The sequence below is a fragment of the Vibrio aerogenes genome, from assembly GCF_024346755.1.
Classification (GTDB): Bacteria; Pseudomonadota; Gammaproteobacteria; order Enterobacterales; family Vibrionaceae; genus Vibrio; species Vibrio aerogenes.
Genome location: NZ_AP024861.1, coordinates 3863490 through 3921160 on the forward strand (window position 1 = coordinate 3863490; position 57671 = coordinate 3921160).

Here is a 57671-nt window from a genome sequence, read left to right on the forward strand (position 1 = left end):
CATCTTTGGTATGAAAACGATGAAAAATAATTACTTATCTGTGATTAATGCACAAATTGAGAAAATTAATCAGCTGACATCAGAGACAAAACAGGAAAAACTATCTCTGGTGTACAATAAAAGCAATTATTACATAGAGAAAGTGCATCAGAACCAAAGCACCAGCCATCCGACAATCCTGTTTCAGGGAAAGGGCCGGGCTTGTTATCTGTTTTTGAATGGTTACCTTGCTTCATTTCAGGCGAAATAATGTCGTACCTGATACTGATACACCCAATAATTCTCAAAATACAGAAGATAACGACGCTACCACCCTTTTTTCCATGTAAGTAACGACATTTACAGGTGAATTACATAAAATGTCTGTATACACGAAATCAGGAGCCAGAATCCGTATGTTCGATCCAAAAAAATTAGAGCAAATAGCAAAACAAATTCACGACTCAATGCCACAACCAGTCAAAGAATTAGGTGCAGATGTAGAGCAGAAAGTTCGTCAGGTCATTCAGGGACAGTTAAATAAGTTGGATGTTGTCAGCCGGGAAGAATTTGATGTACAGACGCAAGTGCTGATGCGTACCAGAGAAAAGCTCACGCAACTTGAAGCCAAAGTGGCAGAAATGGAGAAAAAACTCTCTGATTCTGATTCCGGAAACGTATAAAAAAGGGCCTGATGATTCAGGCCCTTTTTTCATGAACAGTTCAGGATATGTCGTGATTAATCGCCAACCGCAATACGCTTCATATCCGTCATATAGCCACGAAGCTCTTCACCGATATACTCAACCGGATGGTTACGAATCATTTCATTCACTTTAATCAGTGTTGCATTATCAACCTGATTTGATGACTCGCCCAAGCCTTTACCAATCACATCTGTACCAACCTGAGGCATGAATTGTTCACGCATCAATGGTGTTGCAACATTAGCAAACAGGTAGTTACCATATTCAGCCGTATCTGAAATAACAACATTCATTTCATATAAACGCTTACGTGCAATAGTATTGGCAATGAGCGGCAGTTCATGCAAAGACTCGTAGTAAGCAGATTCATCGATAATGCCTGAATCCGTCATCGCTTCAAAAGCAAGCTCAACCCCGGCACGAACCATTGCGATCATCAGAATACCGTTGTCGAAATACTCCTGCTCTGCAATTTTCACATCAGACTCAGGATAGTTCTCAAATGCCGTTTCACCCGTTTCTTTGCGCCAGCCCAGCAGATTAGCATCGTCATTTGCCCAGTCAGCCATCATCGTTCCAGAAAACTCACCTGCAATGATGTCATCCATGTGCTTATTATAAAGAGGACGCAATAAATCTTTCAGTTGCTCGGACAATTCGAAAGCACGGATTTTTGCCGGATTTGAAAGACGATCCATCATGTGCGTGATGCCACCAAACTTCAGTGCTTCAGTGATGGTTTCCCAGCCGTACTGCAGCAACTTACCTGCGTAACCAGCATCAATGCCTTCAGCAACCATTTTTTCATAACAAACGATTGAACCCGCCTGCAACATACCACACAGAATCGTTTGCTCGCCCATTAAGTCAGATTTGACTTCAGCAACAAAAGAAGATTCCAGACAACCTGCACGATGTCCGCCTGTCGCTGCAGCCCAAGCTTTCGCGATTTCCAGACCATCACCATTTGGATCATTTTCAGGGTGAACCGCCAGCAGTGTCGGCACACCAAAGCCACGCTTATACTCTTCACGTACTTCTGTACCCGGACACTTCGGTGCAACCATCACAACCGTCAGATCTTTACGAACCTGCATGCCTTCTTCAACAATGTTAAAGCCATGAGAGTAACCCAGTGCAGCCCCTTCTTTCATCAGAGGCATGACGGTTTCAACAACATTGGTATGCTGCTTATCCGGAGTCAGGTTGACCACTAAATCTGCCTGAGGAATCAGTGTTTCATAGCTTCCCACTTCAAAACCATTATCTTTCGCATTTTTGAAAGACTGGCGCTGCTCATCAATCGCAGCCTGACGAAGTGCATACGAAACATCCAGGCCAGAGTCACGCATGTTCAGCCCCTGGTTCAACCCCTGAGCACCACAGCCGACGATGACGATTTTTTTGCCTTTCAGGTAATCCGCTTCATTTGCAAATTCTGAACGATCCATAAAACGACAACGACCTAACTGGTCTAACTGCTGACGCAGATTGAGTGTATTGAAATAGTTAGCCATAGGCGGCGCTCCTTAATTTAAAACTGTCTGTCACTTTTTGTTGTGTTTGTGATGTTGTGTTTCGGCTTGTCTCTCATTCAACTGCAGTAAGACGAAAATCGTAAAGGCAACTGCTGATATGATGAAAGTGATACATACCGGATTGATTTCATCTTAAACCAGACAAACCGTTGCTAAAAGTGATATATTCACAATTAATTATTGCGAATAGTGCAACATAAAAACACCAACATGAATATCAAAATACTCAGACTTTTTGTCCATCTGACGGAGAGTAAAAACTTCAGTAAAACGGCTGGTGCAATGCATATCAGCCCTTCGGCACTCAGCAGGCAGATACAGAAATTAGAAGATGAAATCGGGCACCACCTGTTTGTGCGGGACAACCGCAGAGTAGAGCTAACCCCCGCAGGGAAAAAACTGATTCCGGTCGCACTGCAGATCATTGAGAAATGGCAAAACTTTCAGGCTGAAATTGACGAAAGTCATCATACGCTGAAAGGAGAAGTCAGGTTATTTTGTTCCGTGACCGCCAGTTACAGCCATCTGCCGGATCTGTTATCTGATTTCAGAGCACATCACCCCTTAATTGATTTTCAGCTTTCAACCGGTGACCCGACTCAAACCATTGATAAACTATTAAATAATGAAGCTGATATCGGAATTTCTGCCCTGCCAAATCCACTACCATCGAGAATTGTATTCCAGACTATCAGCGATATTTCTCTGTCCGTTATTGCCCCGGCCGGCATCACTAATTTTGCCTATTCTTTAAACAATGAGCCTCCCGACTGGTCACAGGTGCCTTTTATTGTTCCGGCATCCGGTACTGCGAGAGAATCCGCAGATCAATGGTTTCATGACATGGGAATTAAACCCAAGATTTATGCACAGACAACCGGAGGACACGAGGCGATTGTCAGTATGGTTGCATTAGGATATGGCGTCGGCATCGCACCGGATGTCGTGATTATCAACAGCCCTGTTCGTGACAAAATACAACGTCTGCCACAGAGTCAGCTACTCAAACCTTTTAAACTTGGTGTCTGCTGTAAACGATCACAATTAAAACAACCTCTGGTGAATGCGCTATGGCAGGTTGTGACAAAGAAAAAAACATAAAGCAGATGTAAGGGAAAAGAATCGTTCCTTGATTGAATATTTTATTGCCACCAGAGCGTGTTTATCTTTCATCGCCGTTCCTGCTGGAGGCTATTTTCAGGCGACTACAGGTTAGGCTATGAAAGATAAACACGCTCTAGTATTATCGGTGCTTTCATAACTACATTGTCAAAAAGAGACAAACCATGACTATTGATTCGTCCAGGGCACATCAAACCCTTCGGGCAGAAGGGCTGCGCTGTCCGGAACCTTTAATGATGGTAAGAAAAACAATTCGTAATATGGCTGATGGCGAAATGCTGCTGGTGCTTGCTGATGATCCATCAACAACACGTGATATTCCCAGCTTTTGCCGGTTTATGGATCATCAACTCATCGAGTCTCAGACAGAAAAAACGCCATACGAATACCTTATCTGTAAAGGCATACCCTGCAACGACACCGACCGGTAAATCTACATCAGCTGGTAAAGCCACACCGGCTGGTCAATCGTATTTAGCGGGTCTTCTTATTGTCGATTGAGTCCTGTTTAATTTCAGCTAAAGCTCTTTCCAGGTTCTCATTTGCCAGTGGATAATAGGAAGACTTTTTATCAATCGCTTGTTGTAAATACGTGACGGCTTCTTCCGCTTTTCCCTGTAATATCAAAAAATATCCAACATTATTCAGGGCCTCATAATCTTTCATATGGCGTTTAAATGTATTCAGGGCTTTGAATGTACTCCCCTGAGCCAGATAAATCAGCGCAAGATTATTAATGGCTTTCGGGTTATTTGGAGCATGGTCAAGTGCAGCAAGTGTTGAGCGCTTCGCTTCTTCCAAATCACCACTCATGTAGTAAGAGTATCCGATATTGAGCAATAACATCATAGAATCTGGTTTAATCTTGAGAGCCTTCTTAAAGAAACGCTGCGCAAGTGAGTGTTTACCATCTAAATCAGAAATAATTCCAAGTCCCATGTAAGCCATTGCAGGTGATTGTTCATCTGACTTCAAAGCATGAATTTGTACCTCACCTAATGAGTCTCTCTCCAGTTTTTCCCTGCTTTTTAATCGCACCTGATCGGCATTGATTGCACGAATGAAGTATACGGCCCCCTGCTTTGTCTCTCCCTGCTTGCTGAAGTTTGAACCAATTTGCTGAAGCACAGCAACATTATCCGGGTTGGCTTTCAAGGCAAGGAAATACGCCTTTTCAGCCAACGAATAATTGTTTCTTGACTGATGAATCCGCCCAATTGTATATAAAGTCTTATCCTTATACTGACCATCTTTAAAATCGAGTGACCGAATATACTCGAATAATGCTAAATCCTGATTGTTTTCTCTGATTGCCTTATCACCGCGCTCAATCGCTTCTTTTTCGGTTTTGGGCGGATCAGTCATCATCAGCGTTTCTACGGGTTTGCCATCATAAAGCTGACTATCAAATGACTTTTCGTTTTTTGAGGAGGATGCGCAGCCACCCATCAGCAGCACAGCAACAAATACAACCAGTGATTTCAGTTTCATGACTCGCTCCTTTGGCATTTTATCCCTGCCCTAATGACGCTGTCAGCGACAATATAGAAGGGCCGATAGCAACGATGAAAAAACATGGCCAGATAAATATCAACAGCGGAAAAATCATCTTGGTTGGTATTTTTGCAGCAATTTCTTCGATTTCCTGATTGCGTCGATCCCGGTAATCTTCTGTATATTCCCTTAATGTCTGAGACAAACTGCCTCCGATGCGTGAAGCATGCGCCAGCATATGAACCAGACCAGTAATTTCATTCACACCAGTCCTTTCTACTAACTCTTCAAACGCATCGACCATTTCAACCCCGGCGCTTATCTTGACACAAACCGTGTCCAGCTCATCGGCAAACTCCGGATGAGAGATCATTAATTCACCCGCAACCCGCTTTAATGCGGCATGAAAGCCCAACCCGGATTCAGTACAAACGACCAGCAAATCCAAAGCATCAGGGACCCCAGCCCGAACTTTTTGTTGCCGCTTTTTAACCATCTTGCTTAAAACGACATTTGGGGCATACATCCCAACAGCGACTAACACAATCATCATTAAGAATAAGTGCTGCATATCCGGCATAAAAAAGTACAGACCGGTTGCAGCGAGGATACCAATCAGTCCGCACACAATTTTAATGGCGTAGTACATTGTTAATACGTTTGCGTCATGAAACCCTGCATGCATCAGGTGATGTCGGGTAGTTTCCTGCTCCTTCGTACTTCTGGGGGCAACGATTGGAGCGATCGATTCAAGCGTGGTATCAAACCTTTTGTTCTTTTTTCTCAACAGCGTACTGTCCATATCTTTGCGGATATCTTCAAGCTGGCGTTTTACCTTCGACTTCGTCCCGGAAATGACCAAAATCACCGTCACAGCAAACGAGGTGACAGCGATAAAAATGACAATCAGAATAAATAACTCTTCATTAAAATTGATACGACTAAGTAACTCAAGGAAGCTATCAATGAATTCCATATTACACCTCGAAGTTAATGATTTTCCGAATCCACAACGAGCCAATAAACAAACTGATCACCCCGAAACTCACTAACTTGAACCCTCTGGGGTCTTCATACAGTGGACTAACATAATCCGGATGAAGCAAAGACATTCCAAGAAACAAAACAAAGGGAGACAAAACCAAAATCCATGCAGAAAGCCGACTCTCAGCCGAAATAGTCTTAATCTTTCTTGCCAGCTTAAACCGCGCCCGCAAAACCTGAGACACCTTTTCCAGGTTTTCAGATAGATTTCCCCCGGTCTCTTTTTGTAGTAAAACAGCACTTGAGAAAGCCAGCATCGATACCGTAGGTGTTCTGTCCGCCATCTGCATAATTGCCAGACGCATATCGTAACCATAGTTAAGCAGGTTATAGGTGTTTTTAAATTCAATCCCAATAGGAGGAGGCATTTCATTACCGACTTCATTGAATGCCTGAGTGACAGGTTGCCCGGCCTGCAACATTCTCCGGATAACATCTAAAGCTTCAGGTAACTGTTCTTCAAATTTAGACAGACGGTCAGAAATACGTTTTTGAATAAAAAAGTGAAGTGCCAGCCAGATAAAGACAAAAGCCCCAATCGCCACATACCATGGTTGACTGAGCAATAATGCAAACATACTGGCAAACACACTGATTGCCAGTGTCACCGAGATAGTTCTGGAAAGGGTCCAATATAAACCGGAAAGCTCCAGGTTTTTTTTCATCGATTCGAAAAAGGTAAATCTGACTAACCGCCGATCCATCGGCGTCAGACTTCTCATATAATATTCACGAAGAAGAGAACGACTTTCTTCATCAAGATTCGACTGGGTTTCTTTCAGGCGCTTTGTCAATTGCTTGTGTTTCGCTTTACTTCCTGCAGCCGGAAGTAATAATGCCTGAGAAATAAACATTACCGCAAAAAAAAGCAGAATCAGGAAAAGCGTAATATCGTCGTTCATGAGAGCCTCCTATCCGTAACTCTCAGCAAAAAGCTCAAATGGCAGGTCTAATCCCCGTTTGGAAAGCTGTTCATGACATTGTGGAACAACACCAGTCGCCACATAATTGCCGATCACATTTCCTTCTTCATCCATGCCATGGCGCTGGAATTTAAAAATTTCCGACATGGTAATAATTTCACCTTCCATGCCATTAATCTCACTAATGCTCACCATCCTGCGCTTCCCGTCTTCCTGCCGTTCCATCTGAACAATTAAGTGAATCGCGGATGCAATTTGTGAGCGGAGGTTTTTCGTCGTGATATTCCAGCCAGCCATAGCGAACATATTTTCAACCCGGCTTAATGCATCACGGGGGTGTTGGCGTGAATGGTTGCGAGAGAACCTTCGTGCCCGGTATTCATGGCAGCCAGCATATCAACCGCCTCACTCCCCCGGACTTCCCCTAATACAATCCGGTCAGGCCGCATCCGCAAAGAATTCTTCACCAGATCCCGCTGGGTAATCTCACCTTTTCCTTCAAGATTCGCTGGCCGGGTTTCCAAACGAACCACGTGAGGTTGCTGTAGTTGCAACTCTGCGGAGTCTTCTATCGTGATAATGCGATCGTCACTGGGAATAAATCCGGACAGGATGTTCAGTGTCGTGGTTTTACCGGAGCCGGTACCACCGGAAATCAGAATGTTCAGCTCCCCTTCTACGGCTGCTTCAATAAATTTTGCCATCGGTTCTGACAAAGAGTTAAACGACAATAAATTATCCATCGTCAACTTATCGACAGCAAAACGCCGAATGGAAACAGAAGCACCATCCAGAGCCAGAGGCGGAATAATCGCATTGACCCGCGAGCCATCCATTAATCGCGCATCGACCATAGGAGACGCTTCATCAATTCTCCGCCCAATCTGGCTGACAATCCGATCGATAATATTGCGCAGATGACGATCATCCAGAAAAGTATAAGGTGTTTGCTCCAGCTTACCGAAGCGTTCAACGAAGACACTTTTCGGCCCATTCACTAAAATATCTGACACCGTTGAATCTTTCAGCAATGGCTCCAGCGGCCCTAAACCAAACACTTCATCTTCAATTTGCTGAATGACCCGCTTGCGTCCTTCAGCCCCAAGTGTGTGGCTTTGATCTTCGGCCATCAACTGTACAATTGCTTCCTGAAGCTCTTTTCTGGCTGACTCTTTTTCCAGACTGGACAATAAAGCTAAATCCAGCGTTTCCAGCAGCCGCTGGTGATAATAATGTTTCGTTTCAAGTTCTTGTTCGAGCTGCTTGCGTGCTTCCTGAATTGCTTTCTCTTTTTCTTCATTATCACGGATTTTTTTCTCAAGACGGCTCTGTTTTTCTTCCTGTTCTTTCCCGGACTCAGAAGATGCAGAAACCTCTGACTGAATGTCTGTCGTTTTGACTGAAGGTGGCGCTTCACTCATCACTTTTTCCGGGATATCGGTGTTAATATTTCTGCGTCTGAATAACATGTGTCACCTCCCTGTACTTTCCGTCAGGAAAAAAGCCGCTTAAGCCAACTTTTCTGCTCTTTATCTTTTGGCATCAGTGTTCTGGTAAAACGGGTAACCGATTTGGATATCGCACTACTTTTCTTCGATGAGACTAACGGTGTTCCCAAATTGACACTCTCAATGGCGGATTTAAAATCATTTGGAATGGTATGGATTTCCAGCCCGGAAATTGTCTCTTCAATATCTTTCAGTTTGATTTGCTGGCGTTTTTCGTACCGGTTTACCACCAGAATCAGCTGCTCCTTCGCCACGCCATACTCAAAGGTGAGCGCTTTAGCAATTCTTGATGTATTTTTGATTGAAACCAGATTTTGCTGGGTAATTAAAAAAATTCTGGTTGCCTGACTCAGAATCGGGATAAATATATGGTCAATCCCCAGAGACAGATCGATGAAAATATAATCGTAATGCTCACGCAGAATGGGAATAAGCTTTCCCAACTTCATCGCATTTTCAAAATTTTCCTGATGGTTTTCGTGTTTAAAACTCAGAATATGTAACCCTGAATTATGCCGTGTCACCAGACTCCGCAGAGACACTTCATCCAGATCCGCCAGATTTGCAATAACATCATTCAGACTGTAAACCGGATTGATATTCAGGTAGTCCATCACCACACCAAAATGAATATCCAGATCAAGCAGCAATACCCGATCAGTGTGCTGCATCGCTACCTCGACGGCAGTATTCAGTGCCACGGTTGTCGCCCCGGAGCCACCTTTCGTATTTAAAAACAGGTAAACCTCTGACAAGTGCCGGGTTGCCAGCTTATCTTCAGCAATGGAATGCAGCATACCGGCAAAGTCTTCAAGGACCGCCTGCTGAGAAATAAAGTCGGTCGCACCTAATTTCAGAGCCACCCGCAAAGATAAATTGTCACTTTCATCACCAAATACAATCAATAAGGTGTCCAGCTCATCTTCATCTTTTTCCTTATCGACATTAAAATTTTGCAGCTCTGTAATCCGCTTTGCCCAGTCAGAGCCCGTTTCAACAAAAATGACATCCGGAATCGCAAGCCGGGAAATATTGCCCAGCATTTCATTGCTTTGCTGTAAGCATTCAAAATGAATACTGTAGCAACGTGACAACTGCTTCACCATATGGCACTTAAAAAATTCAGTTGCATATAAAACCCATACAGTAATGGTCGTCTTCAACCGAATTTGATCCTGCCCGTCAGGCACTAACTTTATTGTTTTTGTCATCATGCACCCTCTAACAATCGGTATGCCGGGATTCAGGGTGAGCAAGCGTCGGGCGAACCACCCCTAAAGACTCAATTGGCAATGTTGTTTCCATATCCGGCATTGCAATCACGCCCCCTTCAGCCAGAAAACTTAAAAAGCCAATCAGCTGATACTGATAATTGGAAACACGTACCCTGACAAATTTTATCGTTGCATATGCATCATTATAGTCATCAGAACTCATCCCTGCATTGATACTCACTGGCTGTCCGGAATCATCCAGATACTCAATAATCAGATTGCCTGCAGTAAATCCTGCTGGGGCGTAGTTCTGCATGGCCAGCGTCGCCAGATCATCTTTATCATTCACGTGGCAAACCACACCCATGCGGGCAACTTTACGGGTCAGGTCATTTGCCATTTGTAAAGAATACACATAGCGTCCCATTTCAATCACACTGAACAGCACCAGCAAGACACTGGTCGCCAGGAGAGTGAATTCAAGAATCGAAACACCGGACTGATGTTTTTTCAACTTCATAGCGAAGTCCTCGAAACTGCGGTCGCGGTCAGGTCAAAACTCATGTCCATCACAACCGATGGCACAATTGACAATAGTGGCGTGTAATCGTAACTCACAGTGACAGACACATATTTATTAGCGTGTGTCACTGTAATATCACTGGCTGTGACCCCTTCCAGCAATGGTGTTGTTCCGGTGCCTGTGTGACCATATAACACCATATTTTTGATACTGGTGACGCTGGCGATTTGGTCAGAAGAAGCCGTACCATAAATATCCGTCACCGCATACCGAACACCATTCTGAACCATCTTATTCAGCGTGTTATAGCGGACCAATGCCGAGCCAAACTCAACAATACCAACCAAAAGCACTAATACCACCGGAATCACAATCACAAATTCAACGACGGCAATCCCCTGCTGGCTAAATCCATTCCTTTTCATATCAGGACTCCTCACTTAGCGGGTCGTCATACAGGACAATTCGGTAGGGTCCCTGATTGCTGCTGTTATTTCCGGAGGAGCTGTTAGTGACAGAGCAATCTTCAAGATATTCTCCAAATACAGCTTGCTTACCGGAATTATTTGTTGGTGCCTGCTGCAACAGAAAAAAACAACCCAGAGCTTCAATCGATAATGTGGTCGTTCCTCCAGATGTTCCGGAGCAATTGACGATAGGAACTTTCAAAACCCGTCTCCCAGATTCTCCCCCGGAATTCAGATAACAATCAGATCCAGAACAAACAGGTGCTTCCTGTTCATAGTCGTCATAACCCCAGCTATCCGTATAAATAACATTGCCATCATTATCGATTGTTGCCTGAGAATCTGGTTCTTTGACATAAATATCAGGTGGATAATCTGCTGAACTGAGCCCACCGCCACTATAAACGCCAAATCGAGTATTCAACCCCTGCCCTACAGGGCCTACAGTGTTCCCTGGCTTAGTCGTAACAGTATCTCCCACCCCAACACATCCGGTAAAACTTCCAGCCAAGCCTTGTCGAACCGTAGAGGCACCTGAACCAAAGTCCAGTAACTGGAAGTTACCCGGCCCCATAGATGATTGATTTTTACTGGCAACTTTCAATGCATAAACCTGCCCTGCATTATAACCAGATGAACCACTATCTTCTCCGGCACACACAGCCATCGGCACCACATTACACATACTGGTACTGGCTGAACTCGGACCGGCAACGGCACTGGCAGACAGCTTTTTATCCACCCCAAATGCCGCGATAAAAAAAGCATTTAACGGATAGTTAGATACGGCCACCCGGACAAAACGGTCATCAATCAAACTGCTATATCCGGGATCCGGAAAGGTTTCCGGGTCATTAGAAAAGGTCACAGAAATGGTCGCCGCAGAAAAATCCATAGATTGATTCCCACTGGCTTCCTTCATTTTCGTCAGCGTATTATTCGCCATTGTGATTGCGTCTGCATCACTTCCGCCACTATCCAGCACCAAAGCTGCGGCTAATGCTGCTGCATCCACCCCATTTTGCAGACGGGTTTTATTCAGGAACGCATGGTTTACATCGATTGCTAATGCCATTACCCCAAATAAAGCCACCATTGCCGCTGTAACCAACACCAGCACTAACCCTTTTTGAGATTTTGGTTTACCATACGCACAATAGTTCATTTTCAATACTCCGAAACATCATGTGTTTTCTACTGACCACCAAAAATAAAATTGACCGGTGACTGAGATTTCGATGCTTTCTGTTTGTCTTCTCCGACATAACCCTGATACGCATTTTCCATGCGCTCACCAATGCCGACAGGAATGACCGCCACATTCTCTTCTGTTGCATCCGGATTATAGATTTGTGCCATCCGGACACTATTCATACTCTGACCTAAAGGTGGTGGATTGACACACCCGCTCAAAGCCATGACACAAGCGGCGATCAGAGAAAAATAAATGTGTTTATTCATCACGGACTCCTTACATTTCATGCCCGAAAGCACCTTCAGAACCACCAGTCCGGGTTCCGATATGACTGGCCCTTTGCACCCGAATGGCCGGTTTGGAGCCAGGCTTACGGCTGAGAGACGCACCTTGCCCCAACAGGTAATACTCCAAATCATTCGGCTCAACAAAAGTATCGGTCGGCAAAGTCACTTTGCTGCGATCGATGGGTTTCGCCAGCCTTGGCGTCACTAAAATCACCAGCTCAGTCTCTCCGGAAATATACTCCTGACTACGAAACAGCTGACCTAAAATCGGAATATCGCCGAATCCTGGCAATTTCCGGATAGAATCCCTGACGTTTTCACTCAAAAGACCCGCAATTCCAATGGTCTGTCCATCGGCTAATTCAACTGTTGACGAAGCACTTCGGCGGGTAATTGGTGGTATGTAAAAAGTGCTGTCTGTACCCGACAAGTTATAAGTAAACGTGCTGGTACTGGCAATTTCACTCACATCAACAGACAACTCCAGGTTGATCTGCTTATCGCTCAGCACAGTCGGTGTAAAACTCAATATCACACCATATTCTTTGTACTCAATGGTAATCCCATCATCATCCGGTACCGGAATCGGAAACTCCCCGCCAGCAAGAAAGCGGGCTTTCGAACCACTTAATGCTGTCAGGTTTGGCTCTGCGAGTACTTTTGCGACACCATTTTCTTTCGCGATATCTAAAGCGAGAGTGAAGAGTGAATCTCCGTCAATAAATGTAGAAAGTAATCCTGTCTCATCAATAGATGGCGCGTTAAAAATAGGCCCAATCAGCCCCCCGACAAGATCATCATCAATCACACCACCCGCAGAAGTGCCTCCCCATGAAAACTTGCCATTCGCTTCAAAGAAGTGGAAATTTGAATCAAACCGGCGAACCAGACTTCGCTGAACTTCGGCAACAGAGACTTCCAGCATCACCTGCTGGGCACCACCAATCGTCATTAAATTCACAACCGGATTATCATCTTTTTTATCGCCAGCGGCCTTGATTGCATTCACGCCACCGGCAGCTGACTGTTCCACACTCTGAGCAGCGGCATAAGTTTCTGCAATCCGCAGTGCCTGCATCATTCTGGATTGAGAACTAACCTGCCCACTCAGAATCAAGCGATCTTTTGCACTGTGAACTTTAATCTCTTCATCAGGTAAAAATTCGTATAACTTCGACTTCAGACTATTTAAATCGTGAATCACTTCTATATCGATTGAGTCAATCAACCTTCCTCGCCGGTCCCAAACCATCAGATTCGTTGTACCGAGTTTTTTTCCTATCAGAAACAATTCATTTGATTTCAGCATAACGATATCCAACACCTCGGGGTCTCCCAGAGAAACTCGTGACGCCTTACCCGTCAACCCGACGTACGCAGACTTGTGGTGAGGAATAGACAGAACCTTACCACCAACCATTGATACTTCAGCCCAAACACCCTGGCTCAAAAAGAGTATGAAAACTATCCATATGTATCTCATCACTCACCTCAATCTCTTACTTTCACTTTGGAGGTTTCAGTCCCTTTAATAATGGTCACACTCGGTGCCACATACCTGCGGACAGCCTTTTTCTCTTTCTGCAATGCCTGAGGATTCCGCAACGTCAGATGAATGTCACCTCTGGTCTGCGCCGTCAGCAATTTTTCAGCCTGAAAAGGCTCAACTTCCAGAGTTACCGCACGGACAATCACAGGCTTGTTCTCACTGGTCCGGGCTTTCTGATCAACTGCCAATACTCTGATATCTTTCAACACTGTAGTTGTTGATGCTGAATTTTTCCCGAATTTCACCGTCCCCAAAACATCAACCCGGTTTCCGGGTAACAAAAAGCCGGCAACGCCAATGACATCGTTCACCCGAATTGTGACCGCCCTTTTGTCTTCCGGAATTAATACAGCTAATGTCGCACCTTCACCTTTCTTACTTATCCGCTGAGTGATCAATATTTCTCCGGGGTAGATAGTGTCATGGGCAACTTTGCCGATTAACTCTTCTTCAACGGTATATTGATTTTCTCCCCGCCAATCTTTCTCCAGTAACTTACGAGTCAGATGCTGTGACTCAATGACAGTTCCTGCCGGTATTTCCAAAGCAGCAACAACAATCGGTTCCCGTTCAACCACCTCAACTTCTGCCTGTGGTTGTATCTGACGAGACATCCATTGCCGGGCAAAGAAAACGGCTGCTAACCCAAATAAAACAGAAAGTAAAAAAAGTAAAATAACCTGATTACGGCTCATCGTTTGCCTCCCCCGTTTCCATCATCCGTGAAATAAACAGCCCATGCCTGTCTGATAATTTCCGGTGTAATCACCGGTGGTGCTTCTTCAAACACGATGATGTCGCGACTAATTCCTACAAGGTCTTTCGGTAAACACGGATAAAAACCAACTTCATGTAACTGATGAAGCTGGATTAATGTTTCAAAAGACGTCTCACCCAGCCGTAACGAACGATGATGTGTCGTTTTTTCCCACAATATGTGGTATTCATCCTGTAAAAGCAGATGAAAATGTATTTTATATCCAAGTCTTCGCAGAAAAGCAGGGTCTGCAATACCTTCAGGGTCTAAGTTTGTTGAGAAAGCCAGTGTCAAAATAAACGGAATCGTAATTTGCTGGCCATTCGGTAATGATAGGTGATCAAAGAAGTATTCCATCGGAACAATCCAGCGATTCAGTAAAGTTGCCACGGGCATTGGCTGGCGTCCTAAATCATCGATCACCAGAATTCCGTTGTTTGCCATCATTTGTAACGGCGCCAGCCAAACCCGGTTATGCTCAGAATGATTGACTTCCAGCATATCCATCGTCAGCTCACCACCCACCTGAATATTGGGCCTTTCACACAACACCCAACGCTTATCATATTGATCTTTAAATGAAAGGCTCTGCATATTATCTTGTTCAGATCGGACTCGCTTATGGTGTTGTTCAGAAAAAACCTTAATAATATTTCCGGCTGCATAAACTGCATAAGGAACGAAAACAGAGGTGTTGAGCGAGTTCAGGATTCTGGTCGCAACAAAAGTTTTTCCGGTCCCTGCATCCCCATAAAGCAGTAAAGCTCTGCCAGAGTTGATTGCCGGTCCCAACAAAGAAATCATCCTTTCAGAGCCGATCACTTCTTTGAGTGCATGTTCAACATCCGGCCGGGTAATATCATTCAGCCTAACATCCTGCTGAGACACCAGTTGGTCATAGTCATCCAGTGATACTGGTGCAGGCCCCAGATAAGCATCTTTGGCAAAAGCGGCATCCGCTTCCTGCTGTCCGGCTTCAGAAAGTGCAAAACGAACATGCCCGGAAGCCGAGGCTTTATCCGGCTGAAATATCTCAACGAGAGACTTGGCACGCAAATCTTCCAGTAATTCCTTGATCATATGGCTACTGATCGCCATCAGTCCAACCAGCTCAAGCAAATCTGACTTCGGATACGCGGCTAAATGCTTGATCAGCAGATTTTCCATCACCACTTTAGGAATATGGAGTTCACTGAATGATGTCGGCACTTTTGGTGGGACAGCCTGTGGTTTTAACGGCACACGGTGGCTGTCTTTCGAAGATTTCGCAAGGCTCATCCCTGCTCCTTGTTTTCACCCAAAATAGCTATGGAGTGCCAAACCAATTACAACAATCGGCGCAAAAGGCATTTGCAAACGCTCACCTTTAGAGCCAGACAACTGTTTGCCAGGCACGATATTTTGTTTGCCCGGGCGGGGGAGATAAATCGTATTCTCAAATGAACCATCTGGCTGTAAAACTCGTGGCAATGATAGATACATTAAACCAACAACCATACTACTGACTGCCATCCAGAAAATACCCTGACTCATACCTTCCCAGCCAAGATAAACCCCAATACCAGCCAACAATTTGACATCTCCGGGCGACATAGCACGGAGAAAGAAGACAGCTAAACCAAGTGCAAAAAGAAATAAGCCAGCACTCAGCTCATACATCAGTGAAGTTATGCTCCAGGTGCTCAGCCATTGATATATCGCACATGCAGCAAATAGTGTAACAACAAGCTTATTAGGTATGCGGTGCTCTCTGGCATCCACAACAGCAATCACAAATAAAATCGACCAGATAATGAAGACCATTATGCCTCCATTGATAATTTGCCCTGACTGTAAGCCTAGAAGACAGTTGCCAGTTCTTGCAAGAGGACGGATCCCCATGTAGAAAAAACAGCCGCTAAAACAGCTACCAAAAGAGCAGCTGAGACAACATATTCAACAACAGTCAATCCATCTTCATCATGAAAAAATTGTAATAGATGTCTCAGCATGTTCATTTCCTTATAATACTGATTAAACGGTTATCCAGACGTTTTATCAGAAAACATTGGCTAGTTCATTGGATATCAAAGTGCCCCAACCGCTGAATACAGCTGCCAGCGCAGCGACTAAAAGTCCGGCACCAACGACATATTCAACCACGGTCAAACCTTCTTCATCATTCCAAAATGATTTACATTGCTTCATTACGTTTTTCATCACATGCTCTCCTTCATGGGGTGATTAATGTTCAATTCCACTTTAGTCGCATAGAAGGCATTGTTGTTAGGATTTTTTTAAGATGAAGCAAACGATCTATATCACCAAAAGTAATATTAAAAACAGTTATAGGAAGGACAAAAAAACTAGATAATTGTTATATATGATTTTTTTTCAGACATTTTAATCAAAGAAAATTTGTACAAAAATTAACCCATTCTTATTTTTGAGAATTATTTTTCAGTTTTGTTACATTATTGAGTTAAATATCACATATCCTTTCAAGCTAACTTCAATCGCCCGCCAAACGCATCAGCATCAAATCTAACCCTCTGAATAATTTGAACTTCCAACTCTGCACTCAAATTAATGATTCGAATTAACAGGTGACAAGCAAAGTGGGTAAGCATCACAGATATGCCAAACCCTGGAGCGTGTTTATCTTTCATGGCCCATCCTGTAGTCGCCAGATCAATATCTCCGGACAATAGAGAATTTTACGTGATACGTCATTCAACTGACAAAAAATACACAGGACATCTATAATAACAAGGAGACTAAAGTTGATAAGAATTGACCGGTTCAACAATATAGTTACCGGACATAATGAGAACAGGTACGATAAAAACACATTTTAAAACAAATACTATCAATACATTAACCACACTCATAACGCTCAGTCATGGCTTCGCAAATTTAGAATCAGGCTAAAATTACCTTTATCATCCGGGACGTGATACAGCCATGACGATAAAATACATAGTACATTGGACAGGCGAATCTACAGCTCAGCTTCCAGATAAAGTACAGCAACTTATATTCGATTACTTCACTGTTATCGAACATGAAAACACGAATTCTTTACTGACTTCTCCCCATATAACGACTGTATTTTTTTATTTTAAGCATCCACATCAACAAGCATCATTAGATCAGTCTCTGGAGATCTGTGAAACATTAAACAAAAAACTAATCATCATTCATCATGGCTTATGCAGTAAGCTTTGCTTGCAATGGATACACACGATAAAGGCTTCTATCGATCTATCCCGGACAGATTTACCTGAGCAGAAAATTCATGAGCTATTCTCTTCACTGACTCAACAGATCAATAAAAAATCATATCGTTCAAGAGAAACATCTCATCAATCTCTGGAGAAACTGATGTTTGACATTTTGCATTATATTGACAGCCATATAGACTATTCCCTAAAAGAAGAGGAAATTTCTGCTTACTTCAACTACACACCAAACTATTTCTCCAAAATCTTTCACCAAGCAACGGGCACAGGGTTTAAAGCGTATATTATGGATAAACGTATCTCCAGAGCCCAGGCAATGCTCGCTAATGAACCAGAAGCAAACATAGCTCAAATTGCTTATCAGTGTGGATACAAAGATGTGTCTTATTTTTCTCGTATCTTCAAGAAAAAGACCGGAATAACACCGGGAAATTACAGGCAGCAGAACGAAGAAAGGAACAAAAAACAGGCATAAAAAAAGCCCCTGCTTTTCAGCAAGGGCTTACAATTCAATCCAAATAATGGCGGAGCGGACGGGACTCGAACCCGCGACCCCCGGCGTGACAGGCCGGTATTCTAACCAACTGAACTACCGCTCCACTTCAGATTGTCTGACACATGAAGTCTTACTTTAATCTGCTTCATCTGTCCGGTATATAAAGCCTGGCAGTGACCTACTCTCACATGGGGAAACCCCACACTACCATCGGCGCAATTGCGTTTCACTTCTGAGTTCGGCATGGATTCAGGTGGGTCCACAACGCTATGGCCGCCAGGCAAATTCTGTTTCTTATCTCCACTTTTTAAAAAAGTGAAAACAAAAATTCCGGAAAACTGACTTCGCTCTCACACATCCAATTGTCTTAATCTGAGTCCACAAAACCCCTTGGGTGTTGTATGGTTAAGCCTCACGGGCAATTAGTACAGGTTAGCTCAACGCCTCACAACGCTTACACACCCTGCCTATCAACGTCCTGGTCTCGGACAACCCTTCAGAGCACTTAAAGTGCCAGGGAGAACTCATCTCAGGGCTCGCTTCCCGCTTAGATGCTTTCAGCGGTTATCGATTCCGAACTTAGCTACCGGGCAATGCGTCTGGCGACACAACCCGAACACCAGAGGTTCGTCCACTCCGGTCCTCTCGTACTAGGAGCAGCCCCCTTCAATTCTCCAACGCCCACGGCAGATAGGGACCGAACTGTCTCACGACGTTCTAAACCCAGCTCGCGTACCACTTTAAATGGCGAACAGCCATACCCTTGGGACCGACTTCAGCCCCAGGATGTGATGAGCCGACATCGAGGTGCCAAACACCGCCGTCGATATGAACTCTTGGGCGGTATCAGCCTGTTATCCCCGGAGTACCTTTTATCCGTTGAGCGATGGCCCTTCCATTCAGAACCACCGGATCACTATGACCTGCTTTCGCACCTGCTCGAGCCGTCACTCTCGCAGTTAAGCGGGCTTATGCCATTGCACTAACCTCACGATGTCCAACCGTGATTAGCCCACCTTCGTGCTCCTCCGTTACTCTTTGGGAGGAGACCGCCCCAGTCAAACTACCCACCAGACACTGTCCTTGTCCCGGATAACGGGACTAAGTTAGAACATCAAACATACAAGGGTGGTATTTCAAGGATGGCTCCATGCATACTGGCGTACACACTTCAAAGCCTCCCACCTATCCTACACATGTAGGCTCAATGTTCAGTGCCAAGCTGTAGTAAAGGTTCACGGGGTCTTTCCGTCTAGCCGCGGGTACACTGCATCTTCACAGCGATTTCAATTTCACTGAGTCTCGGGTGGAGACAGCGTGGCCATCATTACGCCATTCGTGCAGGTCGGAACTTACCCGACAAGGAATTTCGCTACCTTAGGACCGTTATAGTTACGGCCGCCGTTTACCGGGGCTTCGATCAAGAGCTTCGCCTAAGCTAACCCCATCAATTAACCTTCCGGCACCGGGCAGGCGTCACACCGTATACGTCATCTTACGATTTTGCACAGTGCTGTGTTTTTAATAAACAGTTGCAGCCACCTGGTATCTGCGACTCTCATCAGCTCCAAGAGCAAGTCTCTTCACCGTCAAGAGCGTACCTTCTCCCGAAGTTACGGTACCATTTTGCCTAGTTCCTTCACCCGAGTTCTCTCAAGCGCCTTGGTATTCTCTACCCGACCACCTGTGTCGGTTTGGGGTACGATTCCTTACAATCTGAAGCTTAGAGGCTTTTCCCGGAAGCATGGCATCAATGACTTCACTACCTTAGTAGCCCGACATCGTGTCTCAGCCTTATCGTGGAACCGGATTTGCCTAATCCCACAGCCTACGCACTTGAACCAGGACAACCGTCGCCTGGCCCACCTAGCCTTCTCCGTCCCCCCATCGCAATTGTAAGAAGTACGGGAATATTAACCCGTTTCCCATCGACTACGCTTTTCAGCCTCGCCTTAGGGGTCGACTTACCCTGCCCCGATTAACGTTGGACAGGAACCCTTGGTCTTCCGGCGTGGGGGTTTTTCACCCCCATTATCGTTACTCATGTCAGCATTCGCACTTCTGATACGTCCAGCATGCCTTACAGCACACCTTCAGCCGCTTACAGAACGCTCCCCTACCCAATACGATAAATCGTATTGCCGCAGCTTCGGTTTATTGCTTAGCCCCGTTACATCTTCCGCGCAGGCCGACTCGACTAGTGAGCTATTACGCTTTCTTTAAATGATGGCTGCTTCTAAGCCAACATCCTAGCTGTCTGAGCCTTCCCACATCGTTTCCCACTTAGCAATAATTTGGGACCTTAGCTGGCGGTCTGGGTTGTTTCCCTCTCCACGACGGACGTTAGCACCCGCCGTGTGTCTCCCGGATAGTACTTACTGGTATTCGGAGTTTGCAAAGGGTTGGTAAGTCGGGATGACCCCCTAGCCTTAACAGTGCTCTACCCCCAGTAGTATTCGTCCGAGGCGCTACCTAAATAGCTTTCGGGGAGAACCAGCTATCTCCGGGTTTGATTGGCCTTTCACCCCTAGCCACAAGTCATCCGCTAATTTTTCAACATTAGTCGGTTCGGTCCTCCAGTTGATGTTACTCAACCTTCAACCTGCCCATGGCTAGATCACCCGGTTTCGGGTCTATATCCAGAGACTGAACGCCCAGTTAAGACTCGCTTTCGCTACGGCTTCCCTATCCGGTTAACCTTGCCACTGAATATAAGTCGCTGACCCATTATACAAAAGGTACGCAGTCACCCCATAAAAGAGGCTCCTACTGCTTGTACGTATACGGTTTCAGGTTCTGTTTCACTCCCCTCACAGGGGTTCTTTTCGCCTTTCCCTCACGGTACTGGTTCACTATCGGTCAGTCAGGAGTATTTAGCCTTGGAGGATGGTCCCCCCATGTTCAGACAGGATATCACGTGTCCCGTCCTACTCGTTTTCACCTTATATGCATCTTCGGTTACGGGGCTGTCACCCTGTATCGCGGCACTTTCCAGAGCCTTCACCTGACACATATAAAACTTAAGGGCTAATCCGGGGTCGCTCGCCGCTACTGCCGGAATCTCTGTTGATTTCTTTTCCTCGGGGTACTTAGATGTTTCAGTTCCCCCGGTTCGCCTCTTTACCCTATGGATTCAGGTAAAGATACCTGCTGCTGCAGGTGGGTTTCCCCATTCGGAAATCCCGGACTCATGTGGGTCTTACTCCCTCATCCGGGCTTATCGCAAGTTAGTACGTCCTTCATCGCCTCTGACTGCCAAGGCATCCACCGTATACGCTTAGTCACTTAACCATACAACCCCAAAGGGTCTTACAGTCAAACAACCAAGGTGTCTGCAATTATTTAAACATGATGCAGACTTTGATTTTGCCGGACTCAAATTTTTCTTCTGCTTAAAGCAGAAGCCAAGAACACTTGAATGTGTTTGGTGTATTCATATATGAATACTTTGAGAACTTTTACAAACAATTCTTATTTGAATTAAACAAGAACTGCTTTGTCAGCTTTCCAAATTGTTAAAGAGCTAAAGTGTATAAATACACTTCTTAATAACTTTCAGCGTCACAACTTCTGACCACATCTGTCAACGCAGCCTGGAAACTGTATCCAAAAGTAATTAAGAAGTGGTGGGCGATACCGGGTTCGAACCAGTGACCCCCTGCTTGTAAGGCAGGTGCTCTCCCAACTGAGCTAATCGCCCGTTTTCGATATGGTGGAGCTATGCGGGATCGAACCGCAGACCTCCTGCGTGCAAGGCAGGCGCTCTCCCAGCTGAGCTATAGCCCCATATCAAAAATGGTGGGTCGTACAGGATTCGAACCTGTGACAAATTGGTTAAAAGCCAACTGCTCTACCAGCTGAGCTAACGACCCGTCTTTCTTTCAAAGAAAGTGGTATCCCGTAGGGGAGTCGAACCCCTGTTACCGCCGTGAAAGGGCGGTGTCCTAGGCCTCTAGACGAACGGGACACTTTACATATCTCTTTATAAAACCAAATCAATCTGTGTGAGCACTCATCAACGTATCTTTATCGTTAAGGAGGTGATCCAGCGCCAGGTTCCCCTAGCGCTACCTTGTTACGACTTCACCCCAGTCATGAACCACAAAGTGGCAAGCGTCCTCCCGAAGGTTAAACTACCTGCTTCTTTTGCAGCCCACTCCCATGGTGTGACGGGCGGTGTGTACAAGGCCCGGGAACGTATTCACCGTAGCATTCTGATCTACGATTACTAGCGATTCCGACTTCATGGAGTCGAGTTGCAGACTCCAATCCGGACTACGACGGACTTTTTGGGATTCGCACACTTTCGCAAGTTAGCTGCCCTCTGTATCCGCCATTGTAGCACGTGTGTAGCCCTACTCGTAAGGGCCATGATGACTTGACGTCGTCCCCACCTTCCTCCGGTTTATCACCGGCAGTCTCCCTGAAGTTCCCACCCGAAGTGCTGGCAATCAAGGATAAGGGTTGCGCTCGTTGCGGGACTTAACCCAACATTTCACAACACGAGCTGACGACAGCCATGCAGCACCTGTCTCAGAGCTCCCGAAGGCACTAATCCATCTCTGGAAAATTCTCTGGATGTCAAGAGTAGGTAAGGTTCTTCGCGTTGCATCGAATTAAACCACATGCTCCACCGCTTGTGCGGGCCCCCGTCAATTCATTTGAGTTTTAATCTTGCGACCGTACTCCCCAGGCGGTCTACTTAACGCGTTAGCTCCGAAAGCCACGGCTCAAGGCCACAACCTCCAAGTAGACATCGTTTACGGCGTGGACTACCAGGGTATCTAATCCTGTTTGCTCCCCACGCTTTCGCATCTGAGTGTCAGTATCTGTCCAGGGGGCCGCCTTCGCCACCGGTATTCCTTCAGATCTCTACGCATTTCACCGCTACACCTGAAATTCTACCCCCCTCTACAGTACTCTAGATGACCAGTTTCAAATGCTGTTCCGGGGTTAAGCCCCGGGCTTTCACATCTGACTTAATCATCCACCTGCATGCGCTTTACGCCCAGTAATTCCGATTAACGCTCGCACCCTCCGTATTACCGCGGCTGCTGGCACGGAGTTAGCCGGTGCTTCTTCTGCAGCTAACGTCAAATGATGCACGTATTAAATACACCACCTTCCTCACTGCTGAAAGTACTTTACAACCCGAAGGCCTTCTTCATACACGCGGCATGGCTGCATCAGGCTTGCGCCCATTGTGCAATATTCCCCACTGCTGCCTCCCGTAGGAGTCTGGACCGTGTCTCAGTTCCAGTGTGGCTGATCATCCTCTCAGACCAGCTAGGGATCGTCGCCTTGGTGAGCCCTTACCTCACCAACAAGCTAATCCCACCTGGGCATATCCCGACGCGAGAGGCCCGAAGGTCCCCCTCTTTGGTCCGTAGACGTTATGCGGTATTAGCCATCGTTTCCAATGGTTATCCCCCACATCAGGGCAATTTCCCAGGCATTACTCACCCGTCCGCCGCTCGACGCCAAGAAAGCAAGCTTTCTTTCGTTTCCGCCCGACTTGCATGTGTTAAGCCTGCCGCCAGCGTTCAATCTGAGCCATGATCAAACTCTTCAATTAAAGTTTTTTCTGAAGCCGGAGCTTCTGCTCAATGAATACTGTGATATTACATCGTAATATCGAATTGACTGTGCCAATATCTCATCAGAGATATCGATTTGGTCACTCATTCACTGATAAATCTTTTTATAAGATATCTGTTAACGAGTACCCACACAGATTGATTGGTTTATATTGTTAAAGAGCTGTTCTTCTCAGCATTGCTTCGAAGAGGCGGTCATTCTAGCGGGATAATTTTCAGTGTCAAACACTTTTTTAAATTTTCCTTTTAAGCCCTGACCGGACTCACATCGTTCAGGCTGTTGTTGCCGCCATCCCGTGTCAGTGGGGCGCATTATAGGGGAGTAATTATATCTGGCAAGTACTTTTTTCTACTTTTTTTTAATTTCCGCTCAAGTGGGTAATTTTCAGGCAAAACAGTCTTTTTTTGCTGCATATATCAACAATTTCCAATATTTAATCAAGAAGAGCTTCAATAATATAAAGGTGTTTATTACAAATATTGATTAAGATAACCTTCTTCAACGAATAACTTCGGAATAACTCTATCGTATCTATCATCAGTACAGGAAAAGCAGGTATGGCAAATTTACGTAGTTATAGAGGTATCTGCCCCAAAATAGCGCAGTATGTTTATATAGATAGTTCTTCAGTCCTTGTCGGAGACATTCAGATTGGTGAACACTCCAGTATATGGCCTCTTGTTGCTGCTCGTGGGGATGTGAATTTTATTACAATCGGTGAACGAACTAACATTCAGGATGGGAGCGTGTTACACGTTACTCACAAGAATCAGGATAATCCTCAAGGCCAACCACTCATCATAGGTAACGATGTCACAATAGGGCATAAAGTAATGCTTCATGGTTGTACGATTCATGATCGCGTTTTAGTGGGGATGGGATCAATTGTGCTCGATGGTTCTGTTATTGAGAGTGATGTCATGATTGGTGCCGGTAGCCTCGTCCCGCCGGGGAAGATACTTGAAAGTGGATACCTCTATATAGGAAGCCCAGTCAGGCAGGCACGTCCTCTGTCTCCGGAAGAACGTGCGTTTTTACTAAAATCAGCGGAAAACTATGTTCAAAACAAAAATGACTTTCTGTATGAAGTAAAAAACATTGACTAAAAAATCACGATACGCCCTTGTTCGTCATATCGATCGTCCTCTATTGCGTTTTCTGCCAGTTCTTCGATATCAAAACGATATTGTGTAAACACATCAAGGGCATTGTGACTATCAACTATTGTCTGGGCAGATATCTTTTCTAATGCAGGCAAAGAAATGAAACATTCTATCAATAATCCACTCAACTGAGCAGAGAAGCAAACCTGTTGAGTCTCATCACACCAATACTGTACATCAGAAAAAATTACAGACTGATTCATGCAGCACCTTCGAGATTTCGTCTCAACTCATTCAAAACTTGTCGGGTACCCGGACGGATTCCCCGCCACAGCATAAAACTCTCGGCAGCCTGACCAACTAACATCCCCAATCCATCATAAGCATGAGCACACCCACTTTCTATAGCCCACTGATTAAAGACGGTTCTGCCGTTTCCATACATCATGTCATAAGCGACGCTATTCTTGCCAAAGATACAGTCAGAAATCTCTGGAAGCTGGCCGCTCAAACTTGCTGATGTAGAGTTAATTACAATATCAAACCCTGATTTGATCTCACACATTGGCTGAGCTGAGACATTCCCAAGAGGACCAAAGATTTCATACAGACTCTCAGCTTTCTCTACTGTACGATTCGTAATGACAATAGATTCTGGCTTCTGGTTTAACAAAGGCTGAATCACTCCTCGGGCTGCGCCGCCGGCACCAATCAATAAAATATTTGAACCTGCTAACGGAACCTGATGCTGTAGCAAGTCAAACACCAATCCTTCACCATCGGTGTTATCTCCGAGAACGCCGCCATCATCCAGTTTTTTCAGAGTATTGACCGCTCCGGCAAGCCGCGCTCTTTCAGAAAGCATATCTGCAAATTGACAAGCTTCCTCTTTAAACGGAACTGTGACATTACATCCTTTACCACCCTGAGAAAAAAAAGTATCAACCGATCTCTGAAAGCCATCAACAGGAGCTAACTCGGCAGTGTAAGTCATATCCTGATTCGTCTGACGAGCAAAAAGAGTATGTATAAATGGTGATTTACTGTGTTGGATCGGGTGACCAAACACAGCATATCGATCTGTCATATGAGCCATATTTTTGCCTTAATAAGCGAATAAAAAGCTAAACGAATAAAAATACAACACTGAACCTACCACCAGATATCAAACCTGTCACCATTCTCTTGGCAACAAATACTGATGCAGTTGTGCTTCAGCGCTCCCTGGTTCTGGCTGATAATTATATTCCCAGCGGGCTAATGGAGGCATCGACATTAAAATAGATTCAGTTCTCCCTCCAGACTGCAACCCAAATAATGTACCCCGGTCTAAAACCAGATTGAATTCAACATAACGCCCGCGACGATAAAGTTGAAACTGGCGCTCACGTTCTCCGTAGCAAAGATGTTTTCTTTTATCAACAACAGGAAGATAAGCCTTTGAATACCCTTCTCCAACTGCCCGTATATAAGCAAAACATGTTTCAAAATCCCATTGGTTCAGATCATCGAAAAAAATTCCGCCGATACCTCGGCTTTCTTGCCTGTGCGGCAGATAAAAATATTCATCACACCATAATTTGTGCTGTGTATAAACATCTTCTCCAAAAGGCTCACAGATAGATTTCGCTACTGCATGCCATTCCTGACAGTCTTCATCAAAGGGATAAAAAGGTGTGAGATCAAATCCCCCACCAAACCACCAGATGGGTTCTTCTCCCTCTTTTTCTGCAATAAAAAAGCGCACATTCATATGTGATGTTGGTACATAGGGATTTCGGGGGTGAACCACCAGAGAGACACCCATTGCTTCAAACTTTCGGCCTTTTAGCTCCGGTCGGTGTGCTGTCGCTGAAGCAGGCATTTCATCGCCGGTAACATGGGAAAAGTTAACGCCAGCCTGTTCAAAGACAAGGCCTTCTTTCATGATACGGCTACGTCCACCACCACCTAAACGCTCACCAGTAGTTCGCTCCCACAGATCCTGTTCAAAAACAGCGCCACCATCTGCATTCTCTAGCTGATGACATATCTGATCCTGTAATTTCAGAAGAAAATTTTTCACGGACTGCTTATTTGTCAGCATCATCAGACTATCCTTTTCTCAAAACTTCTAAAGTGCGGGCATCTCTGATCTCACTTGGTTTGTCCCGGCCACCCGTTTCACCGGTCAAAATAGCGTTTAATTCACGACCAAGTTGTTCAACCACATCTTTAGTCGTCATGCATGGAGGATGCCCTGTTAAATTTGCACTGGTCGATGTAACTGGTTTTCCAAATGCAAGACAAAGTTTACGTACAAGCGGGTGATCAGTCACCCGGACAGCAATCGTATCAAACTGACCACTCAACCATGGTGAACTCTTAACTCCGGCTGGCATAATCCATGTTACAGGACCGGGCCAGGATAATTTTACACGTGTTAACTGTTCATCCGTTAACTGCCGGACATCGATATATGGTAATAATTGTTCAAAATCAGCAGCAATAAGAATCAGCCCTTTCTCAACAGGACGCTGCTTCAGTCCAAGCAGCTTCTTTATTGCTTCAGGGGAATCAGGATCACACCCGACACCAAAAACGCCTTCGGTAGGATAAGCAATTACACCATTTTCATTTAAGGCAGTAACAACTTGCTCAAAGTTATTCACCATGATTTTATCGTCCGTATCAAACATACTTCTAAAGATTAGCTAGTGTACAAACGATTAATCAGGAAACCTAAATCTATTTATCTAAAATAGAGTAGTGGGTGTATATCTCCCATCACGCAAACGTTTTCCTTATTCAATATTTCACCGTATAATGCGCGAAAATTTCTTTTTCATTATCATCACAGTCACAGGAATCAGAGATGAAAGTCGGAATAATCATGGGATCAAAGTCAGATTGGCCAACAATGAAACTAGCTGCTGACATGCTGGATCAATTTGGCGTTGAATATGAAACGAAAGTCGTTTCTGCTCACCGGACACCTCACTTACTGGCAGAGTATGCCAGTGATGCAAAAGATCGGGGAATTCAAGTGATTATCGCAGGCGCAGGCGGTGCTGCACATTTACCCGGAATGACAGCGGCATTTACCAGCATTCCGGTCCTTGGTGTACCTGTCCAGTCCCGTGCTTTAAAAGGAATGGATTCTTTGCTGTCAATCGTTCAAATGCCAAAAGGTATTGCCGTCGGAACGCTGGCAATTGGTGAAGCAGGTGCCGCAAACGCCGGCATCTTAGCAGCTCAGATTATTGGTATCCATTATCCGGCAGTAATGGAAAAAGTAGAGCAATTCCGCCAGTCTCAAACAGATATGGTGTTATCTAACCCAAATCCTGAAGAGGAATAAAACCGATGCATCACGTTCTTGTCTTAGGTGCAGGTCAGCTCGCACAAATGATGTCTCTTGCCGGAGCTCCTCTCAATATTAAGATCAGTGCATTTGATGTTGTCACTAATCAAATAGTTCATCCATTGACCCAGGAAATACTGGGAACGGGGCTCGATACAGCAATTGCACAAGCGGATGTTATCACCGCTGAATTTGAGCATATTCCTCACGATATTCTTTATCACTGTGAAAAAAGCGGCAAGTTACGCCCAGGCGCTCAAGCCATCAAAACCGGTGGTGATCGTCGTTTGGAAAAAAAAATATTAGATGAGTCTGGCGTAGAAAGTGCCAAATACTACGTTATCGAAACCAAAGATGACTTTGAAAAGGCAATACAGCACGTCGGCATCCCGATGGTATTGAAGACAGCATTAGGTGGTTACGATGGTAAGGGGCAGTGGCGTTTACATACAAAAGCCGATGCTGATGCTATCTGGCAAGAAATTCAAACCAGCCTTGAGTCAACTCAAAATCAAGCTGTTGTTGCTGAAGCTTTTATTCCTTTTGACCGCGAAGTCTCACTGGTAGGTGCCAGAGATCAATCGGGTAAAACAGCGATTTACTCGTTATCCGAAAACATCCATACAAATGGTGTTCTCAGCCTGTCGACATCACTTCATGATCCCGAACTGCAAAATCAGGCGCATACGATGTTTAAAGCAGTCGCTGATGCGCTGAATTATACCGGTGTACTGGCTCTGGAATTTTTTGATGTCAGTGGAAATTTACTTGTAAATGAAATTGCGCCACGGGTACACAATTCTGGCCACTGGACGCAAGAAGGCGCCGAAACATGTCAGTTTGAAAACCACTTACGCGCAGTTTGCGGCTTACCTCTGGGCTGCACTAAATTGCTTCGGCCAACAAGTATGATAAATATTCTGGGCGAAAACACCTTGCCTGAAGCCATCCTTGACACAGATGGATGTCATGTTCACTGGTACGGGAAAGAAAAACGTCCTGGCAGAAAAATGGGACATATCAATGTTTGCGCGGAAAATGATGAAAAGCGCTTAAAGACCTTATGTTCTCTTGCCCAAATACTGGATAAGAAATCTTTTCCTGCGCTTCACAAGTTAATCGAAATATAAGAGTCTGGTTATAACGGTCATGACATTAAAAAGCGTCATGGCCTTCTTCATGACCACACTTCTTACTGGCACATACTTTTTTGACACCTGCTGCCGTCTTCTTTTCTACCAGCAATCGAAAACCGCACAGACTGCAAACCCCATCAAGAGGCTGTGAGTTAACAGCAAATTTACACTTTGGATAACCATCACATGCCCAAAAAGTCTTACCAAATCTGGATTTTCTTTCCACCAGAACACCTTCACGACATTCAGGACATGAGATTGATTGATCTGCTTTCTGTTCATGAGATTCAAATGGTTCAGTATGCTCACACTCCGGGTAATGACTGCATCCAATGAACATCCCAAAGCGTCCCTGACGCAATACCAGTTCATGTCCGCATTCTGAACAATTTACCCCAAGTGATTTGACGATGTGTCCGTCATTCTGATGAAGCGGTTGAATAAAATCACAATTCGGATAGGACGAGCAACCAAGAAAAGAACCATGCTTACCATGACGAAGCTGCAGAGGTGACTGACATTGGGGACATAAGCCTTTTTCTGCTAATGCATGAGCATGGGCAGAAAAAAGCTGTTGATTAATTTTATTTCGACTCATTGCTGACTTGCTACTTAATGTAAAATGCCTTGCTCGTTTGTATAGAGCCACTCTTCCATTAATGTATAAGCATTTTCATTTCCGGGCACATTAAACAACACCATTAAGATAATCCACTTCAAGTCATCCAGCTCAAATGCCGAGGTTTCAAGCCCCATAACACGATCAATAACCATCTCTCTGGTTTCGGGTGTCAGTACTTTTATTTGCTCCAGAAATAATAAAAAGCCCCTACATTCAGCATCAAGCCGAACGGACTCTTTCTCTGTAAAAATCCGCATTGCTGTTGTCGCACTAACAGACAATGGGGAATGAACATCACTTTGTTGAAGTGATGCTAACTCTTCTAACCAATGAAGGGCTTTAAAGATCTCTTTTTGATGAAAACCTGCGCGTAGCAACTCATCTTCTAACTCATCTTGATCTACTTGTAACTCAGCATCGCTATGGATGTAAGTTTCAAACAGATACATAAGAATATCCATCATCATAGCTAGCCCCTCCCCTTACGAATATAACCACCAGCAACAGCAACAACATGTCCGGAAAGTTCTAAATCCAAAAGTTGTCTCATAACTTCATGAACAGGTATATTGGTCCGGGTTGCAAGAATATCAACTGGTGTAGCTTCTACTCCTACGTTAGCTAACAGTTCAGCAAATGGCAATTCTTTGTCTACATTAAATGGGGGAAAAAGCTCACTTTGTTGATTTTTTTTCTGATCTATCGTCCATGAAGAGAGAGTTCCCACTTCTTCCATCACTTGTCTGGGGTTAAGAACCAAACTTGCACCACTGCGTATCAGTTGATTACTTCCCCGGTAACCAGCCTGGTGAATACTCCCGGGAATAACAAAAACATCTCTGTTTTGCTCTGCTGCATATTTTGCTGTAATCAGAGACCCACTCTTCTCAGCAGCTTCAATCACCACAACGCCCACAGACATTCCACTAATAATCCTGTTTCTGCGGGGAAAGTTTTTTGGTTTTGGCGGTGCAGCAGGACAAAATTCAGAAACTAAAGCACCACCACTTTCAATCATCCGCTGCGCCAGCTGCCGGTGGCGGGAGGGGTAAATATGATCGAGTCCGGTTCCCAACACTGCGACAGTTTGACCGCCTCCTTTTAAAGCACCATCGTGTGCATGCCCATCAATACCAATCGCCAGACCACTGGTCACAACCAACCCATGACTGACAAATTCATTCGCAAAATGCCAGGCATCCTGTCGCCCCGGATGACTTGCAGCACGACTTCCAACAATCGCGATTTGCGGAAGAGAAAGAACTTCGGTGTTTCCCAGCACAAAGAGTAAAGGTGGTGCTCCGACCGTCTCTTTTAATAAGGCGGGATAATCCGGGGCATAATATGGAAGAATAAAACGATTTTCTGATCTATTTCGCCATTTCAGACAAGCCTCAGCCGCTTTATTTGCTCCGGAAGTTAAGTATTGGACCTGTTCAGGTTTCAGTCCGAGATGCAGCCATTCTCCGGGAGTGTAACGACTCAGAGAAGATAAAGAATCGTGAAGCAGTATTTTTTGTAACCCCTTGATCCCCAAACGAGGTATGGTTGATAGCTTTATCCAAAATAAAAGTTCATTTTCTGCTTCAGAATCAGAATGTAAGCTCATTAAGAGTTCCTGTAGGAATGAAGATACATCATGCTCAGAACACTTCCGGTATCCCATTAAAAAAACATTGGTACAAAAAGAAGATGACAAACTCCCCGGCTAAATGGTTTATATCTTCTTTAAATTGTTATCACATGCTGTCAATTGGCGCTTAAAATGTCTAGAATTGGAACATTCAACTTTATTTTCTTTCGACACATTTCAACGATTTGAGTGTATATGTCTGTATTACAAGTATTAACGTTTCCTGATGAGCGCTTACGTAAAGTCGCTAAACCGGTTGAAGAAGTCACACCGGAAATACAAAAAATTGTCGATGACATGCTTGAGACCATGTATTCCGAAGAGGGTATCGGTCTTGCTGCAACTCAGGTTGATATTCACCTGCGTATCGTTGTGATTGACGTTTCAGAAACCAGAGACCAGCCCCGGGTTCTGATTAACCCTGAAATTACCGAAAAACGCGGAGAAGATGGCATTGAAGAAGGCTGTTTATCTGTACCTGGCTCCAGGGCACTTGTTCCAAGAGCTGCGGAAGTTTCTGTCAAAGCATTAGACAGAGACGGAAAGGAATACACCTTTGAAGCAGATGATCTTCTGGCAATTTGCGTTCAGCATGAACTGGATCATCTGTCAGGAAAATTATTCGTTGATTATCTATCGCCACTGAAACGTAAGCGAATCAAAGATAAGCTGGAAAAAATCAAGCGAACCAACGACAGAAATAAAAAACATGCATAAGTGAGGTTACCTTGACTCAATCTCTTCGTATAGTCTTTGCAGGTACTCCGGATTTTGCCGCCCGTCATCTGGCGGCATTATTGTCTTCGGAGCATGAAATTATTGGTGTATACACACAACCAGATCGCCCCGCAGGTCGCGGCAAGAAATTAACAGCCAGCCCGGTAAAAGAGATGGCTGTTGCTCATCAAATACCGGTATATCAGCCTGAAAACTTTAAGTCAGATGATGACAAACAAGTACTGAAAGATTTAAAGGCAGATATCATGGTGGTGGTTGCTTACGGGCTTTTATTACCAAGAGCTGTTTTAGATACTCCACAATATGGATGTATTAATGTGCATGGCTCTATTCTCCCCCGGTGGCGCGGAGCAGCGCCAATTCAACGTTCCATCTGGGCCGGAGATCAGGAAACAGGTGTCACCATTATGCAAATGGACACTGGCCTGGACACCGGAGATATGCTGGACATCGTCACAACCCCCATTGATCCTGCTGATACAAGTGCTTCTATGTATGAAAAACTTGCTGAATCGGGCCCAAAGGCTTTGCTGGCAACATTAGATAAAATCGCATCACAGCAGACAAAGCCCGTCAAACAAGATGACGCACTTGCCTGCTACGCAAAAAAACTAAGTAAAGATGAAGCAAAAATAGACTGGTCGCAGGATGCTGCTCATATAGAAAGATGTATCCGGGCTTTTAATCCGTGGCCAATGAGCTTTTTCCGTATTGCAGATCAAAACATAAAAGTTTGGGAAGCTCAGGTTTCTCCGGCAGAGGAAGACGTCCCCACAGGCACAGTGATCAGGTCCGATAAAACCGGCATTTATATTGCGACCGGTCAGGGAACCCTTGTTCTGAAACAACTCCAGATTCCGGGTAAAAAAGCAATGGCCATACAGGATATTCTGAACGCCAGAGCGGACTGGTTCGAGGTCGGCACTCAGCTATCTTAGTTGGAACACATCTAAATTCTTCAGAAAATTAATTACCCAGGTCAAATCATGAATGTTCGTTCAGCAGCTGCTTCCGTAATTTATCAGGTCGTCGATAAAGGTGTTTCTTTGTCGACTGTGTTACCAGAGTTTCAACAGAGAATAAAGACACGGGATCATGCATTATTGCAGGAAATATGCTTTGGTGTTCTGCGCCATTTGCCACAATTGGAAGGTATTGTCAGGCAGTTAATGGACAAACCACTGAAAGGTAAACAACGGGTTTTCCATCATCTGTTATTAGTCGGAATTTATCAGATAAAAATGATGCGGATTCCTGATCATGCCGCTGTGGGAGAAACTGTCAATGCTACGCTTGATTTAAAAGGGCCAAAGCTGCGCGGACTGATAAATGCTGTCCTGAGAAATTACCAACGCCGGCAAGAAGAACTCGAGAGCAGGCTATCTGAAAGTGAATCCGTACAGTATTGTCATCCGGGATGGTTCATTCGGGTCATCAAAGAAAGCTATCCGGAACACTGGCAGGATATTTTTGCAGCCAATAACAACAAAGCACCGATGTGGTTAAGAGTTAACCGTTCTGTCCACTCCAGAGATGAATATATCCAACTGTTGAAAGACTCAAATATTGATGTACATCTACATTCCGAAGCGGAAGACGCCATAAAATTGGCCGCTCCTTGTGATGTCTCATCTTTGCCGGGCTTTTCACAAGGTTGGGTTTCTGTACAGGATGCAGCAGCACAGTTATCTGTTCGCTATCTTAATCCCAAAGCAAAAGAATTGATTCTTGATTGTTGTGCGGCTCCCGGAGGCAAAACAGCTCATATTCTGGAGCATGTGCCAGATGCCCGTGTTGTCTCTGTAGATAATGATGAATCACGCTTAAAACGCGTCTATGAAAACCTGAACAGATTAAATATTCAGGCGGAAGTCATTTGCGGTGATGCACGTTATCCACAAAAGTGGTGGCAAGGTGAAACCTTTGATCGGATTTTACTGGATGCACCATGTTCAGCAACCGGTGTCATTCGCAGGCATCCGGATATAAAGTGGCTGCGGCGCCTTGAAGATATTGATGCACTGGCAACAATCCAGAGTGACATTCTGGATGCAATGTGGGCTCAGTTGAAGCCAGGTGGTACCATGGTCTATGCAACCTGCTCAATTATGCCTCAGGAAAACAGCGAGCAGATAAAAGCATTTATATCTCGAACAACAGATGTACAACTGGTAGATTCAGAGGCAGAGAATCCTGGGCGACAAATTTTACCTGGTGAAGAAGATATGGACGGTTTTTACTACGCTGTGTTAAGAAAGCATGGTAAAAAGTAAAAAAACCACACTATTGTAAGTGGCAAACAAGAGAATTATGTTATGAAAATCATCATTCTTGGTGCCGGCCAGGTCGGTGGAACTTTGGCTGAGAACTTAGTTGGTGAGAACAACGACATCACAATCGTAGATAAAAGTAGCGAACGGTTAAGAGAGCTACAGGATAAATATGATCTACGCGTTGTTACAGGTCATGCCAGTCATCCTGATGTACTTCAGGAAGCCGGTGCACAAGATGCAGACATGCTTGTTGCCGTCACTAATACCGATGAAACAAACATGCTTGCCTGTCAGGTTGCCTTCACTATATTCAATACGCCCAACCGCATTGCCCGGATTCGCTCCCCGGAATATCTGGCAGAGAAAGAAACCTTATTTCATTCCGGAGCCGTCCCTGTCGATTATCTGATTGCACCCGAAGAACTGGTCACAGGTTATATAGAAAGACTTGTTCAGTATCCTGGCGCTCTGCAAGTGGTCAACTTTGCAAAAGACAAGGTCAGTCTCGTTGCGGTAAAAGCATATTATGGCGGACCGCTTGTTGGTAATGCACTTTCAGCCCTGCGTGAGCACATGCCCCATATAGAAGCACGAGTTGCCGCAATTTTCCGTCAGGGACATCCCATACGACCTCAGGGTACGACAATTATTGAGGCCGATGATGAAGTTTTTTTTGTCGCAGCCAGCAATCACATTCGTTCAGTGATGAGCGAACTCCAGCGATTAGAAAAACCATACCGCCGGGTCATGATCGTTGGGGGGGGAAACATCGGTTCCAGCCTCGCAAAACGTCTTGAGCATAGTTATAGTGTTAAGCTTATCGAGCGAAATCATCAAAGAGCTGAGCTGCTGTCTGAGGAACTGGAAAATACGATTGTTTTTTGCGGTGATGCAGCGGATCAGGAGCTGCTGACAGAAGAAAATATCGATCAGGTTGATGTCTTTATTGCTTTAACGAATGAAGATGAGACGAATATTATGTCGGCCATGTTAGCAAAGCGTCTCGGTGCTAAAAAAGCCATGGTTCTGATTCAGAGAAGCGCTTACGCCGATTTGGTCCAGGGAAGCGTCATTGACGTGGCTATTTCACCTCAGCAAGCCACAATATCAGCATTACTCACACATGTCCGCCGTGCAGACATTGTCAATGTGTCTTCTCTTCGCCGCGGCGCTGCTGAGGCGATTGAAGCGATTGCACACGGAGATGAAGTCACATCGAAAGTCGTAGGACGATCTGTTGGCGATATAAAACTTCCTCCAGGTACAACTATCGGAGCAATAGTCCGGGGTGAAGAAGTTTTAATTGCTCATGACCGGACTATTATTGAGCAAGATGATCATGTTGTTATGTTCCTTGTTAATAAAAGATATGTAGCGGATGTTGAGGCTCTGTTTCAGCCCAGCCCCTTATTCCTGTAGTCATTAATTTAGTGATATGTCGTCATGTTGAACTATAAATCCATTCTGTTTGTATTGGGGTTGGTTCTCTCTAAACTAGCTTTATTTATGTATGTCCCGACTTTGGTTGCCTTTTTTAGCGGGACGGGCGGTTTTCTGGATTTTGGCCAGGCAGTCATTATCACTCATATCGTTGCTTTCATTTGTCTGACTCTCGGCAGAACTGCAAATTTTAAATTAAACGTAAGGGATATGTTTCTGATCACGACACTGGTTTGGAGTGTCGCCAGTGCTTTTGCTGCATTACCTTTTGTTTTCATAAACCATATCAGTTTCACTGATGCTTATTTTGAAACCATGTCAGGTATTACAACGACCGGCTCAACGGTATTAAGTGGTCTGGATAATATGGCACCAAGCATTTTACTGTGGCGATCAATCCTGCAATGGCTTGGAGGGGTTGGATTTATTGTGATGGCAGTTGCGGTACTGCCAATGCTGAACGTCGGGGGAATGAAGCTATTCCAGACAGAATCATCAGACTGGTCGGATAAAAGCAGTCCCCGGGCCAAAACTGTCGCAAAAAATATTGTAGCCGTTTATCTGGTCCTCACTTTACTCTGCTGCCTCGGGTACGTATTAACAGGGATGACGCTTTTTGAAGCGATCAATCATTCTTTTACAACTTTATCAACCGGTGGTTATTCTACATCTGATGGGTCAATGAATCATTTCTCTAAAGGGGCCCACTGGGTTGCTACAGTGTTTATGTTCCTGGGTGGATTACCTTTTTTACTATTTGTCATCGCCGTAAAGAAAAAAAGAGCCGTTGAATTGTATAAAGATGCTCAGGTAAGAGGTTTTTTCTATTTATTTATTGTAACCAGTACTGTCGTCGCTCTTTGGTTGAATTTACATAATGGGTACCCGGTTCTGGATGCGTTTCGGGTTGCCATGTTCAATATTGTATCCGTACTTACAACAACAGGTTATGGCCTGGATGACTTTACGGCCTGGGGAGCCCTGCCCAGTACACTATTCATTTTCCTGATGGTTGTTGGCGCCTGTTCTGGATCAACCGCTGGCGGCATCAAAATTTTTCGGTTTCAAATTGCTATTACATTACTGCACAAACAGATGATGAAATTGATTCATCCTTCAGGAGTATTTGTTCAGAGATACAATGCACGTCCTGTTAACGATGACATTATCCGTTCAGTTGTGGCATTTGCGATTACTTTCTTTATGACGATTATCCTGATTGCAGGAATATTAAGTGGGATGGGTCTTGATCCAACCACAAGCATTTCAGGCGCGATCACCGCAGTTTCAAATGTCGGTCCGGGCATGGGAACCATTATTGGTCCAACCGGGAATTTTTCATCACTGCCGGATTTAGCCAAATGGCTCCTCAGTTTTGGCATGTTAATGGGAAGGCTGGAAATCTTAACTATTTTGGTTTTATTTTTTCCGGCATTCTGGAAAAGCTAGACGCTCCAAAACAACGACTCTTCCTCTAAAATCGATGATAATTTGTGCAGAACATCATCGATTTCTATCAGAGTTAATGCTATCCTAACGTTGTGATAAGCACATAAGTTCTTGGGTAACTATTTGGATGGGCACCAGCCCAAAACGAGTTTCCTTATTCATCATGTTTTTGGATAACATAAGCTCAATAGTTACTTCAGGCCGTTGAATAACAAGGGAAATGTAAAACCATCAGGTAACAATAATGCCCGCAGCACCAGCCAGGTACTCTCACGATCACGGTAGCGCTTCGCGCCGTCGCAGTAGTTTTGCGAAAGCGAAAGTCACTCAAAAAAATACGCCGATAATGACCCCCGCAGAAAAACAAATTTTAAATGCTCCGGAATCAACCGGAAAAGATGTCACTCAAGCAGCATGACCACAGTTTGAAACCAAATGAGCGCAGTACAGTACTGCGCTTTAATCACTATTGTTTATTGGTATTTACACCGCAATTTGTTACTTTGTATGCGTAGCACATCACCAGAACCTGTGAAGGTTTGGTAATCAAATGAACCATAATGATAAATGGATGAAAGTATGAAATGTCACCGCATTGAGGAACTGCTCGAACTACTCGAACCAGAATGGCAAAAAGATTCTGAACTGAATCTGATGCAATTTATACTCAAGCTGGCTGAAGAAGCTGGTTACCATGAAGCGATAGAATCCCTCACAGATGATGTACTCATCTACCACCTGAAAATGCGCAACAGTAGTAAAGATGAAATGATTCCCGGTCTGAAAAAAGATCAGGAAGATGATTTCAAAACTGCAATACTCAAAGCAAGAGGTATTATTCGCTAAGAATAATATCTAACTCCTGATGCCTATCTGCAATCATCAACAGCCGGGATAGTGCCTTATATAAATTAAACAGATTAACTTTATGTCAAACGCCACTTTCCATTTTAATGCTCTTACCCCTGATTTAATTTGGTACGCTTTAGAAAATATTGGTATTCGGGCAGAATCAGGCTTTCTTCCTTTGAATAGCTACGAAAACCGGGTTTACCAATTCACAGACGAAAAAAATAGTCGCTATGTCGTAAAATTTTATCGTCCAAATCGCTGGACGAGCGAACAAATACTGGAAGAACACCAATTTACTCAGGAGTTGGCTGATGCAGAAATTCCTGCTGTTTCTCCTGTCAGTATCGATGGACGAACCCTACATCAGTACAAGGGATATTGGTTCACCTTATTTCCGAGTATTGGTGGACGACAATTTGAGGTAGATAATGCAGAACAACTTGAGTGGGTTGGCCGTTTTTTAGGAAGGATACATCAGGTTGCAAAAACCAAACAATTTAAATACCGTCCTGAGATATCTCTGGATGAGTATCTTTATCAACCAGTAAAATATCTTGAAAACACTCAGTTTATTCCGCTACACATTCAGAAAGCCTTTTTTTCTGATCTACATTTGCTGATTAACTCAATTGAAAAATACTGGCCAGAAAACATCTCGTCGATTCGTCTTCACGGGGATTGTCACCCAGGAAATATATTATGGAGAGAAGGCCCGGTATTTGTGGATCTGGATGATGCCCGTAATGGTCCTGCGGTTCAGGATATCTGGATGCTTTTGAACGGAGAAAGACACGAAAGACTCGTTCAACTGGATATTATTCTTGAAGGCTATCAAGAGTTTTGTGATTTTAACCAATCAGAGATGAAACTAATTGAGCCTCTGCGTGGTCTACGAATGGTACACTACATGGCATGGCTGGCAAAAAGATGGGAGGATCCTGCATTTCCTCTGGCATTCCCATGGTTTAACGATCCGAAGTATTGGGAATCACAGGTGCTTGCATTTAAAGAGCAAATTGCAGCATTAGAAGAGCCACCACTATCTCTGATACCATGAATTAATAATAACGCTCAACAAATGGAGTTTATAATGAAGAAGCTGCTTGCTATATTCGCAACCCTAATCATCAGTTTGTCCGTTCAGGCAGATCCCTATAAAGAAGGGGTGAACTACGAAGTTCTTGATTTACCTCATTCATCAAACCCGACGGTGACAGAGTACTTTTCATTTTATTGCCCACACTGTTTCGAGTTTGAACCTGTCATTCAAAAATTAAAATCACATTTACCGGAAGGCACTGAGTTTCAAAAGAATCATGTTTCTTTCATGGGTGGAAATATGGGTGCATCAATGAGCAAAGCTTATGCGACAATGATGTCTCTGGGTGTTGAAGACAAAATGATACCCGTCATGTTTAATCGCATTCATATTGAAAGAAATGCTCCCAAAAATGATGCAGCCCTGAAACAGATTTTTGTCGATCAAGGTGTAGATGCAAAGAAATTTGATGCCACCTTTAATAGCTTTGCTGTTGACTCTATGGCTCGTCGCTTTGATAAAGGTTTCGCGGAAAGCAAGCTGACAGGAGTTCCATCCGTGATTGTGAACAACAAATATCTTGTAATTACACGAGGTATTAAAAACAATGAAGATTACTTCAAATTAGTTGATTTTCTTTTGAAGAAATAACGCAGCGAAAAAGTATAGAGAGATAACACTGGATATATCTCTCTTTCAATTTCTCCAATACACTGCCGGATAAGAAAAAACCAGGGCGTGTTTATCTTTCATCGCCGTTCTTGTATGAAAGATCACGCCCTATTCATCAACTCTCCGATAAATTTTTTTCAGCCGCTGATCTTTTTGTGCCCAGACATTTGACAGCCATTTCTGAAACTGACGCTTATATGGCTTATCATTAAAGTAATCCCCACGCACCTGTTCATCTACTGGCAGAATATCTATATGAACAATAATTCGTTTCATCTTCCCCATAAGCATATCTTTAAAAGGCGTTTCAAGATTATCAGGATAAGCCAAAGTTACATCAATAATATTTTCGAAGAGCGCTCCCATAGCAGCCAGTGTATAGGCAATTCCACCAGATTTCGGCGACAACAAAAACTCATACTCAGGTTGATTTGTTTTTTTATCAGGAGTAAAACGCGTTCCTTCAACATAGTTAACAACTGTTGTAGGGATATGTTTAAATTTCGTACATGATCTGCGGGTTGTTTCCAGATCCTGCCCTCTTTTTTCCGGATGGCGAATCAGATACCCTCTGGAATAACGACGCATAAACGGCATATCCAAAGCCCAGCAGCTCATTCCGATGAAAGGAATATAGAGAAGCTGATATTTAAGAAAAAACTTTGGCATGGGTATTTTGTCTTTAAACACACTACATAAGACGACAATATCAGCCCAGCTGATATGATTACTAATCATCAAATACCAACCATCCTTATGTAATGTTTCTCCGCCCTGAATATCCCATTCAACATGATTTGACAAAGAAAGTATTTTTAAATTTAAAGTAGCCCATAGCCACATCATCAGGTTTGCCAGTTTTGTTGCATAAAGCTTCAATTCTTTTGACGGTAGTACCAGTTTAACCACCGCGGTCAAACAAATCATAACTGAGCAAAAAGCAGTATTCAGCAGAACTAAAAAGAGATTGATTAATAAAAGTGGATAAGCCAGCATATATTATCGCTTGTCGCTATAAAAATAGGACAATTATACAAATTCAAAGACTGAATAAAAATCTTTGATATAAAAAAAGATGCATTCTCACCTCATGAGACTAACGACTCATACATTCAAAATAACCTGATTTTTTAATATCGGCCCGGCTAAACACTCATTGCTGTTAATTGTTTTAACAGACGATCCATGGCTCTGTATCCAAGCGCTTCAGCCAGATGTTGACGGGATATTTTTTCGTCACCGGCTAAGTCGGCAATGGTTCTGGCAACTTTAATAATCCGGTGATATGCACGAACAGATAATCCTAAATGATGTAAAGCATTTTCAAGAAACTCTGCATCTTCATGTTCAAGCACACAAAATTTTTCTATTTCCTGATTCGACAATAATGCATTCGCTTTATTACTTCGTGCCATCATAATCTTTCGAGCCTGTATCACACGACTACGAACAGTCAAAGTCGACTCTCCCCGTCCCCCGCCATTTGACAACATACCTTTAGGTAAAGCAGGAATTTCAACTGATAAATCAAAGCGGTCAAGCAAAGGTCCGGAAATTCGACTCAAATAACGTAGTATATGCTGAGGATTAACATGCACACTTTCTGGCTCATAACACCCCGAGAGACTTGGATTTAATGCCCCAACCAACTGGAATCTTGCCGGAAAGCGGGTTTTCCCCTGTGCCCGTGAAATAATTATCTCTCCAGATTCCAAAGGTTCACGCAATGAATCAAGCACTTTACGTTCAAATTCGGGCATCTCATCCAGAAATAAAAGCCCATTATGTGCCAGAGAAATTTCCCCGGGGCGCGGCACAGACCCGCCTCCGACAAGAGCTGCCATTGAGCTTGAATGATGTGGTGCTCTGAATGGACGTTTCTTCCAGTTATACTGATGTATTTCTTGCTGAGTAAGTGATGCAACCGCAGCGGTTTCCAAAGCTTCTTCATTGGTCATATCAGGTATCAAATCACACAACCTTGATGCAAGCATCGTCTTTCCGGTTCCCGGAGGTCCAAGAAACAATAAATTATGGTGTCCAGCTGCAGCAATCTCCAAAGCTCGTTTTCCCTGCTGCTGACCAATAATATCCTGTAAATCCCGGTGTGAACTCTCTTCAGATAAACGGTGAGGTGACTGATTTAATGAAAGGGCCGTTTCACCACAAAGCGCCTGACAAACTTCCAACAAGCTTCGGGCAGATAAATGACGATGTTTTCCAACCAGTGCAGCCTGATCACCATTCTCATCAGGAATGATCAGACAACGTTCATCTTTACCTGCAGCTAATGCTGCGGGTAATACACCTTTCACGGACCGGAGTACACCAGATAATGCCAGCTCCCCCAGAAATTCATAGTGCTCTATATCTTCAGAGATAATTTGCTCTGATGCAGCAAGAATTCCCAAAGCAATAGGTAAATCAAATCTGCCGCCTTCTTTTGGTAGATCTGCCGGAGCCAGGTTGACCGTGATACGTTTTGGCGGAAATTCAAAACGAGAATGAATAATGGCACTACGAACACGATCTCTGGATTCTTTGACAGTCGTTTCAGGTAAACCTACCAGTGTAAATCCAGGCATGCCATTACTGATATGAACCTCCACAGTCACTAAAGGAGCTTCAACACCAACACTTGCACGACTATAAATCACAGCTAATCCCATTACATAAACCTTCTTCAGTTTTGAAAAATTAATCCAAAAGTTGATTTCCCCCAAGTACAACAAGTCCATAAAATAGAGGCAGAATCACTACATATTGATATGAAATTAAGACCATTTCTCTCAATTGATAATATATATAACGGATCTCGATCATGTAGAAAGATGAAAAAAGAATGATTTTTTACTTGTCATGTAACGGAATTGTATGTTAACACTATGGATGTAGAGATTTTCGTCAGATATTAAACTTAGTATGAAACTGTTAAACGTTCACATTGCTTCACTTATTAGCCTGATTCTAGTCGTGGTCATTATTGGGACCGCGCGGGGGCTGGTGGACGTTAGATAAGCAAAAGAATCACAACACCCCCGCACTGAAAAGTCCGGGGGTTTTTTTTCAACTTAAGAAAATAAAAACGAATAATACGGGAAGGATGGAGTCACACATGAAGTGCCCCATAAACACAACATATATCGACAAGAATGAGAATAAATCAGGAGGTCAAGAATGACCGGTGCACAACTCGTTGTTGCAGCCATACAGCAGCAAGGTATCAAAACTATTTTTGGATACCCTGGTGGCGCAATAATGCCTATTTATGATGCTTTATACGATGGTGGAATAGAACATATACTATGCCGGCATGAACAAGGCGCAGCAATGGCGGCTATTGGTATGGCAAGAGCAACTCAGGAGGTTGCCGTGTGTATGGCAACATCAGGTCCCGGCGCAACGAACCTTGTCACCGGACTTGCTGACGCTTTTCTTGATTCAATCCCCCTTGTCGCAATTACCGGACAAGTTGCAAGTTCATTAATCGGTACCGATGCATTTCAGGAAATGGATGTCATTGGGATGTCGCTGGCTTGTACAAAACACAGCTATCTGGTCACAGATATCAATGAGTTGGCTTCGACATTAGAAGAAGCATTTGAAGTTGCGCAATCAGGACGTCCGGGGCCTGTGTTAGTCGATATTGCTAAAGACGTACAATTAGCCCAGGTTCCAGACATTACTCAGGAAATGAAAGCTCCGAAAGCTGTTCAATCTGTCAGTCAGGAACAGATGTCTCTCGCCCACTCACTACTCTGTGAATGTCGGCGTCCTGTACTTTATGTTGGTGGTGGTGTTCAGCTGGCTCATGCAACCCAAACCGTTCGCGACTTTTTATCTCAAAACCCAATGCCTTCAGTGAGTACCCTGAAAGGACTAGGGTCAATAGAGAGACATGATCCTCATTATCTGGGGATGCTGGGCATGCACGGAACCAAAGCTGCCAATTTGATCGTACAGGAATGTGACTTACTCATTGCAGTCGGAGCCCGGTTTGACGACAGAGTAACAGGCAAGCTGGAAACTTTTGCGCCTCACGCAAAAGTTATTCATATAGATATCGATGCAGCAGAGTTTAACAAGCTGCGCCAGACGAATGCTGCACTCAAAGGTGATATCAACACAATCTTGCCGCAGTTTGAAATAAGTCACGATATCACAACATGGCTCGAATATAGCGAGACACTCCGAAGTGAATTCAAGTGGCGTTACGATCATCCCGGTGAACTGATTTACGCACCACTTTTACTCAAACAACTTTCAGATATGATGCCTGATACTGCAATGGTTTCAACAGACGTTGGACAACATCAAATGTGGGCAGCTCAACATATCCAGCCCCGGGAACCGCAAAATTTCATTTCATCAGCAGGATTGGGCACAATGGGATTTGGTCTCCCGGCCGCAATGGGAGCAGCCGTTTCAAGACCTGATGATCAATCGATTCTCATTTCTGGTGATGGATCGTTTATGATGAATGTACAGGAGCTGGGAACACTAAAGCGACGCCAAATTCCGGTCAAAATAGTTTTATTGAATAACCAACGCCTGGGAATGGTTCGCCAATGGCAATCTTTATTCTTTGACGGTCGCCACAGTGAAACCATTCTTGATGATAACCCTGACTTTGTGATGCTGGCACAGGCATTTGGTATTCCGGGTAAAACAATCACCACAAAAGAAGAAGTTGAACCCGCATTAAAAGAAATGCTTGAAAGTCAAACCGCTTATTTACTTCATGTCATTATTGATGAAGAAGAAAATGTTTGGCCACTGGTGCCACCAGGTGCCTCTAATAGCGACATGTTAGAAAACACATAAAGGAGCACTGAAAATGGAAAGATATTTAATCGATATTAAAGCGGATGATAAACCTGTTCTTCTCGAACGTGTGTTGAGGGTTGTCCGCCACCGGGGCTTCATTATTAAGCAAGTTGCTGCAACACAAAACCATGAAAGTCATATCGCAAGTGTAGAGATCATAGTTGATAGTGAGCGTCCTATTTCGACTCTTATCAACCAAATTGAAAAATTATGGGATATTCGTACCGTCGAAGTAACAAAAATAAGCATTAATACCTTACCAAACAATAATTTACAGCAAATGGTTTGTGCTTAAAAATAGTGATTCATTCTAAGTTTGAATAAAATGGTTCAGAATATTTAATTTAAATGGCAATACCAGGGATAAAAAAGACAGGTCAATACCATTTATCCGGGAAAAAAGTATATGAGGGAAAAAATGCCAAAATATCGTTCAGCAACAACAACTCATGGCCGAAACATGGCTGGAGCCAGAGCTCTGTGGCGGGCAACCGGAGTGAAAGAAGAAGACTTCGGTAAACCAATTATTGCCGTGGTAAACTCATTTACTCAATTCGTTCCCGGCCATGTGCATTTGAAAGATCTGGGACAATTAGTTGCAAAAGAGATTGAACAAGCTGGCGGCATTGCTAAAGAATTTAACACGATAGCGGTTGATGACGGCATTGCTATGGGACATGGAGGCATGCTTTATTCACTGCCTTCCAGAGAATTAATCGCAGATTCTGTTGAATACATGGTCAATGCACATTGCGCCGATGCTATGGTTTGTATCTCAAATTGTGATAAAATCACACCAGGAATGCTGATGGCATCAATGAGACTTAATATTCCTGTTATTTTTGTCTCTGGCGGTCCTATGGAAGCAGGTAAAACCAAGCTTTCAGATCAACTCATAAAGCTAGATCTGGTTGATGCCATGATCCAAGGTGCCGACCCCAAAATATCAGATGAACAAAGCCAGCAAGTTGAACGTTCTGCATGTCCGACATGTGGTTCTTGCTCCGGTATGTTTACTGCCAATTCAATGAACTGTCTGACAGAGGCTTTAGGTTTATCACAACCAGGAAATGGTTCATTGCTGGCCACTCACGCAGACAGGAAATCACTTTTCGTCAATGCCGGAAAAAGAATCGTCGAACTGACAAAACGTTATTATGAACAAGATGATGAGACAGCACTTCCAAGAAATATCGCAACAAAGTCAGCATTTGAAAATGCCATGGCTTTAGATATTGCGATGGGAGGCTCAACCAACACGGTGCTTCACCTGCTGGCTGCAGCCCAGGAAGGTGATGTCGATTTCAAAATGGAAGATATCGACCGCATGTCCCGTAAAGTGCCTCACCTATGCAAAGTCGCACCATCAACGCAAAAATATCATATGGAAGATGTCCACCGGGCCGGTGGCGTAATGGGTATTTTAGGCGAATTAAATCGTGCTGGCTTACTTCACAGTGATACAAAAACTGTTTTGGGTCTGACGATGGCTGAACAGTTAACCAATTACGACATTGTAGATACTGCATCTGATGATGTAAAAAGCTTCTACAAAGCAGGTCCTGCGGGAATACGGACAACAGAAGCATTTTCACAGGAGTGTCGTTGGGACACTCTCGACGATGACAGAGAGTCTGGGTGTATCAGAACGAAAGAACATGCGTACAGTCAGGATGGAGGACTCGCTGTTCTGAAAGGAAATATTGCATTAGATGGATGTATCGTTAAAACAGCAGGGGTTGATGAGGGTAATTTAAAATTCAAAGGACCAGCCATTGTTTTCGAGAGTCAGGAAGATGCTGTTGCGGGAATTCTGGATGGCCAGGTTAAATCCGGACATGTCGTTGTGATCCGGTATGAAGGACCCAAAGGTGGCCCGGGTATGCAGGAAATGCTTTACCCGACTTCGTATTTGAAATCCATGGGATTAGGAAAAGAGTGTGCACTTCTCACTGACGGACGCTTCTCCGGAGGTACTTCTGGTTTGTCAATTGGACACGCATCTCCTGAAGCGGCTAATGGCGGAGCAATTGGATTAGTTAAAAACGGAGATATCATTACGATTAATATTCCGGAAAGAACGATCGATCTGGAAGTTTCTGAAGAAGAGTTAACAAACCGTCGAACTCACCAAAACCAAGCTGGATGGAAACCTGTTAGCCGTGATCGTAATGTATCTTTTGCTTTGAAAGCTTATGCAAGTATGGCGACCAGTGCAGATAAAGGAGCAGTTAGAGATAGATCTAAACTGGATGATTAAGATGACCGAATTAAAAACTGGCGCAGATTATCTGCGTCAAATATTACGGGCTCCTGTTTACGATGTAGCGGTTGTTACACCACTTCAGGAAATGGAAAGGCTTTCAGCCCGCCTGAATAATAGTGTTCAGATAAAAAGAGAAGATCGACAGCCGGTACACTCATTCAAACTGCGTGGCGCATATAACATGGTGTCCAAACTGACTGAGAAACAAAAGCAGGCAGGTGTTATTGCAGCCTCAGCAGGAAACCATGCTCAAGGTATGGCTCTGTCTGGAACAAAACTGGGAATTAAAACGATTATTGTGATGCCGCAAACAACTCCGGATATAAAAGTTGATGCAGTTAAAGGGTTTGGCGGAGAAGTTGTGCTTCACGGTAATAATTTTGATGAAGCAAAGGCTGAAGCCGAGCGCCTGGCTGAAGAATACGGATACACTTTTGTTCCTCCTTTTGATCATCCCCTTGTTATTGCAGGTCAGGGAACCATCGGTATCGAGATGCTTCAGCAAAATGGACACCTTGACTACATATTCGTACCCGTAGGAGGGGGGGGACTTGCCGCAGGAATAGCGGTTCTTGTCAAACAACTTCTTCCTGAAATAAAAGTAATTGCTGTAGAACCTGAAGATTCATCCTGCCTGAAAGCAGCATTAGATGCAGGAGAACCAGTTGTACTGGAACAAGTCAGCTTATTTGCTGATGGTGTTGCTGTAAAACGTATAGGTGATGAAACTTTCAGGCTATGTCAGGAATATATTGATGGACATATCTCCGTATCGAGTGATGAAATTTGTGCAGCGGTAAAAGATATTTTTGAAGATACCCGGGCTATAGCAGAACCAGCAGGAGCACTTTCCTTAGCCGGACTAAAAAAATATGCTGAACAAATGGAGTTAAAAGATAAACAGCTTGGTGCCGTATTATCCGGAGCAAATACCAATTTCCACGGATTACGTTATGTATCTGAAAGGTGCGAGCTTGGGGAAAAAAGAGAAGGTTTACTTGCTGTCACGATTCCTGAACAAAAAGGAGCATTTTTCGAATTCTGTCAGATTATCGGTGGCCGGGCGGTGACAGAGTTTAACTATCGGTATAGCTCAGATCAGTTAGCAAATATATTTGTAGGTATCCGGCTTGTCAGTGGGCAAGAAGAACTAAATCAAATTGTTCATGATCTTCGACAAGGAGGATACCCTGTCATTGATCTATCTGATGACGAAATGGCAAAGCTACACATACGCTATATGATTGGAGGGAAACCCTCTAAAGCACTTCAGGAGCGGTTATACTCTTTTGAATTTCCGGAATATCCAGGCGCTCTTTTAAACTTTCTCAGCACTCTGGGAACTCATTGGAATATCAGTCTGTTTAATTATAGAAACCATGGAGCAGATTATGGACGGGTATTATGTGGATTTGAACTGAGTGAGTCGGATTTAAACAGGTTCTCAGCACATTTAGTAGAACTGGGGTACCAATATAAAGATGAAACAGATAATCCGGCTTATAGTTTTTTTCTGTCTTAAAAAATATCATCTGATATAGCAAGACTACATTTTATGCAGAAACCCCTCATGTAACGTGAGGGATTTTTTTGAACAAAATATTTTAACCCTCACCGAAAAACTGTTCGCTGGTACTTAGAGTTTTCCCGTTTATATAATTCTAGCTAATAATATGATCTAATTAAGGCTATTTAATCACTCCCCCTACGACAGATGAATAGCCTTAAAGATACAGACTTCAAAGTACTTGCCCGCAAACAAAAATCTGTTCAGATAAAGATGAGATTACTTGCTTTGGCTCACTTTCAGGAAGGTCACACTCCAGAACTCAAATCGCTCAGTTCCTTAAAGTCAGCCGCACTAGAGCGTGTTTATCTTTCATCGCCGTTCCTGCTGGAGGCTATTTTTTACTCTGGCAAGGCGGCAAATTTAGATAATAGCAATCTATATTTAACATTTGCCAACGCGGTCAGAGTAAAAAATGGCCCCAGCCCTTCGGGTAGTGCCTGAAAATGGCTCACTCAAGGCGCGAAAAGTGTAGTTTAGTGATTCTAAATGAGCTTTGAGCAACACAGAGTGAGCCATTTTCAGGCGACTACAGGTTAGGCTGTGAAAGATAAACACGCTCTAGTGTTAATAAATAGGTAAAGGTCTATCTCAGCGAAGGGCTCTGGAAGGCTTACAAGAAAAGTCTCACAGTAGCCGTCCTGCATGGCTAACCCCGGACCAACAAAGGCAACTGGCTCATACATTGAGGAAAACGCAGCGAAACCTACAGGCGGGCGATTGACGGCTGCAGAGATACATCACTATATTAAGGAAGAGTTCGGCAAGGATTATCACTCTGATCACATCTACACTTTATTGAAAAAAAAATGGGATTTTCGTGGATCACTTCCCGCTCCAGACACCCTAAACAGTCAGGCTCCGCTCAGAAAGATTTTAAAAAAATCAAAATAGAAACGATCCTTAAGATCCGCGGACATATCAGCCTGAAGCAGGTCGACATCTGGTTTCAGGACGAAGCCAGGTTTGGTCAACAAAACACAACAACGAGGTTATGGGCACAAAAAGGCTCTCGACCCAGAGCAATCAGGCAACAACAATTTGAATACACTCATATCTTCAGAGCCGTGTGCCCAGGCAGAGGAATTGGAGAAGCGATAGTTGTTCCATACATTGGCAAAGATGTCGTGCGACAACATCTCCAGCAATTCTCTTTGATCAGTGAACCATCATTTAGCCAACATGACTTTCGAGAATTACGACGACATCGTCGATAAAGTTTGTCATGCGTGGAATAGCTTCCTTTCCTGCTCCAAACGAGTGGCCAGAACCTGTATGAGAGAGTGGATCGAGCTGACCAGTTAAATAGCTAGAATGGTATTATACATCAGAAATGAAAAAAGCCGTTGAACACAACGGCTTTATCTTATGTGGCGGAGAGATAGGGATTTGAACCCTAGATACGCTATTAACGTATGCCGGTTTTCAAGACCGGTGCTTTCAACCACTCAGCCATCTCTCCACAAATTGTAGATCAACAGTAAATCTACTATTGATAAAATATAAAGCCTGGCAGTGACCTACTCTCACATGGGGAAACCCCACACTACCATCGGCGCAATTGCGTTTCACTTCTGAGTTCGGCATGGATTCAGGTGGGTCCACAACGCTATGGCCGCCAGGCAAATTCTGTTTCTTATCTCCACTTTTTAAAAAAGTGAAAACAAAAATTCTGGAAAACTGACTGACTCTCTACACATCCAATTGTCTTTAATCTTGAGTCCACAAAACCCCTTGGGTGTTGTATGGTTAAGCCTCACGGGCAATTAGTACAGGTTAGCTCAACGCCTCACAACGCTTACACACCCTGCCTATCAACGTCCTGGTCTCGGACAACCCTTCAGAGCACTTAAAGTGCCAGGGAGAACTCATCTCAGGGCTCGCTTCCCGCTTAGATGCTTTCAGCGGTTATCGATTCCGAACTTAGCTACCGGGCAATGCGTCTGGCGACACAACCCGAACACCAGAGGTTCGTCCACTCCGGTCCTCTCGTACTAGGAGCAGCCCCCTTCAATTCTCCAACGCCCACGGCAGATAGGGACCGAACTGTCTCACGACGTTCTAAACCCAGCTCGCGTACCACTTTAAATGGCGAACAGCCATACCCTTGGGACCGACTTCAGCCCCAGGATGTGATGAGCCGACATCGAGGTGCCAAACACCGCCGTCGATATGAACTCTTGGGCGGTATCAGCCTGTTATCCCCGGAGTACCTTTTATCCGTTGAGCGATGGCCCTTCCATTCAGAACCACCGGATCACTATGACCTGCTTTCGCACCTGCTCGAGCCGTCACTCTCGCAGTTAAGCGGGCTTATGCCATTGCACTAACCTCACGATGTCCAACCGTGATTAGCCCACCTTCGTGCTCCTCCGTTACTCTTTGGGAGGAGACCGCCCCAGTCAAACTACCCACCAGACACTGTCCTTGTCCCGGATAACGGGACTAAGTTAGAACATCAAACATACAAGGGTGGTATTTCAAGGATGGCTCCATGCATACTGGCGTACACACTTCAAAGCCTCCCACCTATCCTACACATGTAGGCTCAATGTTCAGTGCCAAGCTGTAGTAAAGGTTCACGGGGTCTTTCCGTCTAGCCGCGGGTACACTGCATCTTCACAGCGATTTCAATTTCACTGAGTCTCGGGTGGAGACAGCGTGGCCATCATTACGCCATTCGTGCAGGTCGGAACTTACCCGACAAGGAATTTCGCTACCTTAGGACCGTTATAGTTACGGCCGCCGTTTACCGGGGCTTCGATCAAGAGCTTCGCCTAAGCTAACCCCATCAATTAACCTTCCGGCACCGGGCAGGCGTCACACCGTATACGTCATCTTACGATTTTGCACAGTGCTGTGTTTTTAATAAACAGTTGCAGCCACCTGGTATCTGCGACTCTCATCAGCTCCAAGAGCAAGTCTCTTCACCGTCAAGAGCGTACCTTCTCCCGAAGTTACGGTACCATTTTGCCTAGTTCCTTCACCCGAGTTCTCTCAAGCGCCTTGGTATTCTCTACCCGACCACCTGTGTCGGTTTGGGGTACGATTCCTTACAATCTGAAGCTTAGAGGCTTTTCCCGGAAGCATGGCATCAATGACTTCACTACCTTAGTAGCCCGACATCGTGTCTCAGCCTTATCGTGGAACCGGATTTGCCTAATCCCACAGCCTACGCACTTGAACCAGGACAACCGTCGCCTGGCCCACCTAGCCTTCTCCGTCCCCCCATCGCAATTGTAAGAAGTACGGGAATATTAACCCGTTTCCCATCGACTACGCTTTTCAGCCTCGCCTTAGGGGTCGACTTACCCTGCCCCGATTAACGTTGGACAGGAACCCTTGGTCTTCCGGCGTGGGGGTTTTTCACCCCCATTATCGTTACTCATGTCAGCATTCGCACTTCTGATACGTCCAGCATGCCTTACAGCACACCTTCAGCCGCTTACAGAACGCTCCCCTACCCAATACGATAAATCGTATTGCCGCAGCTTCGGTTTATTGCTTAGCCCCGTTACATCTTCCGCGCAGGCCGACTCGACTAGTGAGCTATTACGCTTTCTTTAAATGATGGCTGCTTCTAAGCCAACATCCTAGCTGTCTGAGCCTTCCCACATCGTTTCCCACTTAGCAATAATTTGGGACCTTAGCTGGCGGTCTGGGTTGTTTCCCTCTCCACGACGGACGTTAGCACCCGCCGTGTGTCTCCCGGATAGTACTTACTGGTATTCGGAGTTTGCAAAGGGTTGGTAAGTCGGGATGACCCCCTAGCCTTAACAGTGCTCTACCCCCAGTAGTATTCGTCCGAGGCGCTACCTAAATAGCTTTCGGGGAGAACCAGCTATCTCCGGGTTTGATTGGCCTTTCACCCCTAGCCACAAGTCATCCGCTAATTTTTCAACATTAGTCGGTTCGGTCCTCCAGTTGATGTTACTCAACCTTCAACCTGCCCATGGCTAGATCACCCGGTTTCGGGTCTATATCCAGAGACTGAACGCCCAGTTAAGACTCGCTTTCGCTACGGCTTCCCTATCCGGTTAACCTTGCCACTGAATATAAGTCGCTGACCCATTATACAAAAGGTACGCAGTCACCCCATAAAAGAGGCTCCTACTGCTTGTACGTATACGGTTTCAGGTTCTGTTTCACTCCCCTCACAGGGGTTCTTTTCGCCTTTCCCTCACGGTACTGGTTCACTATCGGTCAGTCAGGAGTATTTAGCCTTGGAGGATGGTCCCCCCATGTTCAGACAGGATATCACGTGTCCCGTCCTACTCGTTTTCACCTTATATGCATCTTCGGTTACGGGGCTGTCACCCTGTATCGCGGCACTTTCCAGAGCCTTCACCTGACACATATAAAACTTAAGGGCTAATCCGGGGTCGCTCGCCGCTACTGCCGGAATCTCTGTTGATTTCTTTTCCTCGGGGTACTTAGATGTTTCAGTTCCCCCGGTTCGCCTCTTTACCCTATGGATTCAGGTAAAGATACCTGCTGCTGCAGGTGGGTTTCCCCATTCGGAAATCCCGGACTCATGTGGGTCTTACTCCCTCATCCGGGCTTATCGCAAGTTAGTACGTCCTTCATCGCCTCTGACTGCCAAGGCATCCACCGTATACGCTTAGTCACTTAACCATACAACCCCAAAGGGTCTTACAGTCAAACAACCAAGGTGTCTGCAATTATTTAAACATGATGCAGACTTTGATTTTGCCGGACTCAAATTTTTTCTTCTGCTTAAAGCAGAAGCCAAGAACACTTGAATGTGTTTGGTGTATTCATATATGAATACTTTGAGAACTTTTACAAACAATTCTTATTTCAAATAAACAAGAACTGCTTTGTCAGCTTTCCAAATTGTTAAAGAGCTTGATTTGTTAATACAAACCATTTTAAAACACACTTCACCAAATATGCTTTAAAATGGTGGAGCTATGCGGGATCGAACCGCAGACCTCTTGCATGCCATGCAAGCGCTCTCCCAGCTGAGCTATAGCCCCTCTGTGTTTTAACAAACTTAAACCAAATCAATCTGTGTGAGCACTCATCAACGTATCTTTATCGTTAAGGAGGTGATCCAGCGCCAGGTTCCCCTAGCGCTACCTTGTTACGACTTCACCCCAGTCATGAACCACAAAGTGGCAAGCGTCCTCCCGAAGGTTAAACTACCTGCTTCTTTTGCAGCCCACTCCCATGGTGTGACGGGCGGTGTGTACAAGGCCCGGGAACGTATTCACCGTAGCATTCTGATCTACGATTACTAGCGATTCCGACTTCATGGAGTCGAGTTGCAGACTCCAATCCGGACTACGACGGACTTTTTGGGATTCGCACACTTTCGCAAGTTAGCTGCCCTCTGTATCCGCCATTGTAGCACGTGTGTAGCCCTACTCGTAAGGGCCATGATGACTTGACGTCGTCCCCACCTTCCTCCGGTTTATCACCGGCAGTCTCCCTGAAGTTCCCACCCGAAGTGCTGGCAATCAAGGATAAGGGTTGCGCTCGTTGCGGGACTTAACCCAACATTTCACAACACGAGCTGACGACAGCCATGCAGCACCTGTCTCAGAGCTCCCGAAGGCACTAATCCATCTCTGGAAAATTCTCTGGATGTCAAGAGTAGGTAAGGTTCTTCGCGTTGCATCGAATTAAACCACATGCTCCACCGCTTGTGCGGGCCCCCGTCAATTCATTTGAGTTTTAATCTTGCGACCGTACTCCCCAGGCGGTCTACTTAACGCGTTAGCTCCGAAAGCCACGGCTCAAGGCCACAACCTCCAAGTAGACATCGTTTACGGCGTGGACTACCAGGGTATCTAATCCTGTTTGCTCCCCACGCTTTCGCATCTGAGTGTCAGTATCTGTCCAGGGGGCCGCCTTCGCCACCGGTATTCCTTCAGATCTCTACGCATTTCACCGCTACACCTGAAATTCTACCCCCCTCTACAGTACTCTAGATGACCAGTTTCAAATGCTGTTCCGGGGTTAAGCCCCGGGCTTTCACATCTGACTTAATCATCCACCTGCATGCGCTTTACGCCCAGTAATTCCGATTAACGCTCGCACCCTCCGTATTACCGCGGCTGCTGGCACGGAGTTAGCCGGTGCTTCTTCTGCAGCTAACGTCAAATGATGCACGTATTAAATACACCACCTTCCTCACTGCTGAAAGTACTTTACAACCCGAAGGCCTTCTTCATACACGCGGCATGGCTGCATCAGGCTTGCGCCCATTGTGCAATATTCCCCACTGCTGCCTCCCGTAGGAGTCTGGACCGTGTCTCAGTTCCAGTGTGGCTGATCATCCTCTCAGACCAGCTAGGGATCGTCGCCTTGGTGAGCCCTTACCTCACCAACAAGCTAATCCCACCTGGGCATATCCCGACGCGAGAGGCCCGAAGGTCCCCCTCTTTGGTCCGTAGACGTTATGCGGTATTAGCCATCGTTTCCAATGGTTATCCCCCACATCAGGGCAATTTCCCAGGCATTACTCACCCGTCCGCCGCTCGACGCCAAGAAAGCAAGCTTTCTTTCGTTTCCGCCCGACTTGCATGTGTTAAGCCTGCCGCCAGCGTTCAATCTGAGCCATGATCAAACTCTTCAATTAAAGTTTTTTCTGAAGCCAAAGCTTCTGCTCAATGAATACTGTGATATTACATCGTAATATCGAATTGACTGTGCCAATACCTCATCAGAGATATCGATTTGGTCACTCATTCACTGATAAATCTTTTTATAAGATATCTGTTAACGAGTACCCACACAGATTGATTGGTTTATATTGTTAAAGAGCTGTTCTTCTCAGTATTGCTTCGAAGAGGCGGTCATTCTAGCGGGATAATTTTCAGTGTCAAACACTTTTTCAAATTTTCCTTTTAAGCCCTGACCGGACTCACATCGTTCAGGCTGTTGTTGCCGCCATCCCGTGTCAGTGGGGCGCATTATAGGGGAGTAATTATATCTGGCAAGTACTTTTTTCTACTTTTTTTTAAATACTTAAATAAACACATTCAAAAGGTCATTTTACACCCAATACAAACATTTTATTTACAAACAAGAAACGAGTTTGCAAAATCAGACACCTTTTGCCAGTTGGTATACTCAACTTCTTTTGAAGTATCTGTCTCACCACCAGTCATTGACATGATCAACTTAATCATCATTTTATCGATAAATCGATAGCGTGGATAACGTAATGCCCCAGCAAAAACACCGATCATCTCAGGTGACCATTTGGACTTCTTCAGAAATTTTTGAACATACACACTACCCTCGGGTGTATCTTTTAACAGTTCTTCTTTGCGGGCCGTTAAATTAACACATAGAAATGCAGCTTTTGAATGAACAAGCGCTTTCTGGTGAACATCTATGAATCTATACAGCGAGGAATGAAAATGTCCATATCGAATCGAAGCACCGATCAGTATTTTATCGTACTGCGACAAATCTGGCCGTGGATGATCATGTAAATCAACCAAATCACATTGATATCCAGTAAATCTTTGCATAATAAAACTAAGGATTTTCTTTGTTTGGCCTTCCCGGCTCGAGTACAAAAATATAGCTCTTTTCATCATGACCTCAGTTTTTCCAGAATGTTGGTGTAAATAAAATTAGCAGGGTAAAAATCTCTAATCGCCCAAAAAGCATAGAGACAATTAAAATCCATTTTGCACCATCATTAATATCAGCAAAATGAACAGCGACCTCTCCCAATCCAGGTCCTAAATTATTCAACGTTGCGACAACAGCAGAAAAGGCACTAAGTTCATCCATTCCGGTTGCAATCAAAGCCAGCATGCAGACAACAAAAACCAGCGTATATGTCGAAAAAAAACCCCATACGGCATCAATCACACGGGAAGATAATGGCGTACCTCCCAGTTTTATAGGATAAAGTGCCCGGGGATGAACCAAACGCTTCATTTCCCTAATTCCCTGCAAAGTCAATAACAAAACCCGAATCACTTTAAGTCCACCACCTGTGGAACCCGCACATCCACCAATAAAGGAAGAAAATAGCAGTAAAACAGGTAAGAATAGTGGCCAGTCTGAAAATCCTGTTGTAGTAAAACCTGCAGTTGTAGAGATAGAGACTGTCTGAAACAACGCCTGAAAAAAAGTGTCAAATGATGATTTATCAGATTGATGTATATACAAAATAAGAAAACAAACTGAAAAAAGAAGGCTCTGAATAAAAATAAATGCTCTGAATTCACGGTCTTTCCAATAATACTTAGGGTGAATACCTTCATAGGAGAATGCAGCATAATGTAGTGTAAAATTACACGAAGATATTAATAAAAATATCACTGTAATCATGTCGATAAGATAACTGTTAAAGTAGCCCATACTTTCATCATGAGTAGAAAATCCACCTATAGCTATCGTTGAAAAGCTGTGGCATATCGCATCAAATAATGACATCCCGGCCAGCCAAAATGACAATGCACATAAGATAGTGATACTCAGGTATATGTACCATAACGCCTTTGCTGTTTCAGCAATCCTGGGAGTAACTTTTGTATCTTTTACAGGACCGGGAATCTCAGCTCTGTATAACTGCATACCTCCGATACCTAAAACTGGCAGTATAGCGACGGCAAGAACAATAATTCCCATACCACCAAACCATTGAAGGAACTGGCGATAGAATAAAATAGCTTTGGGCAAATGATCCAATCCAACTATAACGGTTGCTCCAGTGGTCGTTAATGCGGAAAACGATTCAAAAAAAGAGTCTGTCAGGGATATTGATGGGGCATCAGAAATGAAAAATGGAATAGCACCAGCACTGCCGATAACAATCCAAAAAAGAACAACGATCAAAAAGCCATCACGGGATTTTAATTCATGCTTAGAGTGGCGGTTAGGAAACCAAACGACAACGCCGCATATAAGTAAAATGAAAAATGTGGTCAAAAACGCCACACCAGCACCATCACGATATATGAGAGCGACCAGAGCGGGAGCCAACATAGACACACTAAAAAAAGCTAACAATATCCCGACAATACGGGTAATTGAACGAAATTGCATACTTATATAATTTAAGGTAAACCTCAAATTTCCTGTAGATGATTCAATTG

51 protein-coding genes, 7 tRNA genes, 6 rRNA genes and 1 pseudogene (1 of these 65 only partly in view) are annotated in these 57671 nt (G+C 44.4%); 23 read left to right on the plus strand and 42 right to left on the minus strand.

The window, feature by feature from the left end; genetic code table 11:
* Positions 1–19 precede the first annotated feature (19 nt).
* Positions 20–250, plus strand: coding sequence for a hypothetical protein (locus OCV29_RS17260; RefSeq protein WP_139281609.1), 231 nt, complete (start codon positions 20–22; stop codon positions 248–250).
* A gap of 145 nt (positions 251–395) precedes the next feature.
* Positions 396–662, plus strand: coding sequence for a ubiquinone biosynthesis accessory factor UbiK (gene ubiK, locus OCV29_RS17265; protein WP_073604348.1), 267 nt, complete (start codon positions 396–398; stop codon positions 660–662).
* 56 nt (positions 663–718) lie between these two features.
* Here the strand turns inward: ubiK and ilvC are convergent, their stop codons facing one another.
* Complete coding sequence (ilvC, locus tag OCV29_RS17270; RefSeq protein WP_073604349.1) at positions 719–2203, minus strand: ketol-acid reductoisomerase; 1485 nt, start codon at positions 2201–2203, stop codon at positions 719–721.
* A 231-nt stretch (positions 2204–2434) separates the two neighbouring features.
* Here ilvC and ilvY point away from each other — a divergent pair, with 231 nt between their 5' ends.
* Positions 2435–3325 (plus strand): HTH-type transcriptional activator IlvY, encoded by an 891-nt coding sequence (ilvY, locus tag OCV29_RS17275; RefSeq protein WP_073604350.1) that lies wholly within the window; start codon positions 2435–2437, stop codon positions 3323–3325.
* 185 nt (positions 3326–3510) lie between these two features.
* Positions 3511–3777, plus strand: a complete 267-nt coding sequence (tusA, locus tag OCV29_RS17280) for a sulfurtransferase TusA (RefSeq protein WP_073604351.1) — start codon at positions 3511–3513, stop codon at positions 3775–3777.
* A 43-nt stretch (positions 3778–3820) separates the two neighbouring features.
* Here the strand turns inward: tusA and OCV29_RS17285 are convergent, their stop codons facing one another.
* From OCV29_RS17285 to OCV29_RS17360, 16 genes and pseudogenes are all read right to left on the minus strand, one after another.
* Positions 3821–4837: a tetratricopeptide repeat protein gene (locus tag OCV29_RS17285; RefSeq protein ID WP_073604352.1), complete on the minus strand. Its 1017-nt coding sequence runs from the start codon at positions 4835–4837 to the stop codon at positions 3821–3823.
* 19 nt (positions 4838–4856) lie between these two features.
* On the minus strand, positions 4857–5807 hold the full coding sequence (locus OCV29_RS17290; RefSeq protein ID WP_370737208.1) for a type II secretion system F family protein: 951 nt from the start codon (positions 5805–5807) through the stop codon (positions 4857–4859).
* A gap of 10 nt (positions 5808–5817) precedes the next feature.
* Positions 5818–6786, minus strand: a complete 969-nt coding sequence (locus OCV29_RS17295) for a type II secretion system F family protein (protein ID WP_073604354.1) — start codon at positions 6784–6786, stop codon at positions 5818–5820.
* A 9-nt stretch (positions 6787–6795) separates the two neighbouring features.
* Positions 6796–8228: pseudogene (locus OCV29_RS17300) on the minus strand (CpaF family protein).
* A 71-nt stretch (positions 8229–8299) separates the two neighbouring features.
* The gene (locus OCV29_RS17305) at positions 8300–9526 is read right to left on the minus strand and encodes an AAA family ATPase (protein WP_073604355.1); all 1227 of its coding nucleotides are present in this window, start codon (positions 9524–9526) and stop codon (positions 8300–8302) included.
* A 10-nt stretch (positions 9527–9536) separates the two neighbouring features.
* Positions 9537–10049, minus strand: coding sequence for a TadE/TadG family type IV pilus assembly protein (locus tag OCV29_RS17310; protein ID WP_073604356.1), 513 nt, complete (start codon positions 10047–10049; stop codon positions 9537–9539).
* Positions 10046–10477: a TadE/TadG family type IV pilus assembly protein gene (locus OCV29_RS17315; protein ID WP_073604357.1), complete on the minus strand. Its 432-nt coding sequence runs from the start codon at positions 10475–10477 to the stop codon at positions 10046–10048. The genes OCV29_RS17310 and OCV29_RS17315 overlap by 4 nt, the downstream gene beginning before the upstream one ends.
* 1 nt (position 10478) lies before the next feature.
* The gene (locus tag OCV29_RS17320; RefSeq protein WP_073604358.1) at positions 10479–11684 is read right to left on the minus strand and encodes a pilus assembly protein TadG-related protein; all 1206 of its coding nucleotides are present in this window, start codon (positions 11682–11684) and stop codon (positions 10479–10481) included.
* 29 nt (positions 11685–11713) lie between these two features.
* Entirely contained in the window at positions 11714–11980 is a 267-nt protein-coding gene (locus OCV29_RS17325) for a hypothetical protein (protein ID WP_073604359.1), read from the minus strand.
* 10 nt (positions 11981–11990) lie between these two features.
* Positions 11991–13421 (minus strand): type II and III secretion system protein family protein, encoded by a 1431-nt coding sequence (locus OCV29_RS17330; RefSeq protein ID WP_370737207.1) that lies wholly within the window; start codon positions 13419–13421, stop codon positions 11991–11993.
* 71 nt (positions 13422–13492) lie between these two features.
* A complete protein-coding gene (gene cpaB / locus OCV29_RS17335) occupies positions 13493–14245 on the minus strand; it encodes a Flp pilus assembly protein CpaB (protein WP_073604361.1) in 753 nt (250 codons plus the stop codon).
* Complete coding sequence (locus OCV29_RS17340; RefSeq protein WP_073604362.1) at positions 14242–15585, minus strand: AAA family ATPase; 1344 nt, start codon at positions 15583–15585, stop codon at positions 14242–14244. Before OCV29_RS17340 ends, cpaB begins: the two co-directional genes overlap by 4 nt.
* 15 nt (positions 15586–15600) lie before the next feature.
* Entirely contained in the window at positions 15601–16110 is a 510-nt protein-coding gene (locus OCV29_RS17345) for an A24 family peptidase (protein ID WP_073604363.1), read from the minus strand.
* Positions 16111–16145: 35 nt separating this feature from the next.
* The gene (locus tag OCV29_RS17350) at positions 16146–16298 is read right to left on the minus strand and encodes a Flp family type IVb pilin (protein WP_306345605.1); all 153 of its coding nucleotides are present in this window, start codon (positions 16296–16298) and stop codon (positions 16146–16148) included.
* 46 nt (positions 16299–16344) lie between these two features.
* Positions 16345–16506 carry a fimbrial protein gene (locus OCV29_RS17355; RefSeq protein ID WP_073604365.1) on the minus strand — a complete coding sequence of 54 codons (162 nt, stop codon included), beginning with the start codon at positions 16504–16506 and terminating at the stop codon, positions 16345–16347.
* Between the two features lie 281 nt (positions 16507–16787).
* Positions 16788–16955, minus strand: a complete 168-nt coding sequence (locus OCV29_RS17360) for a hypothetical protein (RefSeq protein ID WP_175561553.1) — start codon at positions 16953–16955, stop codon at positions 16788–16790.
* Positions 16956–17250: 295 nt separating this feature from the next.
* On the opposite strand from OCV29_RS17360, the gene OCV29_RS17365 reads away from it, so the two are divergent.
* Positions 17251–18003, plus strand: a complete 753-nt coding sequence (locus OCV29_RS17365) for a helix-turn-helix domain-containing protein (protein WP_084193366.1) — start codon at positions 17251–17253, stop codon at positions 18001–18003.
* Positions 18004–18050: 47 nt separating this feature from the next.
* Here the strand turns inward: OCV29_RS17365 and OCV29_RS17370 are convergent.
* The 8 genes from OCV29_RS17370 to OCV29_RS17405 all read right to left on the minus strand — a co-directional run bounded on the left by OCV29_RS17370 (position 18051) and on the right by OCV29_RS17405 (position 23599).
* Positions 18051–18127: transfer RNA gene (locus tag OCV29_RS17370), tRNA-Asp, on the minus strand.
* A gap of 62 nt (positions 18128–18189) precedes the next feature.
* A 5S ribosomal RNA gene (gene rrf / locus OCV29_RS17375) occupies positions 18190–18305 on the minus strand.
* A gap of 120 nt (positions 18306–18425) precedes the next feature.
* Positions 18426–21315: ribosomal RNA gene (locus OCV29_RS17380) — 23S ribosomal RNA — on the minus strand.
* A 333-nt stretch (positions 21316–21648) separates the two neighbouring features.
* Positions 21649–21724: transfer RNA gene (locus OCV29_RS17385), tRNA-Val, on the minus strand.
* Positions 21725–21734: 10 nt separating this feature from the next.
* Positions 21735–21810 (minus strand) — tRNA-Ala (locus OCV29_RS17390).
* A 10-nt stretch (positions 21811–21820) separates the two neighbouring features.
* Positions 21821–21896: transfer RNA gene (locus tag OCV29_RS17395), tRNA-Lys, on the minus strand.
* Positions 21897–21915: 19 nt separating this feature from the next.
* Positions 21916–21991: transfer RNA gene (locus tag OCV29_RS17400), tRNA-Glu, on the minus strand.
* A 66-nt stretch (positions 21992–22057) separates the two neighbouring features.
* Positions 22058–23599, minus strand: a 16S ribosomal RNA gene (locus OCV29_RS17405).
* The 16S, 23S and 5S rRNA genes sit together here with 5 tRNA genes alongside, the layout of an rRNA operon.
* Positions 23600–24179: 580 nt before the next feature.
* Here OCV29_RS17405 and OCV29_RS17410 point away from each other — a divergent pair.
* Complete coding sequence (locus OCV29_RS17410; RefSeq protein ID WP_073606098.1) at positions 24180–24728, plus strand: gamma carbonic anhydrase family protein; 549 nt, start codon at positions 24180–24182, stop codon at positions 24726–24728.
* Here OCV29_RS17410 and OCV29_RS17415 read toward each other — a convergent pair.
* The 4 genes from OCV29_RS17415 to OCV29_RS17430 all read right to left on the minus strand — a co-directional run bounded on the left by OCV29_RS17415 (position 24725) and on the right by OCV29_RS17430 (position 27376).
* Entirely contained in the window at positions 24725–24988 is a 264-nt protein-coding gene (locus OCV29_RS17415; RefSeq protein ID WP_073606097.1) for a DUF1488 family protein, read from the minus strand. The genes OCV29_RS17410 and OCV29_RS17415 overlap by 4 nt on opposite strands.
* The gene (aroE, locus tag OCV29_RS17420; RefSeq protein ID WP_073606096.1) at positions 24985–25821 is read right to left on the minus strand and encodes a shikimate dehydrogenase; all 837 of its coding nucleotides are present in this window, start codon (positions 25819–25821) and stop codon (positions 24985–24987) included. The genes OCV29_RS17415 and aroE overlap by 4 nt, the downstream gene beginning before the upstream one ends.
* 78 nt (positions 25822–25899) lie before the next feature.
* Entirely contained in the window at positions 25900–26814 is a 915-nt protein-coding gene (hemF, locus tag OCV29_RS17425; RefSeq protein ID WP_073606095.1) for an oxygen-dependent coproporphyrinogen oxidase, read from the minus strand.
* Positions 26815–26818: 4 nt separating this feature from the next.
* Positions 26819–27376 (minus strand): Sua5/YciO/YrdC/YwlC family protein, encoded by a 558-nt coding sequence (locus OCV29_RS17430; RefSeq protein ID WP_073606102.1) that lies wholly within the window; start codon positions 27374–27376, stop codon positions 26819–26821.
* 203 nt (positions 27377–27579) lie between these two features.
* Here OCV29_RS17430 and purE point away from each other — a divergent pair, with 203 nt between their 5' ends.
* Positions 27580–28065: a 5-(carboxyamino)imidazole ribonucleotide mutase gene (gene purE / locus OCV29_RS17435; protein ID WP_073606094.1), complete on the plus strand. Its 486-nt coding sequence runs from the start codon at positions 27580–27582 to the stop codon at positions 28063–28065.
* Positions 28066–28070: 5 nt separating this feature from the next.
* The gene (locus OCV29_RS17440) at positions 28071–29198 is read left to right on the plus strand and encodes a 5-(carboxyamino)imidazole ribonucleotide synthase (protein WP_073606093.1); all 1128 of its coding nucleotides are present in this window, start codon (positions 28071–28073) and stop codon (positions 29196–29198) included.
* Positions 29199–29223: 25 nt separating this feature from the next.
* Here the strand turns inward: OCV29_RS17440 and OCV29_RS17445 are convergent, their stop codons facing one another.
* From OCV29_RS17445 to dprA, 3 genes are read right to left on the minus strand one after another with little or no spacing between them, the layout of a single operon-like run.
* Positions 29224–29802 (minus strand): DNA topoisomerase family protein, encoded by a 579-nt coding sequence (locus OCV29_RS17445; protein ID WP_073606092.1) that lies wholly within the window; start codon positions 29800–29802, stop codon positions 29224–29226.
* 14 nt (positions 29803–29816) lie between these two features.
* Positions 29817–30293 (minus strand): DUF494 family protein, encoded by a 477-nt coding sequence (locus OCV29_RS17450; protein WP_073606091.1) that lies wholly within the window; start codon positions 30291–30293, stop codon positions 29817–29819.
* Between the two features lie 2 nt (positions 30294–30295).
* Positions 30296–31435, minus strand: coding sequence for a DNA-processing protein DprA (dprA, locus tag OCV29_RS17455; protein ID WP_073606090.1), 1140 nt, complete (start codon positions 31433–31435; stop codon positions 30296–30298).
* Between the two features lie 219 nt (positions 31436–31654).
* Here dprA and def point away from each other — a divergent pair, with 219 nt between their 5' ends.
* The 9 genes from def to OCV29_RS17500 all read left to right on the plus strand — a co-directional run bounded on the left by def (position 31655) and on the right by OCV29_RS17500 (position 39901).
* Positions 31655–32176 (plus strand): peptide deformylase, encoded by a 522-nt coding sequence (gene def / locus OCV29_RS17460; protein WP_073606089.1) that lies wholly within the window; start codon positions 31655–31657, stop codon positions 32174–32176.
* Positions 32177–32187: 11 nt separating this feature from the next.
* Positions 32188–33135: a methionyl-tRNA formyltransferase gene (fmt, locus tag OCV29_RS17465; protein ID WP_073606088.1), complete on the plus strand. Its 948-nt coding sequence runs from the start codon at positions 32188–32190 to the stop codon at positions 33133–33135.
* Between the two features lie 48 nt (positions 33136–33183).
* Positions 33184–34470: a 16S rRNA (cytosine(967)-C(5))-methyltransferase RsmB gene (gene rsmB, locus OCV29_RS17470; RefSeq protein ID WP_073606087.1), complete on the plus strand. Its 1287-nt coding sequence runs from the start codon at positions 33184–33186 to the stop codon at positions 34468–34470.
* Positions 34471–34512: 42 nt separating this feature from the next.
* Entirely contained in the window at positions 34513–35889 is a 1377-nt protein-coding gene (gene trkA / locus OCV29_RS17475; protein ID WP_073606086.1) for a Trk system potassium transporter TrkA, read from the plus strand.
* A gap of 24 nt (positions 35890–35913) precedes the next feature.
* Positions 35914–37359: a TrkH family potassium uptake protein gene (locus OCV29_RS17480; protein ID WP_073606085.1), complete on the plus strand. Its 1446-nt coding sequence runs from the start codon at positions 35914–35916 to the stop codon at positions 37357–37359.
* A gap of 244 nt (positions 37360–37603) precedes the next feature.
* Positions 37604–37777 (plus strand): hypothetical protein, encoded by a 174-nt coding sequence (locus OCV29_RS17485; RefSeq protein ID WP_175561612.1) that lies wholly within the window; start codon positions 37604–37606, stop codon positions 37775–37777.
* A gap of 161 nt (positions 37778–37938) precedes the next feature.
* Positions 37939–38205: a YihD family protein gene (locus OCV29_RS17490; RefSeq protein WP_073606101.1), complete on the plus strand. Its 267-nt coding sequence runs from the start codon at positions 37939–37941 to the stop codon at positions 38203–38205.
* A gap of 82 nt (positions 38206–38287) precedes the next feature.
* Positions 38288–39268 carry a serine/threonine protein kinase gene (locus OCV29_RS17495; RefSeq protein WP_073606084.1) on the plus strand — a complete coding sequence of 327 codons (981 nt, stop codon included), beginning with the start codon at positions 38288–38290 and terminating at the stop codon, positions 39266–39268.
* A gap of 33 nt (positions 39269–39301) precedes the next feature.
* Complete coding sequence (locus tag OCV29_RS17500) at positions 39302–39901, plus strand: thiol:disulfide interchange protein DsbA/DsbL (RefSeq protein WP_073606083.1); 600 nt, start codon at positions 39302–39304, stop codon at positions 39899–39901.
* A gap of 129 nt (positions 39902–40030) precedes the next feature.
* Here the strand turns inward: OCV29_RS17500 and OCV29_RS17505 are convergent, their stop codons facing one another.
* Positions 40031–40918 carry an acyltransferase gene (locus OCV29_RS17505; protein WP_073606082.1) on the minus strand — a complete coding sequence of 296 codons (888 nt, stop codon included), beginning with the start codon at positions 40916–40918 and terminating at the stop codon, positions 40031–40033.
* A gap of 149 nt (positions 40919–41067) precedes the next feature.
* Positions 41068–42591, minus strand: a complete 1524-nt coding sequence (locus OCV29_RS17510; RefSeq protein WP_073606081.1) for a YifB family Mg chelatase-like AAA ATPase — start codon at positions 42589–42591, stop codon at positions 41068–41070.
* A gap of 508 nt (positions 42592–43099) precedes the next feature.
* On the opposite strand from OCV29_RS17510, the gene ilvG reads away from it, so the two are divergent.
* The 6 genes from ilvG (at position 43100) to OCV29_RS17540 (ending at position 49476) form a co-directional block, all read left to right on the plus strand.
* Positions 43100–44746: an acetolactate synthase 2 catalytic subunit gene (ilvG, locus tag OCV29_RS17515; RefSeq protein ID WP_073606080.1), complete on the plus strand. Its 1647-nt coding sequence runs from the start codon at positions 43100–43102 to the stop codon at positions 44744–44746.
* A gap of 13 nt (positions 44747–44759) precedes the next feature.
* A complete protein-coding gene (gene ilvM / locus OCV29_RS17520) occupies positions 44760–45044 on the plus strand; it encodes an acetolactate synthase 2 small subunit (protein WP_073606079.1) in 285 nt (94 codons plus the stop codon).
* 123 nt (positions 45045–45167) lie between these two features.
* Complete coding sequence (gene ilvD / locus OCV29_RS17525; RefSeq protein WP_073606099.1) at positions 45168–47009, plus strand: dihydroxy-acid dehydratase; 1842 nt, start codon at positions 45168–45170, stop codon at positions 47007–47009.
* Between the two features lies 1 nt (position 47010).
* Positions 47011–48537: a threonine ammonia-lyase, biosynthetic gene (ilvA, locus tag OCV29_RS17530; protein WP_073606100.1), complete on the plus strand. Its 1527-nt coding sequence runs from the start codon at positions 47011–47013 to the stop codon at positions 48535–48537.
* A 192-nt stretch (positions 48538–48729) separates the two neighbouring features.
* Positions 48730–49026 (plus strand): hypothetical protein, encoded by a 297-nt coding sequence (locus OCV29_RS17535; protein WP_139281717.1) that lies wholly within the window; start codon positions 48730–48732, stop codon positions 49024–49026.
* Between the two features lie 201 nt (positions 49027–49227).
* Entirely contained in the window at positions 49228–49476 is a 249-nt protein-coding gene (locus OCV29_RS17540) for a helix-turn-helix domain-containing protein (protein ID WP_245796980.1), read from the plus strand.
* A 477-nt stretch (positions 49477–49953) separates the two neighbouring features.
* Here the strand turns inward: OCV29_RS17540 and OCV29_RS17545 are convergent.
* The 8 genes from OCV29_RS17545 to OCV29_RS17580 all read right to left on the minus strand — a co-directional run.
* A tRNA-Ser gene (locus tag OCV29_RS17545) sits at positions 49954–50044 on the minus strand.
* Between the two features lie 45 nt (positions 50045–50089).
* Positions 50090–50205: ribosomal RNA gene (gene rrf, locus OCV29_RS17550) — 5S ribosomal RNA — on the minus strand.
* Between the two features lie 122 nt (positions 50206–50327).
* A 23S ribosomal RNA gene (locus tag OCV29_RS17555) occupies positions 50328–53217 on the minus strand.
* A gap of 289 nt (positions 53218–53506) precedes the next feature.
* A tRNA-Ala gene (locus OCV29_RS17560) sits at positions 53507–53582 on the minus strand.
* 65 nt (positions 53583–53647) lie between these two features.
* A 16S ribosomal RNA gene (locus OCV29_RS17565) occupies positions 53648–55189 on the minus strand.
* Positions 55190–55625: 436 nt separating this feature from the next.
* Complete coding sequence (hemG, locus tag OCV29_RS17570) at positions 55626–56156, minus strand: menaquinone-dependent protoporphyrinogen IX dehydrogenase (protein ID WP_073604449.1); 531 nt, start codon at positions 56154–56156, stop codon at positions 55626–55628.
* A gap of 7 nt (positions 56157–56163) precedes the next feature.
* Positions 56164–57621, minus strand: coding sequence for a TrkH family potassium uptake protein (locus tag OCV29_RS17575; RefSeq protein WP_073604371.1), 1458 nt, complete (start codon positions 57619–57621; stop codon positions 56164–56166).
* Positions 57622–57644: 23 nt separating this feature from the next.
* On the minus strand, positions 57645–57671 hold the 3' end of the coding sequence (locus OCV29_RS17580) for a YigZ family protein (RefSeq protein WP_261887396.1). It continues 606 nt past the right edge of the window; 27 of the gene's 633 nt are visible here — the last part of the coding sequence; the start codon falls outside the window, past its right edge; it ends in the stop codon at positions 57645–57647.

Excerpts from the sequence above, each read along its gene's own strand:
- OCV29_RS17260 (WP_139281609.1), top strand. The coding sequence starts at position 20 with ATGAAAAATAATTACTTATCTGTGATTAATGCACAAATTGAGAAAATT.
- ubiK (WP_073604348.1), top strand. The coding sequence starts at position 396 with ATGTTCGATCCAAAAAAATTAGAGCAAATAGCAAAACAAATTCACGAC.
- ilvC (WP_073604349.1), bottom strand. The coding sequence starts at position 2,203 with ATGGCTAACTATTTCAATACACTCAATCTGCGTCAGCAGTTAGACCAG.
- ilvY (WP_073604350.1), top strand. The coding sequence starts at position 2,435 with ATGAATATCAAAATACTCAGACTTTTTGTCCATCTGACGGAGAGTAAA.
- tusA (WP_073604351.1), top strand. The coding sequence starts at position 3,511 with ATGACTATTGATTCGTCCAGGGCACATCAAACCCTTCGGGCAGAAGGG.
- OCV29_RS17285 (WP_073604352.1), bottom strand. The coding sequence starts at position 4,837 with ATGAAACTGAAATCACTGGTTGTATTTGTTGCTGTGCTGCTGATGGGT.
- OCV29_RS17295 (WP_073604354.1), bottom strand. The coding sequence starts at position 6,786 with ATGAACGACGATATTACGCTTTTCCTGATTCTGCTTTTTTTTGCGGTA.
- OCV29_RS17305 (WP_073604355.1), bottom strand. The coding sequence starts at position 9,526 with ATGACAAAAACAATAAAGTTAGTGCCTGACGGGCAGGATCAAATTCGG.
- OCV29_RS17310 (WP_073604356.1), bottom strand. The coding sequence starts at position 10,049 with ATGAAGTTGAAAAAACATCAGTCCGGTGTTTCGATTCTTGAATTCACT.
- OCV29_RS17315 (WP_073604357.1), bottom strand. The coding sequence starts at position 10,477 with ATGAAAAGGAATGGATTTAGCCAGCAGGGGATTGCCGTCGTTGAATTT.
- OCV29_RS17320 (WP_073604358.1), bottom strand. The coding sequence starts at position 11,684 with ATGAACTATTGTGCGTATGGTAAACCAAAATCTCAAAAAGGGTTAGTG.
- OCV29_RS17325 (WP_073604359.1), bottom strand. The coding sequence starts at position 11,980 with ATGAATAAACACATTTATTTTTCTCTGATCGCCGCTTGTGTCATGGCT.
- OCV29_RS17330 (WP_370737207.1), bottom strand. The coding sequence starts at position 13,421 with ATGGTTGGTGGTAAGGTTCTGTCTATTCCTCACCACAAGTCTGCGTAC.
- cpaB (WP_073604361.1), bottom strand. The coding sequence starts at position 14,245 with ATGAGCCGTAATCAGGTTATTTTACTTTTTTTACTTTCTGTTTTATTT.
- OCV29_RS17340 (WP_073604362.1), bottom strand. The coding sequence starts at position 15,585 with ATGAGCCTTGCGAAATCTTCGAAAGACAGCCACCGTGTGCCGTTAAAA.
- OCV29_RS17345 (WP_073604363.1), bottom strand. The coding sequence starts at position 16,110 with ATGGTCTTCATTATCTGGTCGATTTTATTTGTGATTGCTGTTGTGGAT.
- OCV29_RS17350 (WP_306345605.1), bottom strand. The coding sequence starts at position 16,298 with ATGCTGAGACATCTATTACAATTTTTTCATGATGAAGATGGATTGACT.
- OCV29_RS17355 (WP_073604365.1), bottom strand. The coding sequence starts at position 16,506 with ATGAAAAACGTAATGAAGCAATGTAAATCATTTTGGAATGATGAAGAA.
- OCV29_RS17360 (WP_175561553.1), bottom strand. The coding sequence starts at position 16,955 with ATGAAAGATAAACACGCTCCAGGGTTTGGCATATCTGTGATGCTTACC.
- OCV29_RS17365 (WP_084193366.1), top strand. The coding sequence starts at position 17,251 with ATGACGATAAAATACATAGTACATTGGACAGGCGAATCTACAGCTCAG.
- OCV29_RS17410 (WP_073606098.1), top strand. The coding sequence starts at position 24,180 with ATGGCAAATTTACGTAGTTATAGAGGTATCTGCCCCAAAATAGCGCAG.
- OCV29_RS17415 (WP_073606097.1), bottom strand. The coding sequence starts at position 24,988 with ATGAATCAGTCTGTAATTTTTTCTGATGTACAGTATTGGTGTGATGAG.
- aroE (WP_073606096.1), bottom strand. The coding sequence starts at position 25,821 with ATGGCTCATATGACAGATCGATATGCTGTGTTTGGTCACCCGATCCAA.
- hemF (WP_073606095.1), bottom strand. The coding sequence starts at position 26,814 with ATGATGCTGACAAATAAGCAGTCCGTGAAAAATTTTCTTCTGAAATTA.
- purE (WP_073606094.1), top strand. The coding sequence starts at position 27,580 with ATGAAAGTCGGAATAATCATGGGATCAAAGTCAGATTGGCCAACAATG.
- OCV29_RS17440 (WP_073606093.1), top strand. The coding sequence starts at position 28,071 with ATGCATCACGTTCTTGTCTTAGGTGCAGGTCAGCTCGCACAAATGATG.
- OCV29_RS17445 (WP_073606092.1), bottom strand. The coding sequence starts at position 29,802 with ATGAGTCGAAATAAAATTAATCAACAGCTTTTTTCTGCCCATGCTCAT.
- OCV29_RS17450 (WP_073606091.1), bottom strand. The coding sequence starts at position 30,293 with ATGATGATGGATATTCTTATGTATCTGTTTGAAACTTACATCCATAGC.
- dprA (WP_073606090.1), bottom strand. The coding sequence starts at position 31,435 with ATGAGCTTACATTCTGATTCTGAAGCAGAAAATGAACTTTTATTTTGG.
- def (WP_073606089.1), top strand. The coding sequence starts at position 31,655 with ATGTCTGTATTACAAGTATTAACGTTTCCTGATGAGCGCTTACGTAAA.
- rsmB (WP_073606087.1), top strand. The coding sequence starts at position 33,184 with ATGAATGTTCGTTCAGCAGCTGCTTCCGTAATTTATCAGGTCGTCGAT.
- trkA (WP_073606086.1), top strand. The coding sequence starts at position 34,513 with ATGAAAATCATCATTCTTGGTGCCGGCCAGGTCGGTGGAACTTTGGCT.
- OCV29_RS17480 (WP_073606085.1), top strand. The coding sequence starts at position 35,914 with ATGTTGAACTATAAATCCATTCTGTTTGTATTGGGGTTGGTTCTCTCT.
- OCV29_RS17485 (WP_175561612.1), top strand. The coding sequence starts at position 37,604 with ATGCCCGCAGCACCAGCCAGGTACTCTCACGATCACGGTAGCGCTTCG.
- OCV29_RS17490 (WP_073606101.1), top strand. The coding sequence starts at position 37,939 with ATGAAATGTCACCGCATTGAGGAACTGCTCGAACTACTCGAACCAGAA.
- OCV29_RS17495 (WP_073606084.1), top strand. The coding sequence starts at position 38,288 with ATGTCAAACGCCACTTTCCATTTTAATGCTCTTACCCCTGATTTAATT.
- OCV29_RS17500 (WP_073606083.1), top strand. The coding sequence starts at position 39,302 with ATGAAGAAGCTGCTTGCTATATTCGCAACCCTAATCATCAGTTTGTCC.
- OCV29_RS17505 (WP_073606082.1), bottom strand. The coding sequence starts at position 40,918 with ATGCTGGCTTATCCACTTTTATTAATCAATCTCTTTTTAGTTCTGCTG.
- OCV29_RS17510 (WP_073606081.1), bottom strand. The coding sequence starts at position 42,591 with ATGGGATTAGCTGTGATTTATAGTCGTGCAAGTGTTGGTGTTGAAGCT.
- ilvG (WP_073606080.1), top strand. The coding sequence starts at position 43,100 with ATGACCGGTGCACAACTCGTTGTTGCAGCCATACAGCAGCAAGGTATC.
- ilvM (WP_073606079.1), top strand. The coding sequence starts at position 44,760 with ATGGAAAGATATTTAATCGATATTAAAGCGGATGATAAACCTGTTCTT.
- ilvD (WP_073606099.1), top strand. The coding sequence starts at position 45,168 with ATGCCAAAATATCGTTCAGCAACAACAACTCATGGCCGAAACATGGCT.
- ilvA (WP_073606100.1), top strand. The coding sequence starts at position 47,011 with ATGACCGAATTAAAAACTGGCGCAGATTATCTGCGTCAAATATTACGG.
- OCV29_RS17535 (WP_139281717.1), top strand. The coding sequence starts at position 48,730 with ATGAATAGCCTTAAAGATACAGACTTCAAAGTACTTGCCCGCAAACAA.
- OCV29_RS17540 (WP_245796980.1), top strand. The coding sequence starts at position 49,228 with ATGGCTAACCCCGGACCAACAAAGGCAACTGGCTCATACATTGAGGAA.
- hemG (WP_073604449.1), bottom strand. The coding sequence starts at position 56,156 with ATGAAAAGAGCTATATTTTTGTACTCGAGCCGGGAAGGCCAAACAAAG.
- OCV29_RS17575 (WP_073604371.1), bottom strand. The coding sequence starts at position 57,621 with ATGCAATTTCGTTCAATTACCCGTATTGTCGGGATATTGTTAGCTTTT.